Origin of the sequence: Mumia sp. zg.B53 (genome assembly GCF_019550935.1) — a bacterium.
Lineage (GTDB): Bacteria > Actinomycetota > Actinomycetes > Propionibacteriales > Nocardioidaceae > Mumia.
In genome coordinates, this window is sequence record NZ_JAHWCK010000001.1 from 1138506 (window position 1) to 1195698 (window position 57193).

The 57193-nt window shown below is 71.0% G+C and carries 54 protein-coding genes (2 of these 54 only partly in view); 21 read left to right on the forward strand and 33 right to left on the reverse strand.

What is annotated here, in order from left to right; all coding sequences use genetic code 11:
• On the forward strand, window positions 1–329 hold the 3' end of the coding sequence (locus tag KV102_RS05435) for an oxidoreductase (RefSeq protein ID WP_220345528.1). The gene continues 628 nt to the left of window position 1, outside the view; only the last 329 of its 957 coding nucleotides appear in the window; its start codon lies beyond the left edge, outside the window; the stop codon is at window positions 327–329.
• A gap of 50 nt (window positions 330–379) precedes the next feature.
• The gene (locus KV102_RS05440) at window positions 380–862 is read left to right on the forward strand and encodes a GNAT family N-acetyltransferase (protein WP_220342378.1); all 483 of its coding nucleotides are present in this window, start codon (window positions 380–382) and stop codon (window positions 860–862) included.
• A 3-nt stretch (window positions 863–865) separates the two neighbouring features.
• Here the strand turns inward: KV102_RS05440 and KV102_RS05445 are convergent, their stop codons facing one another.
• From KV102_RS05445 to KV102_RS05475, 7 genes are all read right to left on the reverse strand, one after another.
• Window positions 866–2194 (reverse strand): nitrate/nitrite transporter, encoded by a 1329-nt coding sequence (locus KV102_RS05445; protein ID WP_301021978.1) that lies wholly within the window; start codon window positions 2192–2194, stop codon window positions 866–868.
• Window positions 2191–2877 (reverse strand): GntR family transcriptional regulator, encoded by a 687-nt coding sequence (locus KV102_RS05450; RefSeq protein ID WP_220345529.1) that lies wholly within the window; start codon window positions 2875–2877, stop codon window positions 2191–2193. The genes KV102_RS05445 and KV102_RS05450 overlap by 4 nt, the downstream gene beginning before the upstream one ends.
• 55 nt (window positions 2878–2932) lie before the next feature.
• A complete protein-coding gene (locus KV102_RS05455) occupies window positions 2933–4447 on the reverse strand; it encodes a hypothetical protein (protein ID WP_220345530.1) in 1515 nt (504 codons plus the stop codon).
• Between the two features lie 125 nt (window positions 4448–4572).
• Window positions 4573–5967, reverse strand: coding sequence for a dihydrolipoamide acetyltransferase family protein (locus KV102_RS05460; protein WP_220345531.1), 1395 nt, complete (start codon window positions 5965–5967; stop codon window positions 4573–4575).
• A gap of 5 nt (window positions 5968–5972) precedes the next feature.
• Window positions 5973–6941, reverse strand: a complete 969-nt coding sequence (locus KV102_RS05465) for an alpha-ketoacid dehydrogenase subunit beta (protein ID WP_220342572.1) — start codon at window positions 6939–6941, stop codon at window positions 5973–5975.
• An 8-nt stretch (window positions 6942–6949) separates the two neighbouring features.
• A complete protein-coding gene (pdhA, locus tag KV102_RS05470) occupies window positions 6950–8059 on the reverse strand; it encodes a pyruvate dehydrogenase (acetyl-transferring) E1 component subunit alpha (RefSeq protein WP_220345532.1) in 1110 nt (369 codons plus the stop codon).
• 223 nt (window positions 8060–8282) lie between these two features.
• Complete coding sequence (locus KV102_RS05475; protein ID WP_220345533.1) at window positions 8283–9203, reverse strand: hypothetical protein; 921 nt, start codon at window positions 9201–9203, stop codon at window positions 8283–8285.
• Between the two features lie 127 nt (window positions 9204–9330).
• On the opposite strand from KV102_RS05475, the gene ligD reads away from it, so the two are divergent.
• A complete protein-coding gene (gene ligD, locus KV102_RS05480; RefSeq protein ID WP_220342384.1) occupies window positions 9331–10320 on the forward strand; it encodes a non-homologous end-joining DNA ligase in 990 nt (329 codons plus the stop codon).
• Window positions 10321–10374: 54 nt separating this feature from the next.
• On the opposite strand, the gene KV102_RS05485 is transcribed toward ligD, so the two are convergent.
• Window positions 10375–10722 carry a hypothetical protein gene (locus KV102_RS05485; protein ID WP_220345534.1) on the reverse strand — a complete coding sequence of 116 codons (348 nt, stop codon included), beginning with the start codon at window positions 10720–10722 and terminating at the stop codon, window positions 10375–10377.
• A gap of 83 nt (window positions 10723–10805) precedes the next feature.
• On the reverse strand, window positions 10806–11426 hold the full coding sequence (locus tag KV102_RS05490) for a LysE family translocator (RefSeq protein ID WP_220342386.1): 621 nt from the start codon (window positions 11424–11426) through the stop codon (window positions 10806–10808).
• A 191-nt stretch (window positions 11427–11617) separates the two neighbouring features.
• Here KV102_RS05490 and KV102_RS05495 point away from each other — a divergent pair, with 191 nt between their 5' ends.
• On the forward strand, window positions 11618–12937 hold the full coding sequence (locus tag KV102_RS05495; protein ID WP_220342387.1) for an ATP-dependent 6-phosphofructokinase: 1320 nt from the start codon (window positions 11618–11620) through the stop codon (window positions 12935–12937).
• Window positions 12938–12962: 25 nt separating this feature from the next.
• On the opposite strand, the gene hisC is transcribed toward KV102_RS05495, so the two are convergent.
• Window positions 12963–14048 carry a histidinol-phosphate transaminase gene (gene hisC / locus KV102_RS05500; protein WP_220342388.1) on the reverse strand — a complete coding sequence of 362 codons (1086 nt, stop codon included), beginning with the start codon at window positions 14046–14048 and terminating at the stop codon, window positions 12963–12965.
• A 92-nt stretch (window positions 14049–14140) separates the two neighbouring features.
• On the opposite strand from hisC, the gene KV102_RS05505 reads away from it, so the two are divergent.
• The 8 genes from KV102_RS05505 (at window position 14141) to KV102_RS05540 (ending at window position 21133) form a co-directional block, all read left to right on the forward strand.
• The gene (locus KV102_RS05505; RefSeq protein WP_220345535.1) at window positions 14141–14656 is read left to right on the forward strand and encodes a hypothetical protein; all 516 of its coding nucleotides are present in this window, start codon (window positions 14141–14143) and stop codon (window positions 14654–14656) included.
• Between the two features lie 40 nt (window positions 14657–14696).
• A complete protein-coding gene (locus KV102_RS19520) occupies window positions 14697–15650 on the forward strand; it encodes a DMT family transporter (RefSeq protein ID WP_220345536.1) in 954 nt (317 codons plus the stop codon).
• A gap of 31 nt (window positions 15651–15681) precedes the next feature.
• Window positions 15682–16059: a phage holin family protein gene (locus KV102_RS05515; RefSeq protein ID WP_220342391.1), complete on the forward strand. Its 378-nt coding sequence runs from the start codon at window positions 15682–15684 to the stop codon at window positions 16057–16059.
• Between the two features lie 24 nt (window positions 16060–16083).
• Window positions 16084–16599: a low molecular weight protein-tyrosine-phosphatase gene (locus KV102_RS05520; RefSeq protein ID WP_220342392.1), complete on the forward strand. Its 516-nt coding sequence runs from the start codon at window positions 16084–16086 to the stop codon at window positions 16597–16599.
• A gap of 36 nt (window positions 16600–16635) precedes the next feature.
• The gene (locus tag KV102_RS05525) at window positions 16636–17520 is read left to right on the forward strand and encodes a fructosamine kinase family protein (RefSeq protein WP_220342393.1); all 885 of its coding nucleotides are present in this window, start codon (window positions 16636–16638) and stop codon (window positions 17518–17520) included.
• Between the two features lie 100 nt (window positions 17521–17620).
• Window positions 17621–18313: a response regulator transcription factor gene (locus tag KV102_RS05530; protein ID WP_220342394.1), complete on the forward strand. Its 693-nt coding sequence runs from the start codon at window positions 17621–17623 to the stop codon at window positions 18311–18313.
• A 16-nt stretch (window positions 18314–18329) separates the two neighbouring features.
• On the forward strand, window positions 18330–19745 hold the full coding sequence (locus KV102_RS05535; RefSeq protein ID WP_220345537.1) for a cell wall metabolism sensor histidine kinase WalK: 1416 nt from the start codon (window positions 18330–18332) through the stop codon (window positions 19743–19745).
• 62 nt (window positions 19746–19807) lie between these two features.
• Window positions 19808–21133: a S1C family serine protease gene (locus KV102_RS05540; protein WP_220342396.1), complete on the forward strand. Its 1326-nt coding sequence runs from the start codon at window positions 19808–19810 to the stop codon at window positions 21131–21133.
• Window positions 21134–21197: 64 nt separating this feature from the next.
• Here KV102_RS05540 and KV102_RS05545 read toward each other — a convergent pair whose 3' ends face one another.
• The 3 genes from KV102_RS05545 to KV102_RS05555 all read right to left on the reverse strand — a co-directional run bounded on the left by KV102_RS05545 (window position 21198) and on the right by KV102_RS05555 (window position 25469).
• Window positions 21198–23108 (reverse strand): anthranilate synthase family protein, encoded by a 1911-nt coding sequence (locus KV102_RS05545; RefSeq protein WP_220345538.1) that lies wholly within the window; start codon window positions 23106–23108, stop codon window positions 21198–21200.
• Between the two features lie 8 nt (window positions 23109–23116).
• The gene (locus KV102_RS05550; protein ID WP_220342398.1) at window positions 23117–23710 is read right to left on the reverse strand and encodes a hypothetical protein; all 594 of its coding nucleotides are present in this window, start codon (window positions 23708–23710) and stop codon (window positions 23117–23119) included.
• A 79-nt stretch (window positions 23711–23789) separates the two neighbouring features.
• Window positions 23790–25469, reverse strand: coding sequence for a metallophosphoesterase (locus KV102_RS05555; RefSeq protein WP_220345539.1), 1680 nt, complete (start codon window positions 25467–25469; stop codon window positions 23790–23792).
• Between the two features lie 106 nt (window positions 25470–25575).
• Between KV102_RS05555 and KV102_RS05560 the strand changes: the two genes are divergently transcribed.
• Window positions 25576–26085 carry a flavodoxin domain-containing protein gene (locus tag KV102_RS05560; RefSeq protein WP_220342400.1) on the forward strand — a complete coding sequence of 170 codons (510 nt, stop codon included), beginning with the start codon at window positions 25576–25578 and terminating at the stop codon, window positions 26083–26085.
• Window positions 26086–26094: 9 nt separating this feature from the next.
• Here KV102_RS05560 and KV102_RS05565 read toward each other — a convergent pair whose 3' ends face one another.
• Window positions 26095–28227, reverse strand: coding sequence for a UvrD-helicase domain-containing protein (locus KV102_RS05565; RefSeq protein WP_301021757.1), 2133 nt, complete (start codon window positions 28225–28227; stop codon window positions 26095–26097).
• A gap of 94 nt (window positions 28228–28321) precedes the next feature.
• Between KV102_RS05565 and KV102_RS05570 the strand changes: the two genes are divergently transcribed.
• Window positions 28322–29233: an ornithine cyclodeaminase family protein gene (locus KV102_RS05570; RefSeq protein WP_220345541.1), complete on the forward strand. Its 912-nt coding sequence runs from the start codon at window positions 28322–28324 to the stop codon at window positions 29231–29233.
• 12 nt (window positions 29234–29245) lie between these two features.
• Here KV102_RS05570 and KV102_RS05575 read toward each other — a convergent pair whose 3' ends face one another.
• The 3 genes from KV102_RS05575 to KV102_RS05585 are packed head-to-tail and all read right to left on the reverse strand — an operon-like array spanning window position 29246 to window position 31763.
• Complete coding sequence (locus KV102_RS05575; protein ID WP_308290234.1) at window positions 29246–29935, reverse strand: ABC transporter ATP-binding protein; 690 nt, start codon at window positions 29933–29935, stop codon at window positions 29246–29248.
• Window positions 29932–30822 (reverse strand): ABC transporter permease, encoded by an 891-nt coding sequence (locus KV102_RS19525; protein ID WP_220342404.1) that lies wholly within the window; start codon window positions 30820–30822, stop codon window positions 29932–29934. Before KV102_RS19525 ends, KV102_RS05575 begins: the two co-directional genes overlap by 4 nt.
• Window positions 30819–31763: an aliphatic sulfonate ABC transporter substrate-binding protein gene (locus KV102_RS05585; RefSeq protein WP_220342405.1), complete on the reverse strand. Its 945-nt coding sequence runs from the start codon at window positions 31761–31763 to the stop codon at window positions 30819–30821. Before KV102_RS05585 ends, KV102_RS19525 begins: the two co-directional genes overlap by 4 nt.
• A gap of 229 nt (window positions 31764–31992) precedes the next feature.
• Here KV102_RS05585 and KV102_RS05590 point away from each other — a divergent pair, with 229 nt between their 5' ends.
• Window positions 31993–33225 carry a FlgD immunoglobulin-like domain containing protein gene (locus KV102_RS05590; protein WP_220345542.1) on the forward strand — a complete coding sequence of 411 codons (1233 nt, stop codon included), beginning with the start codon at window positions 31993–31995 and terminating at the stop codon, window positions 33223–33225.
• An 87-nt stretch (window positions 33226–33312) separates the two neighbouring features.
• A complete protein-coding gene (locus KV102_RS05595) occupies window positions 33313–33537 on the forward strand; it encodes a hypothetical protein (protein WP_220342407.1) in 225 nt (74 codons plus the stop codon).
• 93 nt (window positions 33538–33630) lie between these two features.
• Here KV102_RS05595 and KV102_RS05600 read toward each other — a convergent pair whose 3' ends face one another.
• The 8 genes from KV102_RS05600 to KV102_RS05635 form a co-directional block, all read right to left on the reverse strand.
• Window positions 33631–34083: a GNAT family N-acetyltransferase gene (locus tag KV102_RS05600; RefSeq protein ID WP_220345543.1), complete on the reverse strand. Its 453-nt coding sequence runs from the start codon at window positions 34081–34083 to the stop codon at window positions 33631–33633.
• A gap of 155 nt (window positions 34084–34238) precedes the next feature.
• Window positions 34239–36725, reverse strand: coding sequence for a hypothetical protein (locus KV102_RS05605; RefSeq protein WP_220345544.1), 2487 nt, complete (start codon window positions 36723–36725; stop codon window positions 34239–34241).
• Entirely contained in the window at window positions 36722–37426 is a 705-nt protein-coding gene (locus KV102_RS05610) for an ABC transporter ATP-binding protein (protein ID WP_220342410.1), read from the reverse strand. The genes KV102_RS05605 and KV102_RS05610 overlap by 4 nt, the downstream gene beginning before the upstream one ends.
• Window positions 37420–37794, reverse strand: coding sequence for a peptidase inhibitor family I36 protein (locus tag KV102_RS05615; protein WP_220342411.1), 375 nt, complete (start codon window positions 37792–37794; stop codon window positions 37420–37422). Before KV102_RS05615 ends, KV102_RS05610 begins: the two co-directional genes overlap by 7 nt.
• A gap of 97 nt (window positions 37795–37891) precedes the next feature.
• Complete coding sequence (locus tag KV102_RS05620) at window positions 37892–38122, reverse strand: hypothetical protein (protein WP_220342412.1); 231 nt, start codon at window positions 38120–38122, stop codon at window positions 37892–37894.
• A gap of 37 nt (window positions 38123–38159) precedes the next feature.
• Window positions 38160–39146 (reverse strand): TAXI family TRAP transporter solute-binding subunit, encoded by a 987-nt coding sequence (locus KV102_RS05625; RefSeq protein WP_220342413.1) that lies wholly within the window; start codon window positions 39144–39146, stop codon window positions 38160–38162.
• A gap of 8 nt (window positions 39147–39154) precedes the next feature.
• Window positions 39155–41281, reverse strand: coding sequence for a TRAP transporter fused permease subunit (locus KV102_RS05630; RefSeq protein ID WP_220345545.1), 2127 nt, complete (start codon window positions 41279–41281; stop codon window positions 39155–39157).
• An 84-nt stretch (window positions 41282–41365) separates the two neighbouring features.
• On the reverse strand, window positions 41366–41839 hold the full coding sequence (locus tag KV102_RS05635; protein WP_220345546.1) for an SRPBCC domain-containing protein: 474 nt from the start codon (window positions 41837–41839) through the stop codon (window positions 41366–41368).
• Window positions 41840–41855: 16 nt separating this feature from the next.
• Between KV102_RS05635 and KV102_RS05640 the strand changes: the two genes are divergently transcribed.
• Together KV102_RS05640 and KV102_RS05645 are read left to right on the forward strand one after the other, a co-directional pair.
• Complete coding sequence (locus KV102_RS05640; protein ID WP_220345547.1) at window positions 41856–42200, forward strand: helix-turn-helix transcriptional regulator; 345 nt, start codon at window positions 41856–41858, stop codon at window positions 42198–42200.
• Between the two features lie 39 nt (window positions 42201–42239).
• Window positions 42240–43595, forward strand: a complete 1356-nt coding sequence (locus tag KV102_RS05645) for an HNH endonuclease (RefSeq protein ID WP_220345548.1) — start codon at window positions 42240–42242, stop codon at window positions 43593–43595.
• Window positions 43596–43737: 142 nt separating this feature from the next.
• On the opposite strand, the gene KV102_RS05650 is transcribed toward KV102_RS05645, so the two are convergent.
• From KV102_RS05650 to KV102_RS05685, 8 genes are all read right to left on the reverse strand, one after another.
• On the reverse strand, window positions 43738–44487 hold the full coding sequence (locus tag KV102_RS05650) for an enoyl-CoA hydratase family protein (protein ID WP_220345549.1): 750 nt from the start codon (window positions 44485–44487) through the stop codon (window positions 43738–43740).
• A 40-nt stretch (window positions 44488–44527) separates the two neighbouring features.
• Entirely contained in the window at window positions 44528–45697 is a 1170-nt protein-coding gene (locus KV102_RS05655; RefSeq protein ID WP_220345550.1) for an acyl-CoA dehydrogenase family protein, read from the reverse strand.
• Window positions 45694–47718 carry a biotin carboxylase N-terminal domain-containing protein gene (locus tag KV102_RS05660; protein ID WP_220345551.1) on the reverse strand — a complete coding sequence of 675 codons (2025 nt, stop codon included), beginning with the start codon at window positions 47716–47718 and terminating at the stop codon, window positions 45694–45696. The genes KV102_RS05655 and KV102_RS05660 overlap by 4 nt, the downstream gene beginning before the upstream one ends.
• A 32-nt stretch (window positions 47719–47750) precedes the next feature.
• Complete coding sequence (locus tag KV102_RS05665) at window positions 47751–49364, reverse strand: acyl-CoA carboxylase subunit beta (protein ID WP_255559890.1); 1614 nt, start codon at window positions 49362–49364, stop codon at window positions 47751–47753.
• Between the two features lie 106 nt (window positions 49365–49470).
• Complete coding sequence (locus KV102_RS05670; protein WP_220345552.1) at window positions 49471–50676, reverse strand: acyl-CoA dehydrogenase family protein; 1206 nt, start codon at window positions 50674–50676, stop codon at window positions 49471–49473.
• Entirely contained in the window at window positions 50673–52448 is a 1776-nt protein-coding gene (locus tag KV102_RS05675) for an acyclic terpene utilization AtuA family protein (RefSeq protein ID WP_220345553.1), read from the reverse strand. The genes KV102_RS05670 and KV102_RS05675 overlap by 4 nt, the downstream gene beginning before the upstream one ends.
• Window positions 52445–53302: a TIGR03084 family metal-binding protein gene (locus KV102_RS05680; protein ID WP_220345554.1), complete on the reverse strand. Its 858-nt coding sequence runs from the start codon at window positions 53300–53302 to the stop codon at window positions 52445–52447. The genes KV102_RS05675 and KV102_RS05680 overlap by 4 nt, the downstream gene beginning before the upstream one ends.
• Window positions 53303–53902, reverse strand: a complete 600-nt coding sequence (locus tag KV102_RS05685; RefSeq protein WP_301021932.1) for a TetR/AcrR family transcriptional regulator — start codon at window positions 53900–53902, stop codon at window positions 53303–53305.
• A gap of 96 nt (window positions 53903–53998) precedes the next feature.
• Between KV102_RS05685 and KV102_RS19530 the strand changes: the two genes are divergently transcribed.
• From KV102_RS19530 to KV102_RS05700, 3 genes are all read left to right on the forward strand, one after another.
• The gene (locus KV102_RS19530; RefSeq protein WP_220345555.1) at window positions 53999–54811 is read left to right on the forward strand and encodes an MOSC N-terminal beta barrel domain-containing protein; all 813 of its coding nucleotides are present in this window, start codon (window positions 53999–54001) and stop codon (window positions 54809–54811) included.
• A 9-nt stretch (window positions 54812–54820) separates the two neighbouring features.
• The gene (locus KV102_RS05695) at window positions 54821–55465 is read left to right on the forward strand and encodes an NAD(P)-dependent oxidoreductase (RefSeq protein WP_220345556.1); all 645 of its coding nucleotides are present in this window, start codon (window positions 54821–54823) and stop codon (window positions 55463–55465) included.
• Window positions 55466–55563: 98 nt separating this feature from the next.
• A protein-coding gene (locus tag KV102_RS05700; protein ID WP_220345557.1) for a glycoside hydrolase family 3 N-terminal domain-containing protein crosses the window boundary here: on the forward strand, window positions 55564–57193 show its 5' portion. 668 nt of this gene lie beyond the right edge of the window; the window shows 1630 of its 2298 coding nt (coding positions 1–1630); it begins with the start codon at window positions 55564–55566; its stop codon lies beyond the right edge, outside the window.

The following is a 57193-nucleotide window of genomic DNA, read 5'->3' on the forward strand; positions in this document are numbered from 1 at the left end:
CGAGCCTCGGGGCACACCCGGGCTATGCGCTGACGCAGCTCTCCCGGTCGGGCCTCCAGCTCGGCGGCCGCAGCCTCCAGGGGGCCGTCGTCCACCAGGTCAGCCGAGCGGTCGCTCAGTCCGCCTCCGCAGGGGCGTGGCCGATCGAGCGCGCGGCGACGGACCCGACGCTCGAGGGCGGCGCGTACGTCGGGCCGTCAGGCTTCCGCCAGCTCCGTGGCCGGCCGAAGCCGGTCGGGATGACGGCGCTGGCCCGTGATCCCGAGCTCGCCGCCGAGCTCTGGGATGCCTCGGAGACCGCGGCCGGGGTGAGGTTCACCATCGGCTGAGCGCCAGCGAAGAACTCCCGCCTGGGCTCATCACAGGTTAGGCTCCCGCCATGCTGGTACGCCGGATCGACGACCCCGATCTCGACGCCGTGCTCGCCCTCAACCAGGGCGCGCTCGAAGGCGTCGGGCCCCTGACCATGGAGCGGCTCGAGGAGATCCTCGGGTACGCCGAGCAGGCCGTGGTGGCGCAGGACGCCGACGGGGCGCTGGGAGGCTTCGCCCTCACGCTGCCGCCAGGCACCGCCTACGACAGCATCAACTACCGCTGGTTCTGTGACGAGCTCGACGACTTCTCCTACGTCGACCGGGCTGTCGTCGCGCCCGGCTTCCGACGGCGCGGCATCGCGACGATGCTCTACAACGTGCTCGAGGAGCGTGCGCGTGCGCGTGAGCTGATGGCTCTGGAGGTCTACGTGGAGCCGCGCAACGATGCGTCCCTGGCCTTCCACGGCTCGCGCGGCTACGCCGAGGTGGGGCGGCTCGACCAGGCCGACGGCAAGAAGGCCGCGATGATGACGAAGCAGGTCGGTTGAGCCTCAGGCACCGACGCTGACGGACTCGCCGCGCCTCATCGCCGCCAGGACGTCGGGCGCGGTCTCGGCGAGCTTGCGCCGGATCCTGCGGCGGTGGCGCACGATCATCGCTGCACCGAGGAGCCACGGGACGACCTGGACCGCCATCGCGCCTCGGAAGGCGCTGGAGGCGTAGACGTCGGAGCCCGCGGGTGTGAGCAGGTCGAGCACCACCCCGATCGCGAGGATCGTGCACAGCGACGCGATGAAGCCACCGGTGTTGACCAGGGCTGTCGCCAGGCCGGCGCGCTCGGCACTGCCGAAGGTGCGCACGAAGTCGAAGCCGACCATCGATGCAGGCCCCCCGACGGCCGTCACCACGACCATCGTGACCAGCAGCCACGGCGGCGCGTCACCCGGCCAGAGCAGCACGGCGGCCCAGGAGCTCGCGATCGCGGCCACGATGGTGAGGGTGGTCGACGACCGGTGGTACGGCCGGTGGGCGGTGAGCCACGCGAGGAACGGTCCGCTCGCCATCGTGGCGAGGGTGAGCAGGGTCAGCAGGAACGCCGCGAACGCCGGAGTGGTGTGCTCGCCGCGGACGAAGAACGGGTAGCCCCAGAGGATGCCGAGGACCGTGGCGCTGAACTGGGTCGAGAAGTGCGTCCAGAACCCGAGCCGAGTCCCGTCGTCGCTCCACGCGTCACGGATGCGGCTTGCCAGCCCTCGGATCTGGAGCGGCGCACCGAGGTGCCGCCGGACGCCAGGACGGTCGTGCACGACGACGAGGAGCGCGGCGGCGAGAACGAGCCCGGCCACGGCGGTCGTGAGATAGGCCCAGGTCCAGCCCAGCCGGTGGAGCGCCCACGTCATCGGCACCGCGGCCAGGATCATCCCGAGCTGGCCGCTGATCCCGGTCAGCTGCGTCATGAGCGGCACCGTGCGGGGCGCGAACCAGTAGGCGACGAGCCGCAGCACGCAGACGAACACCATCGCGTCACCGGCGCCGACGGCGATGCGCGCGACCAGGGCCACGGGGTAGGACGTGGCGAGGGCGAACACGACCTGCGCGGCGCTCAGGGTGAGGACACCGGTGAGGATCACCGCACGAGGTCCGAACCGGTCCAGCGCGAGGCCGACCGGGATCTGCATCCCCGCGTAGACGACCAGCTGGAGGACGGTGAACGTCGAGAGCTGGGCCGCGCCGATGTCGAACCGTTCGGTGGCCTCGAGCCCGGCGACCGCGAGCGACGATCGGTGGAACACCGCGAGCACGTAGACCGAGAGGGCGACGAGCCACACCACGTAGGCGTTGCGGCGCAGGCCGAGCCGGCGCGAGACCCGGGCGATCACGCCGACGCTCCGCCAAGACCCAGGACCGCGTGGCGGCTCGCTGAGAGGTGGGCGTCGGTCGCTGCCAGGAATGCGTCGAGATCGTCGCCGGCGATCAGGCGCGCGAGCTCGCGGTGGTCGCGTACGGCGGCCTCCATGCGCTCAGGAGACAGACCCATCGCGGTGGCGTTGACCATCATCTGCCGCTCACGGAGGCTGCGGTAGAAGCGGCAGACGTGCGGGTTGCCGGCCGCAGCGACGACGACCTCGTGGAAGCGGCGGTCGGCCTCGGTGAAGGCGGCCAGGTCGCGCTGCACACGGTGCTCCTCGGCAGAGTCGACGAGCGCGTCGAGCTCGGCACGGATCCGGCCCCCTGCGGCGAACGCACGCGGGGCGGCCCACTGCTCGACGAGCGCGCGCGCCTCCCACACCGACTCCGCCTCGGCACTGGTCACCGTCAGGACGATCGCACCGCGCTTGGGATAGATGCGTACGAGTCCCTCCGTCTGCAGGCGCAGCAGCGCCTCACGCACCGGCGTCCGCGAGCATCCAAGACGCTCCGCGAGCGCGACCTCTCCGAGCTCCTCCCCACCGGGAAGGTCGCCGACGAGGATCTCTCGCTTCAGGGTCGCGTACGCCCGCTCCGTCGCGGAGGGACGAGCAGGAACGGTGGGGGCAGCGTCAGGGAGGCGGCTTGCACACATGTTGCATACATGATGGCACGCGCCTGCGACAGGCTCCGACAGGAGCCCTACGGCGTCACCTCACCCGGACGTCGTCGACCCGTCCGCCGTGGTCCAGCCACCACTGGGCACCGTGGCGCATCGCCGACGAGCGCCGGCGGTCCTTGCTGACCCGTTCGAGGATCGGGTCGCGCTGCATCCCGGCCGTGTACAACGCCGCGTGCGCGACGCTCAGGTCGGCATGGCCGAGCAGGTCGGCGACGCTGGGCACGGGACCTCCCGGCACGTGGGCGAGGGCGATGAGAGTCTGGCGGACGTCGGCGCCGCTCAGGCTCAGACGGTTGATCAAGGCGTCCCGCTCGGCCTTGCCGACGACGTACGGCAGCACACCCGGCGCTCCCTCGAAGCACCGGTTGGGCTGGGTCTGCTCGATCAGCACCTCCCCCAGCGCGGCGGCGTACGGGCTGCGCGACAGCACCAGGGCGGACTGGTGGCGCACGTCGTGGCTCGTCGCGCTGTAGGCGTCCTCGACGATCGTGCGACCGACGGGGTCGACCTCCCGCCCGGTGAACGACTCGATCCGCGCCGTCGCACCCCGGACCGCGGTCGCGAGCATCGTGGCGCGACTGGTCGCCGAGTTGGAGAGCGCGCGCGGACGCGACGGGAAGAGCTGCGGCCGGAGGCGTCGGAGCCGGTCGGCGGTCTGGACGGGAAGCACCTCCAGCAGCGGCACGATCCTGTGCAACGAGGTCTCGCTGGCCCCGTCGAAGAGCATGTGGGCCAGCTGCGCCTCCAGAGCCGCCATCGAGGACGGCGTGACCTCGTGACGGACGAGCTTGCGGTGCAATCCCCAGGTGGCACCGAGCTGGAGCTGGGCCGACGGCTGCGTGAGCAGCGAGATGAGGGTGTTGACCGCCTTCTCCGCGCGGACGTCGGCGATGAGGAGGACGGGGACGAGAGTGGCCTGGGCGCGCGGCTCGATCACCTGGGCACCCACCGCGCGCATGACGCGCGGCTGGTGCAGCGGCGCCTCGATCAGGCGGCGGAGCGCCTCGTAGCGGGTCACGAGTGCCAGGCCGTTGGCACGCGACGCCTCGCTGACCAGTCGACAGAGGAGGGGGTCGAGGGCGCTCAGGTAGGGGTCGTCGAACGGGTCCGACGCGGCGACGCACCCCGCCCACTCGAACCAGTCGACACCCTCGACGACCGGCCCCTGGACGGTGGCGAAGGCCTCGTCGAGCCGGGCACCGGAGACGTCGACGCTGCGAGCGGGAGGCCGCGCACCCCACGACCGCGCCAGGCCTTCGCAGGTCGCTGCGAGGCCGGCTCGCGGCAGACCGAGGATCTCCTCGTACGACCGCAGGACGGCTTCGGGGACCCGCAGGCGCCCCGACTCCCACCTGCTGACCCGCGAGGCGTCGGCCCGGTGGCCGTGCCGCGCGAGCTCCTCGGCGTACGGCTGGAGCTTGCGCAGATCAGTGTCTGCCGACATCAGCCGCCATTGGCGCAGGAGCCATCCCACGCGTTCGTAGGCGCTGATCTCCCGCGACTCGCCTGTCACCGGATCACCCCTTCCCCCGGCAGCGGTCATCACGCGAACGTAACGACCCGGAGGGTCTGAGTGGACGGGTTCTGAGAATTTGGCGCATTTCCGACATGCCGCAGCGCATCGGCTCCGGAACCGATGCGCCACGGCTCAGACGCCGCGGGTCACTCTCAGAGGGCGAGTGCGCTCGCGGGATCCTCCAGCAGCCGACCGACGTCGGCGAGGAATCGCGAGCCCTGTTCACCGTCGACGACCCGGTGGTCGAACGACACCGCGAGGGTCGTCACCCACCGCGCCACGATGTCGTCGTCGACCACCCAGGGGCGGCGGTTGATCGCCCCGACGGCAAGGATCCCCGTCTGACCGGGCACCAGGATGGGCGTGCCGGCGTCGACCCCGAAGACGCCGACGTTGGTGATGCTGAACGTCCCTCCTGCAAGGTCGGACGGTTGCGTCTTGCCGTCGCGTGCCGTCCGGACGACGTCTCCGATCTCGGCGGCGAGGTCGGGCATCGAGCGGCGGTCGGCGTCACGCACGACCGGGACGAGCAGACCGCGCGGAGTGGCCGCGGCGATACCGAGGTTGACGTCGTGCTTGAGCACGACCTCCTGCCGCTCGCTGTCGAACGACGCGTTCATCTCTGGCGTGCGTCGCAGCGCGAGGCACACCGCGCGGACCACGAGCAGGAGCGGCGACAGCTTGACCTCCGACAGCGCGCGATCGGAGCGCATGCGCTCCAGCAGCTCCATCGAGCGTGTGACGTCGACCGTCAGCCATTCGGTGACGTGGGGTGCCGTGAACGCCGAGGCGACCATCGCCTCCGCGGTGGCCTTGCGCACCCCCTTCATGGGGATGCGGGTCTCCCGGTCGCCACCGCCGGATGCGGTCGCCGCGGCGACGACGGTCGGGGCGGCTGACCCAGGTGCGGTCGGCGTCGAGATCTGGCGCGCGTAGGCCTCCACGTCCGGACGGCGTACCACTCCGCCGTCGCCGGGCGGCACCTGGCGGAGGTCGACGCCGAGGTCCTTGGCCAGCTTGCGGACAGGGGGCTTCGCGAGGGTCCGGACCGCGGCGGGCAGCGCCGCTGCCGGAGCCGGTGCAGCCGCGGGAGCCGGTGCGGCTGCCGCTGTCGGGGCCGGTGCCGGCGAGGAAACGGTGCCGCGGCGGCGCCGGCGTACGGAGTGACGCTCGCGCGGGCCGTACCCGACGAGGGTCGCGACCGGCGCAGCCTCCGCCTCCGGTGGCAGCTCGGCCCCCGTCTCCGCCCGCTCCTCGACCGGAGGCGGCTCCGCCGTCCCCGGGGGCGGCGCAACAGGCTCGTCGGCGCCGTCGGAGACCGCGATGATCGGGGTGCCGACGGCGACGGTGTCACCCTCGGCGACCAGGAGAGCGGCGACCGTCCCCGCGTACGGGGTGGGCAGCTCGACGATGGACTTGGCGGTCTCGATCTCGCAGACGATGTCGTTGACCTTGAGCGTGTCTCCGACCGCGACGTGCCACGAGACGATCTCGGCCTCGGTCAGCCCCTCGCCGGGATCGGGCAGCTTGTACTCGTTCGTCGCCACCGCCCTCACCACGCCAGGCTGCGGTCGACGGCGTCCAGGACCTGGTCCAGGTCTGGCAGCCACGTCTCCTCGACGCGGCTCGGCGGGTACGGCGTGTCGAACCCGCCGACCCTCAGCACCGGGGCCTCGAGCGAGTAGAAGCACTCCTCGGTGATCCGCGCCGCCAGCTCCGCGCCCATGCCCAGGTTGCGGTGCGCCTCGTGCACGACGACGGCGCGCCCGGTCTTGCGGACCGACGCGTGGACCGGCGCCATGTCGAGCGGCGACAGCGTCCGCAGGTCGATGACCTCGAGGTCGAGACCGTCGGCGATGCCGGCCTCGGCGGCACCCATGGCGACCGCGACCGACGGCCCGTACGCGAGGACGGTCGCCGACGTGCCGGACCTGACGACCTGCGAGGAGAACAGCGGGGGCGGCGCCACGTCGAGGTCGATCTCGGCCTTCGTCGAGTGGTAGAGCCGCTTGGGCTCGAGGAACACCACCGGGTCCGGCGCGGCGACGGCCTGCTGGATCATCCAGTAGGCGTCACGCGGGTTGGAGCACGCCACCACCTTGAGGCCCGGCGTGTGCGCGAACTGCGCCTCGGGACTCTCGGAGTGGTGCTCCACCGCGCCGATGCCGCCGCCGAACGGGATCCGGATCACCAGCGGCATCACCACCCGCCCGCCGGAGCGGTAGCGGTACTTGGCGACCTGGCTGACGATCTGGTCGTACGCCGGATAGACGAAACCGTCGAACTGGATCTCCACGACCGGTCGGTATCCGCGCAGCGCGAGGCCCACGGCCGTCCCGAGGATGCCGGCCTCCGCGAGCGGGGTGTCCATCACCCGGTCCTCGCCGAAGTCCTTCTGAAGGCCGTCGGTGATACGGAAGACGCCGCCGAGGCGGCCGATGTCCTCACCCATGAGGATGACCTTGGCGTCGTCGTCCATCGCGTGCCGCAGGCCGGCGTTCAGCGCCTTGGCCATCGTCATCGTCGTGCTCACCGGGCCACCTCCGTCTCGAACGTCTCCGTCCAGGAGCGGAACTCCTCCTGCTCGGCCGCGATCTCGGCGGTCTGCTCGACGAACACGTTGGCGAACAGGTCCACGGGGTCGGGGTCGGGCAGCGCGCGCACGTCGGCGCGCAAACGCTCGCCGAGGGCGTCGGCCTCTGCCTCGATGTCGCTGAAGAACTGGTCGTCGACCGCGTTGATGCGACGCAGGTAGGCGCGGACCCGCTCGAGCGGGTCGCGGAGCCTCCACCGCTCGACCTCGTCCGAGAGGCGGTAGCGCGTGGGGTCGTCGGTCGTCGTGTGCGCACCCATGCGGTAGGTGAACGCCTCGATCAGGGTCGGTCCGCTGCCCTCACGAGCGCGCTGGAGGGCTTCCTGGGTGACGGCGTGCACGGCGAGGACGTCGTTGCCGTCGACGCGTACGCCCGGGAAGCCGAACCCGGCGGCGCGCTGGTAGAGCGGCACGCGGGTCTGCCGGCTCGTGGGTTCGGAGATGGCCCACTGGTTGTTCTGGCAGAAGAACACGACGGGCGCGTTCATCACCGCGGCGTAGATGAAGGCCTCGTTGACGTCGCCCTGGCTCGTCGCGCCGTCGCCGAAGTAGGCGACGACGGCGGCGTCGCGGCCGGGCTCGCCGGTGCCGACCGCACCGTCACGCTGGATGCCCATCGCGTAGCCCGTGGCGTGCAGCGTCTGAGCGCCGATCACGATCGTGTAGAGGCCGAAGTTGTGCTCGTCGGGATCCCAGGTGCCCTGGTCGGTGCCGCGGAAGAGTCGCAGCAGCGCGATCGGATCGACCTCGCGGCACCAGGCGACGCCGTGCTCGCGGTAGGTCGGGAACGCGTAGTCCTGCGGGGCGAGGGCTCGACCGGACCCGATCTGTGCGGCTTCCTGCCCGAGGAGCGAGGCCCAGATGCCGAGCTCCCCGTGACGCTGGAGCGCGGTGGCCTCGGTGTCGATCCGGCGGGTGAGGACGAGGTCGCGGTAGAGACTCGCGATGGTGTCGTCGTCACCGTCGAAGTGGTAGTCGGGGTGCTCGACGCGCTCGCCCTCAGGGCTGAGCAGCTGGACGAGCGGAGGGTCGACAGGATCGGCCATGAGGCACTCCTCGCGTTCGGCGACCTCGGGGTCTCCGCGGCCGGCGGATGTGAGTCGTCGAACGCCAACCGGACGGTAGCCGGGCAGGCTGTCGACGGGGTGTGAGCGGGCTCACACGTGGAGCCAGGCTAGCACCGGCCCGCAGGGCCCGGGGGGTGCCTCCACATCCTCCAGGCCCTGCGGGGCGGACGCCGGTCATCGTGCGCGGGTCACCGTGTGCTGGTCACCGTGTGCTGGTCACCGTCACGCCCGGATCGGCGGCGTCGCCGGTGGAGTACACGTAGTCGGCGGCCGCACCGTCGCCGAGCTGCGCCTTGAGGAACGTCGCGGCCCAGCGTGCCGACGTCGCGATGCTCGCCGCCTGGCTGATCGGCTGCACGCTCGCGTCGGGGTCGGCACCTGCCGGGTTCTGCGTGTCGGTGATGCCGTAGTGGTTGGCACCGGCCACCCGGACGATCTGCTTCGGGCCGTTCTCGAGCTTGGTGTACGAGGTCTCCGCGTCGGCGGGCAGCGCCACGCCGTCGACCGTCCCCTGGACGAGCTGCACGGGGATCTGGTTGTCCATGCTCGCCGACGAGCCGAGCAGCGGGGACTTGTTGTTGGTGCCGAACAGCGAGGCAGCCTTCACCTCGTCGGGGAGGGAGTAGCCGAGAGTGGTGCAGAACGGGATCCCGCAGGACTCCTCGGCGACCCCGAGGGCAGCAGCGCCGCCGAAGGAGTGCCCGAGCAGGACGAGAGTGTCGGTGTCGATCCGTCCGGCGAGCGGCGACGACGCCGTGGCGTTCTCCGCAGCCATCCAGTCGATCGCCTGCGCCGGCATCTTCTGCGACGGGTAGTAGTCGCTGTCGAAGAAGACGAGACGCTTGTGGTTGGGGACGACGACCACGAAGCCGTACGCGGCGACGGCGCGCGCGTAGGCCGCGTAGTGCATGCGGTGGACCTGCGCACCCTGCATGAGCAGGGCGACGGGGAGCTCGCCCTGTGCACCGGCGGGGTAGTAGACGTCGGTGCCGTCGTTGACGATCTCGCTCGAGTAGTGGGCGACGGCGGGCGGGGGGGCAGCGGCGGCGGAGGTCGTCGGGACGACCGACAGGATTCCCCCGGTCAGGGCGGCAGTCAGGGCGAGGTGGGCGGCACGCTTCAAGGGCACGAATCCTCCAAGGATGTGGAACGACGTTCCAGGGGGTGGTGCCCACCGTGGCCCCCCTCGCGCCCACCGTCAAGAGGCACAGGCGCCGGGGTGGGAACCCGCTCCGGCGTACGGTCGGACCGTGCCACCGATCTGGATCGCCCCGATGCTCGCCACGCTCACGTCGCGACGCTTCGACGACCCGGCGTGGGTGTTCGAGCGGAAGCTGGACGGCGAGCGCCTGATGGCGATCCGCGAGGGTGGCGAGGTGCGCCTGTGGACGCGCAACCGGATCGACGTCAGCGTCAGCTATCCCGAGATCATCGAGGCTCTTCGACCCTTCGACTCCGCCTCGGACTGGGTGCTCGACGGCGAGCTGTGCGCGATGCGAGGAGACCAGACCAGCTTCGAGGACCTGCAGAAGCGGATGCACGTCACTGACGCGCGAGCGATCGCCTCGGCCCACGTCACGCTCGCCTACGTCGTCTTCGACCTCCCCCGCTACGACGGGCACGACCTCCAGCGCCTGCCGCTCACCACCCGCAAGGACGCGCTCCGTGACGCGTACACGTTCTCCCCGACGCTCCGCTTCAGCGAGCACCAGGCGGGCGCCGGGACGGCGATGTTCCACCACGCGGAGAGCGTCGGGTGGGAAGGGGTGATGGCCAAGCGGGCCGCCTCGACGTACCAGGCGGGACGACGCTCACCCGACTGGCTGAAGCTCAAGGTGGTGCGCGGGCAGGAGCTCGTGGTCGGCGGATGGACCGACCCACAGGGCGCCCGCAGCGGCCTCGGTGCGCTGCTGCTGGGCTACTACGAGGGCGACGACCTCCGCTACGCCGGCAAGGTCGGGACGGGGTTCGACGAGAAGACGTTGGCCCACCTGGGCTCCCTGCTCGCACCGCTGTCCCGCTCCACCAACCCGTTCGCCGACTCCGCCGACGAGATCCGCAGGACCAGTCGGACGGCGGCGGCGCAGACACACTGGGTGGAGCCCCGCCTCGTCGTGCAGATCGGCTTCAGCGAGTGGACGGGAGCGGGCCGGCTCCGCCACCCGCGCTACCAGGGGCTGCGCGACGACAAGGACCCGCGAGAGGTCGTCCGCGAGGAGCCGCACCCGATCGGCCCGTGACTGCGACGGTCAGCGCCTGGCCGAGCAACCCGCTGCGAGCACCGCCGGAGGCCCTCATGGGCGCGTGACCCGGTCCACGGTCTCCCGGATGTCGTCGTCGGTGGTCCAGGGCTGGATGCCTGCCATCGTCGTGGTGAGGGTGTCGTCCTCGAGGGCGGGGTCTCGCGAGAGCGCGTAGAGGGTCGCCGCATGCCCGCGCGCGACCCCGGCTTGGAAGGTGACCTTGTTGGTGATGGCGTTGACGACGGTGACGGCGGCGAGGAGGAGGCACAGCCCGGTCGCAGTGTCTTCGCCGACGACGTACAAGGCTGCGGCGGCGGCAGCCAAGACGGGTGCCATGACGAGCTTGCCGGCCCACCAGCGCCACTGCGCGCCGACGTCTTTGCGCTGTGGTTCTGTCATGGCGAGCATCGTGCCAGGCCGGAAGGTCTTGTCTTCGCTCGTGAGCTGCCGCCTGGTGACAGGGGACCGACCCGTTCACACGGTCAGCGCGTGGCGGACACGAGGGTCGAGACGCCCAGAGTGGCGATGATCCCGGCCGTCCCGCGGTCGATGGCCTGTTCCACCCGCGGACGACGCAACCAGTCGACGGCACGCCCCGCGACGACGGCGATGAGGGCGAAGTAGACCAGTCCGATCGCGGCGAAGATGACCCCCAGGAGCAGGGTCGCTCCGAGCGTCGCGTCGTGGCCGGGGAGGAACTGCGGGACGACAGCGATGAAGAAGAGCCCGACCTTGGGGTTGAGCACGTTGGAGAGCAGACCGGCGCGCATCGCCGCGCCGGCGCGCACGCCGTACGCACCCTCGATCTCACCGAGTCCCTTCCCTCGCCGCAGCAGCGCCCGCAGGCCGAGCCAGAGCAGGTAGAGCCCGCCGGCGATCTTCACGGCACGGAACGCCTCGGCGGACTGCTCCAGGAGCGTCGCGAGACCGGCGGCGACCGCGAGCGCCCAGAGCAACGACCCGGTGGACGAGCCGGCGGCGGCAGCAAGGCCCGCGCGGGTCCCGCCCAGGCTGAAGCGGAGGACAAGGAAGGTGTCGGGCCCAGGGGTCAGCGCCAAGAGAAGGCACAGCCCGGCAAAGGCCACGAGGAGGGAGGGATCCATTTTTTCCTGAGAACCAACATCATTGGCAGAGTGACTGGCTGATCGGCTTACAGCCTAACAGGATGCACAATCTAAGGCCCCGGTCGGTAGGCAATTATTCGCGATATGACGCAGGTCACTTGCCAGCGTGAATACCCGAGCGACGGCACCCGGACCGCCGCCTCGGCGTCGCCGTTGCCTACCCTCGACACGTGATCACCCTCGCCGACCTCCAGGTCTCCTCACTCGGGCCCTGCCGGTACGACTCCCCCCTCGCGTCCTACGTCGCCGACCGCCAGACCAACGAGTACTACGTCTCCGAGGGTGACCGCGTCCTCTACGACGACACGATCGACCTCCTCGAGCGGCGCGCGGAGCCGGTCGAGCGGTCGCCCTCCTTCGAACCGGGAGGCCCCCGCGCCCGGATCTTCCATGATCCCGCCACGACGCACGTCGGGGTCGTCACCTGCGGCGGGCTGTGCCCCGGTCTCAACGACGTGATCCGCGCCGTGACGCTCGAGCTCTACACCCACTACGGCGTCACGCAGGTCACCGGCTTCCAGAACGGCTACGCCGGACTCGTCCCTCAGCTGGGCTTCGAACCCGTCTCTCTCACCCCCGGGCTGGTCGGGTCCATCAACAAGCGCGGCGGCACCGTCCTCGGGACCTCCCGTGGCGCCCAGGACCCCTCCGTCATCGTCGACCGCCTCGTCGAGCTCGAGATCGACGCGCTGATCGTGATCGGCGGCGACGGCTCGATGCACGGCGCCCACAAGATCGTCGAGGAGATCGGGCGCCGGGGCCTCGCCATCGGCGTGGTCGGGATCCCGAAGACCATCGACAACGACATCCCCCACATCGGCCAGAGCTTCGGGTTCGCCACCGCCTTCTCCGAGGCGTCGAAGGCGATCACCGCCGCCCACGTCGAGGCCGAGTCGGCCTACAACGGTGTCGGACTCGTCAAGGTGATGGGACGCCACGCAGGGTTCATCGCGTGCTACGCCGCGCTCGCCAACCACGACGCCGACTTCGTCCTCATCCCCGAGGTGCCGTTCGCCCTCGACGGCGAGAACGGGCTGCTGCGCACCCTCGCCCGCCGGGTCCGCGCCCACGGCAGCGCCGTCGTCGTGCTCGCGGAGGGCGCCGGCCAGGAGCTCATGCCCGCCACCGGGAAGTCGGACGCGTCCGGCAACAGGCGCCTCGGCGACATCGCGGCCGTCGTCCGCGCCGCCATCGAGAAGGACTTCCACGACCGAGGCGAGCCGTTGACCCTGAAGTACCTCGATCCCGGCTACGGCATCCGGGCGGTCCCCGCCGACGCCGCCGACTCCGTCTACTGCGCGCGGCTCGCCCAGATCGCCGTGCACGCGGCGATGTCCGGGCGCACCGACATGGTCGTCGGACGCCGCCGCCACCGCTTCGTGCACGTCCCGATCCCCCTGGTGATCGAGCGACGGCACTCGGTGGCCCCCGACGGCGACCTGTGGCTCAGCGTCCTGGAGTCGACGGCCCAGCCCCTCGACATGAGCTGAGGGGCCGGACCGGACGGACGCCGGTCTAGCTGCCGGCCGACTGCCGGCGCAGCACGTCGAGCACGCGGTCGTTCGCGCCGGGCTCCCCGATCGTGATCCGCATGCCGTCGCCGGCGAACGGACGCACGGCAAGCCCGTCGCGCCCGAAGGCCTCCGCGACCTCGAGCGTCCTCGCGCCGGTCGGCAGCCAGAAGAAGTTCGCCTGGGTGTCTGGCACAGGCCACCCGGCCGCCCGCGCCGCGTCGACCGTCCGGTCGCGCTCGGCAACGATGGCGTCGACGCGTTCGAACAGCTCCTTCTCTGCCGCCAAGGAGGCGACCGCGGCCGCCTGAGCCACGTCGGAGACGCCGAACGGGAGCGCCACCTTGCGCACCGCGGAGGCGATCCGGGCGGGCGCCACCGCATAGCCGACCCGCAGACCCGCCAGCCCGTACGCCTTGGAGAAGGTCCGCAGGACGACCACGTTGTCCCGGGCGCGATAGTGCTCGAGCGCCTCGGGGCCGGAGGAGTCCCCCGCGCGCCGGACGAACTCGGCGTACGCCTCGTCGACGACGACCAGCACGTTGTCGGGGACCGCGTCCACGAACGCCGCGAGAGCGTCGGGCTCCACGGCGGGCCCGGTGGGGTTGTTCGGAGTGCACACGATCACGACCCGCGTGCGCGGCGTGATCGCCGCGAGCATCGCCTCCAGGTCGTGCTCGGCGGCCGCCGTGAGCGGCACCTCGACAGGGGTGGCGCCGACGAGCCGAACCGCGATCGGGTAGGCCTCGAACGACCGCCACGCATAGACCACCTCGTCGCCGGCCTCGCACGTCGCCTGCAGCAGGTGGTAGAGCACGGCCACGGATCCCGTCGCCGCCGCAAGGTCGGTGGTCGGGACAGCGTGGTGCTGTGCCAGCGCGGCGTACAGCCCCACCGCACCCATGTCGGGATAACGGTTCACCCGGCGGGCGGCGTCGTCGATCGCGTCCAGGACGCTCGGCAGCGGAGGGTACGGGTTCTCGTTGCTCGACAGCTTGTACGGCACACGGTCGTCGGTCGTGGTCGGCGGGCGGCCGGGACGGTAGTCCGGCACTCCGTCGAGGGCTTGTCTGATGCGGGGTTCTCCCATGGCCGCACCCTAGCCAGCGGAGCCGGGTCGCGGCAGGGCCCCGGTGCTACCGTGCTGCGGCCAGCCAGCTCCGTCCCGAGGAAGGTGTCTCCGTGCCCGTCTCGACCCTCCTCGCCGGCGTGGCGCTCTTCGTCGTGATCGTCGCCCTCGAGCGGTGGCGCCGTCACGGCCTCCTGCGCGACCGCGGCCGGGCCGGGCAGCGCGACCGCGAGCGCCGCTCCGCGACCCATCGCGAGTGGCTGGCCACCGGGCTCGTGCTCGAGACCGACCCGGACACCGCGGACGCGATCGTCGACGGGGTCGTGACCGCGACGATGAGCAAGCCCGTCGGCCCACGACGGTGGGCGCTCCTCACCGGCTTCGAGGAGCACGCCGCCTCCGCGGGGTGGATACGCACCGCGTCGGGAGAGATCGCGCTCGCGGCCCTCACCGCGCCCGACCGGGACGGCGCTCCGGACGGCTCGGCGTGGCTCGACTTCCGCGACCGGGTCGCGAAGGCCGCCCGGAAGGCGGGAGTCACGACGCACGAGACGGAGACCGGCGCCCTGACGTCCACCACCGACTCCCGACGAGGGACCGTCTGGACCTCCCCGGCGGCGCCCGCCTAGCATCTGCGGGCCTGCGCCACACGCGTGAGAGCATCCCGACGTGGCGCGCACACAGTCCAGGCCGAGCCTCGGCTACGCCCTCGTCGTCGGCGGGGCCTGCTTCTTCGTCCTCAACGCCGGTGTCTCCCGGGTCGTCCTGCGGGCAGGGATCGACCCGGCCCTCCTGACGACGTTCCGGACCACGGGCTCGGCGCTCCTCTTCGTCCTCTTCGCCGTCGTCGCCGACCGCAGCGCGCTGCGCCTGCCCCGAGGACGCGAGCTCGCCCTCCTGCTGCTGCTCGGCGTCGTGGGGATCGCGAGCGTGCAGTGGACGTACAACATCGCGATCGACCGCATCCCGGTCGGCATGGCGCTGCTCCTCGAGTACCTCGCGCCCGTCCTGGTGGTGCTCTGGGCGCGGTTCGTGCAGCGGCAGCACGTCCGACGCACGATGTGGCTGGCCGTCGCGCTGACGCTGGTCGGTCTGGCGCTCGTGGCGCAGATCGCGAGCGGCCTGGCGTTCGACGGGCTCGGCATGCTCGCCGGGCTCGCCGCAGCGGCGTGCCTGGCCACCTACTTCCTCGTGGGCGAGCAGGGAGTGAGCGAGGCAGACCCGATCCGGGTCGTCGTCTGGGCGTTCGTCTTCGCCGCGATCGCCATGAACGTCGTGCGTCCGATCTGGACGTCGCCCGACCTGGACGGCTCGGCCAACCTCCTCGGCGCGCTCGACGCGTACGAGGTCCCGCTGTGGCTCGCGATCGGCTGGGTGGTCGTCCTCGGCACCCTCACGCCGTTCTTCATGGAGCTCAGTGCGCTGCAGCACCTCCCCGCCACGGTCGTCACGATGGTGGCGACCCTCGAGCCGGTGGGAGCCGCGGCCCTCGGGTGGGCGTGGTTCGGCGAGTCGCTCGACGCGCTGCAGGTGGTCGGCGGGCTTCTCGTGGTCGCGGGCATCGTCCTCGCGCAGGCGTCACGCGCCGTACCGCCACCTGCGGTGCCCGAGGTGGCGGGCTGATCAGGCGACCCGATCTGGTTGGATGGGGCGCATGAAGCTCGTGCTGACGTGGTTGTGCAACGCTGCGGCCATCGCGGTCGCCGCCGGGATCTTCGCCGGGATCAGCATCGGCGAGTCGGGGCAGGACTGGTGGGAGAAGGCCGGCACCCTCCTGGTCATCGCGGCCGTCTTCACGGTCATCAACCTGACCGTCGGACGCCTCCTCAAGCTCCTCTCGATCCCCTTCATCGTCCTGACGCTGGGGCTCCTGCTCCTGGTGCTCAACGCGTTGCTCCTGCGGTTCACCGCCTGGGTGACCGACGCGCTGCCAGTCGAGTTCAACGTCGACGGCTTCTGGGTCGCGGTGGGAGGCTCCATCGTGATCTCGCTCGTCAACATGGTGCTGCGCATCTTCGTCGACGCCGACTAGAGTCCGCACCGCTACCGTGAAGCCATGACCACCGGCTCCGGGCACCCGCTCCGCATCGCCCTCGTCTGCCTCGGCAACATCTGCCGCTCCCCGATGGCCGACGTCGTGCTGGAGAAGAAGCTCGCCGACGCGGGTCTGGCCGACGAGGTGCACGTCGACTCCGCCGGCACCGGCGACTGGCACCGCGGCGAGCCGATGGACCCCCGTGCCGCCGCGATCCTCGAGGAGCACGGCTACGACCCGACCCGGCACCGTGCGCAGCAGATCACCAGCCGCTGGTTCGACGACCACGACCTGGTCCTCACCATGGACGGGTCCAACTTCGACGCCGTGCGCGCCCTCGCCCGGACGCCGCGCGACCGCAGCAAGGTCCAGATGTTCCGCTCGTACGATCCCGTGGCGACGCCGGGCGACGACGAGGTCCCCGACCCCTGGTACGGAGGTCCCTCCGGGTTCGAGCACGTCCTCAGGCTGATCGAGCGGACGTCGGACGCGATCGTCGCCAGCGCTCCGAGGCTCGTCGAGGAGCTTGCCAGATAAGGGGCAGGCGAGCCCGACCGTGTGTAGCGTCAGCACATGGCGCGCATGGGGGGCATCGCAGCGAAGGCTGAGGCACTGCTGGGTGTGGCCGTCGTCGCGACGACGCCCGTGGCCGGCGGGGACACCAACACCGCGACCCGGCTGCGTCTGACCGACGGCCGCAGCGCCGTCCTGAAGACCCGTCCGCAGGTGCCGCACGACTTCTACACGGCGGAGGCCGAGGGCCTGCAGTGGCTCGGCGAGGCCGGGGCGCCCGTGCCGCAGGTGCTGGGGGTGTCCGCGGACTGCCTCGTCGTCTCGTGGATCGAGCCGGGCAAGGCGACCGCCGACGCGGCGGAGAGCCTCGGTCGCGCACTCGCCGCCACCCACCGCGCCGGTGCCGACGAGTTCGGCTATCCCCGTGACGGATACATCGGGCTGGCTCCGCTGCCCAACAAGCCGGCGCCCACGTGGACGGAGTTCTACACGACCCGGCGCATCCTGCCCTACCTCAAGGTGGCCGTCGACCGCGGCGCGATGACCACCGAGGACGCGGCACCGGTCGAGGAGGTCGTGCGTCGCATCGACGACTTCGCCGGCCCACCCGAGCCGCCCGCACGGATCCATGGTGACCTCTGGTCCGGCAACGTGGTGTGGTCGACCGAGGACCGCGCCTTCCTCATCGACCCCGCCGCGCACGGCTGCCACCGCGAGACCGACCTCGCGATGCTCGCCCTGTTCGGCATCCAGCACCTCCAGCGGATCCTCGATGCCTACATCGAGACGTTCCCGCTCGCCGACGGGTGGCACGAGCGGGTGCCGCTCCACCAGCTCCATCCCCTGCTCGTGCACGCCGCCCTGTTCGGTGGTGGGTACGGTGCCAGGGCACGGGCCGCGGCCGAGCAGCTCCTGGACGGCGAAGCGCCGAGGGCCACGGGCTGAGCGCTGGTGGGGCCGAGCACGGCAACCGAGTGCTGCCGCTGAGTGCCGGCCGGCTGCACGAGGTCGGGTGCTGCTGGGCCAGACCTGGCACCCTGGCCCCATGCGCATCCTCGTGGTGGACGACGACCGGGCGGTCCGTGACTCGCTGCGCCGGTCGTTGGAGTTCAACGGCTACGACGTCGATGTCGCCGCCGACGGTGCAGAGGCGCTGGCACGCGTCCCGATGATCGACCCCGACGCGATCGTGATGGACGTGATGATGCCGCGGCTCGACGGGCTCGAGGCGACGCGCGCCCTGCGGGCAGCGGGCAACGAGGTCCCGATCCTCGTCCTCACGGCCAAGGACGCCGTGGACGAGCGCGTCGACGGGCTGGACGCCGGAGCGGACGACTACCTCACCAAGCCGTTCGCGCTGGCCGAGCTCCTCGCGAGGGTCCGGGCGCTGCTGCGCCGCTCGAGGCGCACCGGTGACTCCGACGAGGAGGAGGTGGTCCTCGAGTTCGCCGACCTCACCATGAACACCGCCACCCGGGAGGTGATGCGGGGCGAGCGGCCCATCTCGCTGACCCGGACCGAGTTCGCCCTGCTGGAGCTCTTCATGGAGCGCCCCAAGCGGGTGCTCGAACGCTCGTTCATCCTCGAGGAGGTGTGGGGGTTCGACTTCCCGACCACCGCCAACTCGCTGGAGGTCTACGTCGGCTACGTCCGCCGCAAGCTCGAGGCCGACGGCGAGCCTCGCCTCCTTCACACGGTGCGCGGTGTCGGCTACGTCCTGCGCGAGACAGCACCGTGACCGGAGGATCCCGCTGATGGAGGCAGCAGCCCACACCCGCTCGTGGCGCCGTTGGGTCGGCGACCGCGCCCAGCGCGTCTCCTTGGCCACCCGCGTCTCGCTCCTCACGACCGCCGCGGTCGGCGTGACCCTCGCGTTCGTCAGCGCCATCATCTACGTCAGCGTCGAGTCCGAGTTCACGTCCAGCGTCGACGAGAACCTCAAGCTCCGGGCGGCCGCGGCCGTACGTGCCGGGATCGCCGACCAGCTCAACTCCGGAAGCTTCCCCAAGGCGGCCCTTGCCGCCGCAGACGTCCAGATGGCGCTGATCTACGCTGGCGCGCCGTCTCGCGATTTCGGGGACTTCATCGGGCCGGACGAGGAGGCGGTCGCCGAGGGGCGGGTGTCGCACTCGCTGCGCACGGCCACCATCGGTGGCGTCCACTACCGCGTCGTCGCCGTCGGAGCCGCACCGGGCACGGCGCTCGTGGTGGGTCAGTCGATGGCCAACATGGAGACGGCGCTCTCCCGGCTCCAGGTCGTGCTGTGGGCGGTGAGCGGCTTCGGCGTGCTCGTCGCCGGCCTGCTCGGCTCGGTCGTTGCCACCGGCGGACTGCGCCCGGTGCGCCGCCTCACGACCGCCGTCGAGCAGGTCGCGCGCACCGAGGACCTTCGTCCCATCGCGGTGTACGGGCACGACGACCTCGCGCGCCTCACCGTCGCCTACAACCAGATGATGGTCGCGCTCAAGGGTTCCCAGGAGCGGCAGCGGCAGCTGGTGGCCGACGCGGGACACGAGCTGCGGACTCCCCTGACCTCGCTCCGGACCAACATCGAGCTGCTCGGCCAGGCCGAACAGCGCGGGGGGATGTCCCGCCGGGCCCGCCAGGAGCTGATCGACGATGTCCGTGCCCAGCTCGACGAGCTCACCACGCTCGTCGGCGACCTCGTCGAGCTCGCCCGCGACCCCGGCGACCCCGACCCCGAGCCGATCGACCTCGCGGAGGTCGTCGAGACGGCGGTCGACCGCGTGCAGCGGCGGGCTCCCGGCGTGGCGTTCGAGGTCTCGACCGAGCCCTGGATCGTGATCGGCGAGTCCCGCACGCTCGAGCGCGCGGTCACCAACCTGCTCGACAACGCGGCCAAGTGGAGCCCGCCGCTCGGGGAGGTGCAGGTGCGACTGAAGGACGGTGTGCTCACGGTGCAGGACGCGGGTCCCGGCATCAGCGACGAGGACCTCCCGCACGTCTTCGACCGCTTCTACCGCTCGCGGGAGGCTCGACGCCTGCCCGGCTCGGGACTGGGCCTCGCGATCGTCGCCCAGGCGGCCCACCGGCACGGCGGGACGGTCACCGCGTCGCGCGGACCCGGCGGAGGCGCGCTCATGACCCTGCACATCCCCGGCCGCCGCGGCGACGGCGACCAGGACCGCTCCACGAGCGCCGAGCGGTGACTATTCTGCAGCTCCCAGGGTGATCTCAGCACCCTCTTAGTCGCGGCGGTCATGCTAGAGGCATGAACGATGAGTCCCGACCAACAGAGCCTGTGGGGCCGGCTCCGCAGCCGGCGTCGCAGCCCACCCCTTCCTACGCGGCGCCGAGCAGCACGGGACTTCCCGGCAGCTCCTCGTACACGCACCGCTACGACTCGGCCACCGGCACGCAGGACCGCCCCGGCGAGCACACGCAGGCGTACCCCTTCGGCTTCACGCCGCAGTCCGTCACGCCGCCGGAGAAGAACCAGCGACGCGGCGGGTTCGCCGCTGCGGTGGTCGCGGGCGCGCTCGTGGCCGGTCTCGTCGGCGGGATCGGCGGGGCCGCCGGCTACCACGCGCTGAACGACGACTCCAATCCGACGACCGCACAGTCCTCGCTGGACACCGCCTCGAACGCGTCCACCGCGTCGCTGCCCGAGGGGCAGGTCGAGAAGGTCGCCCAGACGGTCCTCCCCTCCACGGTCCAGCTCAACGTGAAGGGCGGCCAGGCCAGCGGGAGCGGCACCGGCATCATCATCAGCAGCGACGGCGAGATCCTGACGAACAACCACGTCATCGAGGCCGCCGCCGACTCCGGTGAGATCACCGTCTCGTTCAGCGACGGCTCGATCGCCCGCGCCCAGATCGTCGGCAGGGATCCGGTCACCGACCTCGCGGTCGTCAAGGCGGAGGGCAAGAGCGGCCTCAAGCCCGCCAGGCTGGGCAACTCTGCGGACCTGCGCGTGGGCCAGGATGTCATCGCGATCGGCTCGCCGTACGGACTGGAGAGCACGGTCACCTCCGGCATCATCTCCGCGCTGAACCGCCCGGTGCAGGCCGGTCAGACCGCCGAGACGAGCCACGTCTTCCCGGCGATCCAGACCGACGCGGCGATCAACCCGGGCAACTCCGGTGGTCCCCTCGTCGACGCCAACGGCGCGGTGATCGGCGTCAACAGCGCGATCCGCACCAGCGGCAGCGGCGAGTCGGGCTCCATCGGCCTCGGGTTCGCGATCCCGATCGACGTCGCCAAGAACGTCGCCGCGCAGCTCGTCGAGGGCAAGACCGTCGAGCACGCCCGCATCGGCGTCACCGTGTCCGACGCGGTCGAGTCCGACGGCATGACGACCATCGGTGCCGAGGTGAAGTCGGTCAGCGACAACAGCGCCGCGGCCAAGGCCGGCCTCAAGGCAGGCGACGTGATCGTCCGCCTCGGTGACCAGCCGATCGCCTCCTCCGACGCGCTGGTCGCGACGATCCGCGGCTACCAGCCGGGCGAGAAGGTCCAGGTGACCTACACCCGCGGCGGGCAGCAGGAGAAGACCGAGATCACGCTCGACAGCGACGGTGGGTCGCTGGGCTCCTGATCCAGAACGCTCAGAAGGGCCGTACGCACAAGGTGCGTACGGCCCTTCTGTCAACCTGGGGTGGTCAGCCGAGCAGCTCGGACACCAGCTCACCGATGACCCGGTCGCCGTGCTGGGTGAGGATCGACTCCGCGTGGAACTGGATCCCGCGGAACGTCGGCCCAGCCACCGTGTGGACGTCGCCGGACGCCGGGTCGACCTCCACGGTGACGCGGTCGGGCAGCCCGTCGCCCGGCTCACGCGCCACGAACGTGTTGTAGAAGCCGACGGTCTCCGTACGACCGCGGAGCGGCAGCGCCGACTGCGTCCCCTGGAACACGATGTCCTTGTAGGCGAGGTCCAGACCGAGCGCGCCGCACAGCACCTGGTGGCCGAGGCAGACCGCGAGGAACCGACGACCTGTCTCCAGCAGGTCGTCGACGGCGCGTCGTACGGTCGCGATCTTGGGATCGTCGAGGTCGCGGGGGTCACCGGGACCGGGTCCGATGACGACCAAGTCGTACCCGTCGAAGGTCTCCGGGCCGTCGTAGTCCTCGTGGCGGACGACGTCGGTGCTGATCCCCAGCACGCCGAGCAGGTGCGACAGCATGTTGACGAAGTCGTCCTCGTTGTCGAGGACGACCGCCCGGGTGCCCGCCAGGGAGTCGGCCGGCGCAGTGCCCGACTGGTCCGACAGCCAGAACTGGCTCAACCGCTGGTTGCGCGACCCGAGCGCGATCAGGACCTCGTCGTCGTGGGCGAACGCGTCGAAGCCCTCGATCGGCGCCGGCGCCGCGGGCACGAGGCCGAAGGCGCTCAGCACCCCTGCGGCCTTGGCGTGCGTCTCCGCCGTCTCGTGGTCCGGGTCGGAGTCGCGGACCAGCGTCGCCCCCGCGGTCACGGTGAGGTTGCCCTCGAGGTCCACGTCGGCGGTCCGGATGAGGATCGGAGAGTCGGCTGTCGGACGCCCCTGCGCGTCGCGTCCGAGCAGCGCCGCCGCCGCCGCGTAGTAGCCGCGGCCCTCCTGCTCGTACTTGGTGATGAGCCGGCAGGCGTTCTCGACCGGGCTGCCAGTGACGGTCGCCGCGAACATCGAATCGCGAAGCACCTCACGGACGTCACGGTGGGTCCGCCCGGCGAGCAGGTACTCGGTGTGGACGAGGTGGGTCATCGGCTTCAGGTACGGGCCCAGCACCAGGCCGCCCTCCGAGCAGATGTCGCACATCATCTTGAGCTCCTCGTCGACGACCATGAAGAGCTCGTAGATCTCCTTCTCGTCGCCGAGGAACCGCAGCAGCTCGCGCTTGCGGTCGGCCTGGCTCTCCAGCCCGCGCAGCCGGAACGTGCCCGAGATCGGGTTCATCCTGACCTGCCCGGCGTCGACACTGACGTGACGCTCGGGGCTCGCACCGATCAGGTAGCGGTCGCCGGTGAACACCAGGAACGTCCAGTGGGCGCCCCGCTCCCGCTCCAGCAGACGGCGCAGGACCGTCAGAGCGGCGGCCGGGCCCCAGTCGGCGAGCCGCGCCCGGTAGTGCCGGCCGATCACCAGGTTGGCGCCCTCGCCCTGACCGATCTCGGCGTCGATCACGGTCCGGACCATCTCGGCGTACGTCGCGTCGTCGGTCTCGAAGCCGCCCTTGTCGGCGGGAGCGAGCTCTCCGTCGGGGAGGACGGCGAGGAGCTCGTCCAGCGCCACGTCGGTCGACGTCTCGGCCGCGATCACCGACAACGGGGTGCCGTCGTCGTGAGCCTCGAACCCGCGCTCGCGGACCTGCCGGTAGGGAACGAGCACGAGGCTGTCGTACGAAGCGGGTGCGCCGTCGACCGGGTCGCTCAGCGGGACGTCCATCAACGAGTCGACATCGGTACGGGCTCCGCCGATCAGGACGACCCGGTCGGAGTCGCGGACACGGATGATCGCGTACGACGGCAGAGCCATCAGCTGCTCGAGCGCCGCAGCGGTCTCGGCAGCCGAGTCGTGAGGAGAGGGCATCGTCGGTCCTAGGGTTCGTCGGCCGACGGGCTCACCAGACACGGCCGAGGAGGCGGGGTCTGGGATGTGCACGAGACGCCACCTAGAGGTGGCGCCACCAACCGAGTGTGGTCCGTGCGTTCATAGGCGAGAGCGTAGCGCACGCCTGGCTCCGTCCTGGCGTCCTGCCCGCCTCTTGGGACGGCGGTCAGGAGCACGAGCATGCCCACCGCTCCGAGTCCGAGAAGCCCCGGGCCGACGACGCCCACGGGCACCGCCGGCGGTGTCACGTCGGCGATGGCGGGATAGAGGTGTCCCAGCACCGTCCACGCAGACGCGGCGGCGCCGCTGGTCCCCGACACCAGCGCCGCGGTACGCAGCCCGGACGGTACGGGCGACCGTCGCCCGGCGAGGACCCGCGCGAGCCCGATCGCGACCAGACCGAGCAGCACGAACGCGAAGAGCAGCATCGCGAGGCCGACCTCGCGCACCGCGCCGCCGTACGACCCGTCGAGGCCGTCGACGACCCGCAGGAGCCCCGACAGCACGAGGAGCAGCGGTGCGACGATCGCCGGGCCGACGACGAGCGGCTGGCGGGGGCGGGGTGCCACGAACGGTGTCATCTGTCCACGGTCGGTCCGCGCCGTGCGCAGGCACCACCGGTGAAGCCCCGGAGACGACCCGGAGCCGCCCCGGGCCGGACTACCCGGCAGGAGCGGGTGTGGGCGCCGAGGTCGGCGTCGGAGCCGGCGTCGTCGGCGTCGGCGTCGTCGGAGCCGGCGCGTCGGAAGTGACGTCGACCGGCACGTACGGCGTGACCTGGATGGTGCCGTCGGGGATGAAGTTCACCGGCTGCAGCCCCACGGGCCGTCCATCCCGGTAGGTGATCAGCGTGGCCTGCGCCTGCCGCCTGAGCTTGCTCCCGAGGGCGAAGGCGAACGCAGCGCCACCAGTGCTGGCATTGGTGAACGTCACGGTGCGCCGACCGTCCTCAGCCGTGAGAACGGTAGGCCCGCGCTGGACGTGGAGGTGGCCGGACAGCACCAGGTCGACGCACCCTGAGCGCGCGACCTCCTCGCCGGTGGTAGGGCTGTGGACGACGACCGTGCTGATGGAGCCGTCCTCGCACGCCGTCTCGGTGAGCTCGCGTCCCTGCTCGATGATCGAGGACGAGCCCTGGGACCATCCCGCGGTGAATCCCGAGCTGCGCGGGTCGCTGTATCCGAGGAACCGGATGCCCTCGACGTCGACCGGCTTGCCGTCGAGGACCTCGAAGCCGTCCTTCTTCATCTGCTCGGCGACGAAGTCGCCCTCGTCATGGTTGCCGGCGACGGCCACGGTGGGCACGTCGCGGAACTGCTGAGCGAGCGAGCGGATGCTGAAGCCCTCCCACGACCCCCCGGTCGACGTGTCGTCGCCGGCGTCGATGAGCAAGGAGGCGTCGACCTCGTCGGCAACCGCCCGGACGACCTTGTCCATGCCGATGTTGTCGTGCCGGTCGGCGACGAGGACCGCCACGATCTCCCCGTCCGCGGGCTTGCGGAGTTGCTCGGCGACCTCCGGCACGCGGTCCGCGAGGGCGCCGTAGAAGGTCACCGACGTCTCGTACGTCGTGATCGCCGACTCGACGATCGCCCGGCTGGCGTCGGTCGCGCTCCCGGAGGAGATCTGGAGCCTGTCGAGCGCGAGGTCGTCGGGGATCTGCGGATAGACCTCCGTCAGCGGACGCCAGCGGGTCTGCGTCACCGACTCGTCGGCCGGCTCGGGCCAGGTCAGCAGGACCGCGGCCAGGACGGTCACGAGACCGAACGCGACCATGGTCCGCAGCGGCGCGTGCGGAACCGTACGGCGAGCGACGAAGCCCCGGACGCGCTCGGCGACCTCGTGGCGGCGACGACGCCCGAGCAGCACCCATCCGGCGACGAGGAGGAGCGCGACGGCGAGACCGGCCCCGAGCCCGCGCAGCGCCGAGGCGACCGCGATGTCGCGGACCACCCCGCTGATCTGGTCGATCTCGGCCTCGGGCTGGGAGGCGATGACGGCGTCGCGGGCGACGAGCTCGTTGAGGTCGTTGGCCTGGGTGTCGCCGATGTCGATGGTCACGCCGACCGACAGCTGTGTGTCGATCGGCATCCGGATCTGCGGGAGCACCGACCCGAAGTCGAGCGTCGCGTGCCCGTCGAACGTCGGCGTGACGACACCGGTGTGCGCACCCACGACCACGGTGCGGTGGGCGTTGGTGAAGGTCGTCAGTGCCACACCGCCGGAGACCACGAGGCCGACGAGCACCAGGGCGAGGATGGGCAGCCACGCGTGTCGGCGACGGCGCGCGGGCATCGACGGGGAGCCGGCGGGAGCGGGTCGGTCGTTCTGCTCAGGCATCGCCTCAAGTCTCTCGCACCGCACCACGCGCAGGGGCGGCGGTGTCCGTCCTGATCTGTGGTGCAGATCCTCGGCGGCACCCTACGCTGGGCTCCGGGAGGTCGTCATGGTGCTGGCGCTGGTGGTCTACGAGTCTCTCTGGGGCAACACCGAGTCGGTCGCACGCGCGATCGCCGACGGCATCGCCTCCACGTTCGGCGACGACGCGGTCACGGTCGCCGAAGCCGGGCCGGACGTCGGTCTCGACCCAGATCTCGCCCTCCTCGTGGTCGGCGGTCCGACCCACGCGTTCGGCATGTCGAGTGGGGCCACCCGTGAGTCCGGGCGCGAGCGTGGCGCGCCACACCTCCCTGACTGGGGAATCAGAGAGTGGATCGACGCACTCCCGTCACCCGGCAGAGCCGTTCGCGTCGCGGCCTTCGACACCCGTACGGTCTCGCCCCGACTGCCCGGGTCGGCCGCCAAGAAGGCGCTCAAGCGGTTGGTGGCACGCGGTTTCGAACCGGCCGCGAAGGCGCGGACGTTCGGCGTCCACGGGTACGAGGGGCCGCTCGCCGACGGAGAGCTCGACAGCGCCCGAGCGTGGGGCACCGAGCTCGCCGCCGTCGTGCGGTGACTCCTGCGGTCAGGCCTCGACGCGGTCCAACCAGTGGCGGGTGGACCCGACGGTGAGCAGGAGCTGGGTCGCACGGGTCAGCACGACGTACAGCGTGCGCCACCCGGCCTCCGACTCGGCGACGACCTCGTCCGGCTCGACCAGGACCACCGCGTCGAACTCCAGACCCTTGGTGTCCAGACCGTCGAGCACCCGCAGCCGGTCCAGGTCGTGCAGCTCCTCGGCGAGCTCGGCGGTGCCCTCCTCACGGCGGCCGGTCGGGACGACGACGGCGATCGTGCCCTCCACCCGCTCGGCGAGGTCGCGCACGCCTCTGCGGACGGCCGACCACACCGCGGCAGCCTCGACGACCTCGTGCCGGGGCTCCTCGCCCGTACGGCGCACGGCGTCGGGGGTGTCGGCCCCCGGGATCGCGACCCGCGCCACCTGGGCGGCGAGGTCGTAGATCTCGGCGGAGTTGCGGTAGTTCGTGGAGAGCCGGAAGTGGTGCTCCTCCTTGCCGTCCAGGGCCGCGGTCCGCGCCCGGGCGGCCTCGTCGGGGTATGGCCAGGACGACTGCGCGGCATCGCCGACGATGGTCCAGCTGGCGTACTTGCCACGACGGCCGAGCATCCGCCACTGCATCGGCGACAGGTCCTGCGCCTCGTCGACGAGCACGTGCGCGTACGAGTCGTCCTCGATGGACTGCGTCGACCGCTGTTTGCGGACCGCAGCCTCCTCACGCTCGAACGACATGAGCTGCTTGACGTCGTACGGGTCGTCGTCGCCGTCGGCGGCCGAGACCTCGCCGAGCAGGTAGCGCAGCTCGTCGATCAAGGGCACGTCCTCGACGGACGGGGTGCCGTCGGCGCTGCGCCACGACGTGGCGAGCAGGTCGATCTCGCTGCGCTTGAGGATGCCCTCGGCGGAGCGCCGCAGCGTCTCGGGATCACCGAGGGTCTCCCACACGTCGACGGCGTCGAGCGGCGGCCACCACGCGGTGGCGAAGTCGAGGAACGCGTCGTCGGTGGTGAGCACCTTGTCGAACTCGTCCCGCTCCTTCTCGAGCGCCCGCTCGCCCTCCACCTGCGACCAGAGCGCGTCGAGCAGGGTCTGCTGGACCTTGCCGTACGCCCGGTTGCGCTGCTGGCCCGAGAGGAGCTGACGCCGTAGGCGGTCGAGCGCCTGCGCGTCGAGGCGCAGCACGTCGTCGCGGTAGAAGTAGCGGAACGCGGTCGGCTCACCCGGCTGGGCGCTGCGGGCCACCCGGGACAGCACCTGGAGCATCCGTGCGGATCCCTTGACCGCGGCCACGGCGGGGGCGTCGTGGCGCCGACCCGAGACGCCGTCGACCACCTCACCCAGCGATCGCAGCGTCACCGAGGTCTCGCCAAGGCTGGGGAGGACGCGCTCGATGTAGCCCATGAAGACGCCGGACGGCCCGACGACAAGGACGCCACCGGACTCGAAGCGACGGCGGTCGACGTAGAGGAGGTAGGCCGCGCGGTGCAGCGCCACGACCGTCTTGCCCGTGCCAGGGCCACCACCGATGGTGGTCGCGCCACGGCTGGGTGCGCGGATCGCCTCGTCCTGCTCCTTCTGGATGGTCGCGACGACGGAGTGCATCGACGCGTCGCGGGCCCGGCTCAGGCTCGCGAGCAGCGCGCCCTCCCCCACGACGACCATGTCAGCGGGTGCGTTGTCGCCGTCGAGCAGCTCGTCCTCGACACCCACCACGGTCGCACCCCGGCTGCGGAGGACGCGGCGGCGTACGACACCGGCAGGGTCCTGCGCCGTCGCCTGGTAGAAGACCGATGCCGCCGGTGCTCGCCAGTCGATGAGGAGCACCTCACGCTCGGCGTCCCGGACGCCGATGCGGCCGATGTAGCGCTTGACGCCGTCGACCAGGTCGAGCCGGCCGAAGACCAGGCCCTCGTGGGCGGCGTTGAGCGCCGCAATCCGCTTGGACGCCTGGTAGACCATCGCGTCGCGCTCGACCAGCCCGCCCTCGTGGCCGACGTGGCCACGGGCGTACCCCTCCCGAGCGAGTGCCTGCGCAGCCTTCGTCGACTCCTCGAGCCGGCCGTAGACGACGTCGACGTACGCCTGCTCGTCAGCGATCTCGCGCTGCTCGGCCGACGACGAGTTGGGTTGGTCCGACACGGAGCTCCTCGATAACGTCACACACCTGGGGACAGAACACACAAGTCTATCCGGGGGGCGGGACATTCCCACGCGCCTCCCGAGAGGATGTCGCATGGCCCAGCTGATGACAGACTCCACGGTGCTCGCGACCGTGCGCGCCCGGGACGCCGTGACCTGGATGAAGGACGCGGCGGTGGCAGCGCACCGCGGCGACCTCCACGCGCCGGCTCGGGTACGAGCCGACCTCGGAGGCGGGGCCCTCGTGGTCACCGCGGGCCACCTCGACGGATCCTGGTACGGCTACCGGGCCTACGACACGTTCGGACTGGTCACCGGCGAGCAGGTCGTGGTCGTGCACGACGCGGAGACCGGCCGGGTCCACGCGGTCGCGATCGGCGCCGAGCTCGGCCCGCGTCGTACGGGTGCCCTCGGCGGTGCTGCCGCCGACGTCCTCGCAAACCCCGACGCGTCCCGCCTCGCGTTGATCGGGGCGGGCACGCAGGCGTGGACGCAGCTGTGGGCGATCGCCGCGGTCCGCGACCTGGCGGAGGTGCGGGTGTTCGCCCGCGACCAGGGCCACCGTGCCGCGTTCGCCCGACGGGTGCGAGAAGAGCACGGCGTCGCCTGCGTCCCCGCCACCTCCGCCCGCGACGCCGTGGACGGCGCCGACGTCGTCGTCTGCGCGACCACGAGCCCGACTCCGGTGATCGCCGCCGAGTGGCTCGTCCCCGGTGCGTACGTCGCGACGCTCGGTCCCAAGCAGATGGGCCGTCACGAGATCGAGACCGGCCTGCTGGAGTCGGCCGACGTGGTGGTCACTGACTCACGGGCGCAGGCCGTCGGTTACGACCCACCGAGCACCATCGTCGGGACACGGGTCGAGGACCACCTGGTCGAGCTCGGCGCGGTTCTCGACGGGGCGGCGACGGGACGCAGCTCGCGTGACGAGGTGTGCCTCTTCTACTCGGTCGGCCTCGCGGGCACCGAGCCCTATCTGCTGGCGAAGCTCGCCGGTCTCGACTGACGCCGGGCGCGTCTAGACGTCCAGCGGCACGTTGAGCAAGGTCAGCAGGCGCCGCCTCAGTGCGCCGAACCGCGGGTCGTCCACCGTGCGCGGGTGCGCGAGGGGGACGTCGATCTCCTCGATGATCCGACCGTCTTCCAGCACCAGCAGACGGTCCGCCAGCAGGACCGCCTCGTCGACGTCGTGCGTGACGAGCAGCGCGGCGAATGCGTGCGCCGACTGCAGCTCGCGGAACAGCCGCTGCATCTTGAGGCGGTTCAGGGCGTCGAGTGCTCCGAACGGCTCGTCCAACAACAGCAGGTCGGGGCGTCGGACGAGCGCTCGTGCGATCGCCACGCGTTGCGACTGGCCGCCCGAGAGCTCCCCCGGCCACGCCTCACCGCGGTCGACGAGCCCGACCTCGGACAGTGCCCCTGAGACCCGTTGGGCCACGTTCGGACCGCGGACTCCCAGTGCGACGTTGGCCGAGACCCGCTTCCAGGGCAGGAGGCGGTGCTCCTGGAAGACGACAGCGTGCGACGGCGGTACGTCGAGCGCCCCGGTCGCCTCGCGGTCGAGTCCCGCGAGGATGCGCAACAGTGTGCTCTTTCCGGAACCGCTCGCGCCGAGCAGCACGACGACCTCGCCGCGCTCCAGGTCGAGGTCGACTCCGTCCAGCACGACCACGTCGCCGAAGCTCCGGCGTACGTCTCGTGCTGTCACGAAGCCTGCAGTCCCCGTCGCCACGACAGCGCCCTCCTCTCCGCGACCCGCAGCACGAGGTCGGACAGCAGCCCGAGGACGGCGTACGCCAGAAGGCCGAGAAGCACGATCTCCGTCTGGGAGAACTCGCGCGCCTCCATCATCATGAAACCGAGCCCCGAGTCGGTGTTGACCTGCTCGCCGACCACCAGGCTCAGCCACCCGGCGGCGAACGCGAGGCGCAGACCCAGGAACAGCGACGGCATCGTGCCCGGGATCACCACGTGCCGGATCCGCTCCGCTGCCGACAACCCACAGGTGCGTGCCGCCTCCACCAGTCGCTCGTCGATGTTGCGTATCCCGGCGTAGAGATTCAGGTAGATCGGGAAGAAGGCGCCGAGCGCCACCAGCGTGATCTTGAGCGGCTCCCCGATGCCGAGCCAGATGATGAGCAGCGGGACGAGGCCGAGGTGAGGAAGCATCCGGGCCATCTGCACGGTCGGGTCGACGAGCGCGTCGCCGACGCGGACCAGCCCTGCGAATGCCCCGAGCACGAGCGCCAGTCCGCCGCCGATCAACAGTCCGACGAGCGCGCGGGTGAGGGACTCGTACACGTGCGCGGGCAGGCTGCCGTCCTGCGTCAGACGCCAACCCGCCGCCAGGACCTCGCTCGGCGGAGGCAGCTTGTCGGGCGACACGATGCGGGTCTGTGCCAGCAGCTCCCAGGCGCCCGCCAGGACCAGCGGGGTGACCAGCCGCAGTCGGCGCAACCACGCCTCCGTGCGGGCACGTCGACGGGCCGCGGTCGGTCGTCCCCCCGGGGCCTGGCCCGTGGACCCCGCGGAGACCGACCTGGCGGCTTCGGGCAGGGTCACCCCGCCGGTCACGGCGGTCGGCGCCTCGGTCACTCGAGGATCTCCGAGTACCTGTCGTCCACGCGGCCGGCGACATCGACGGGGCCAGGGATCAGGTCGAGGTCCGCGAAACCGTCGGCGATCGTCTGGATCTCGGCACCGATCTCCGGGGTGAGCGCCGCTAACGGCTGGGCGCTGCGGGCGAGCGCACGTGCCGCCGTCTCCCGCGGGATCTTGAGCTCCGGAGCGAGCAGGTCGGCCCGCTCCTCGGGGTTCGCGATGCCCCAGTCGGTGACCTCGCGGTACGTCCGGAGGAACTCCTCGATCTGCTCCGGCTTCTCCTCGAGCGCCTCCGGGGAGACGAGCACGTACTCGCGGTTGTTCGCCAGGCCCGTCGCGTCCGCGAGCACCTTCACGCCGGGCTGCTCTGCGAGCGCGAAGTACGGGTCCCAGATGATCCAGGCGTCGACCTGGTCGTTGTCGAACGCGGGTCGCGCCTCAGCGGGCTTGAGGTACTTCACGTCGATGTCGTCGATCGTCATGTCGTGCGCCTCGAGGAGCTTCACGAGGAGCCAGTGGACGTTGGAGCCCTTGTTGAGGGCGACGGTCTTGCCCTTGAGATCCTCGAACGACGTGAAGCCGCTCTTCTCCTTCACGAGCACCGCTTCGCCCTTCGGGACGGGTGCGGAGGTCGCGATGATGGTGAAGTCGGTCTTGCCGGCGGCGGCGAAGATGGGCGGCGCCTCGCCGGTCTGCCCGATGTCGACCGCCCCGGCCTTCAGCGCCTCGGTCAGCGCCGGGCCGCTCTCGAAGAGCGACCACTCCGCACCACGAGCGGCGTTGCGCGCCTTCACGAGGCTCAGACCGCCGAAGCGTTGGTAGCCGACCTGGAGCGGCTCGTCGGCGTCGGCGTCGTCCCCGCCGCCGCACGCGCTCAGCCAGCTCGACATCAGCAGCGCGACGGCGGCGGTCAGGGTGGCGGTGGTTCTGCGCATGAGGGTCCTCGGAGGTCTCGACGAAGCGACGGCGGCCAGTCTTGCGAGGACTTCGCGTCACCGGCAGGGTTGCGCTCGCCGCGGGAGAAACACCGAGGGACGCGTCGATCGACGGCTCCCGCCGGATCGCGTGGTCACGATCGGAGAACGAACCCGTTGGAACGCCGTCCGGGTCCCCTAGTGTGTGTCCGCCCGCCAACTCCGGCGGGCCCTACCACCCGAGGTGGCCATGCGTCGCGCCCTTGTCCCAGCTCTCGCCCTTGCTCTCGTCCCCCTGGCCTCGTTGCCGGCTCCCGCGGTCGCCGGCCCGGCGACACCGGGCGTCGTCACGCCGACCAGCGGACCGGCCGCCTTCTCGTTCGAGGTGCCGGAGGCGATGACCGCCGTGCTCCTCGAGATCCGTCGGGTCGGCTCGTCCGCCGTCGTCGCCTCGACCGACCTGGGCGACCTGGCCGCCGGCACGACCAGCGCCACGTGGGACGCCCGCACGACTGCGGGCACTGCGGTCGCCGACGGGTCGTACGTCGCCACGCTGCGCGCCTCCGACGCCGCGACCCCGCTCGCCGACGAGTCGACGGTCCGAGTGAACCTCGTCGCGCCGAAGTCCGCCGCGGCCCCCGCGGTCTCGGCCACGAGCGTGTTCCCGTGGAACGACGGCTACCGCGACGCGATCACGCTCACCGGCGTCACGCCGACGACCGAGACACCTGCGTCCGCCGCGGTGCAGGTGCTCAACGCCTCGGGTGCCGTGGTCTGGTCGGCTGCCGGCCGTACCGCGCGGTGGGCCGGCCGCTCCAGCGTGGGCGCCATCGTGCCCGCCGGCACCTACCGCGTCCGCTCGCGGTACGTCGACGCCGACGGCCTCGTCGGCTACAGCGCTCCCCGCGCCGTCACCGTGTCGGCCAAGCGCCTCGTGACCCGGAAGGTCACCGAGCGGATCTCGCCCAAGGCCTTCCTGTACTACCCGTACGTCGGCAGGTGCGGCAAGATCGTGAAGCCGGCCCGCAAGGGCAAGGCGTGGAAGAAGTCGATCTCGGTCTCCAGCAACCACCGCTGCAAGAGCAAGCCCTCGCGCTCGGGCACCGAGGCGCGCTTCAGCGTCGGCATGCGCGGCGCGTACGACTACAGCGCGATCACGTTCAAGGCGGTCGGGGCCGGCCACACGAAGGCACGCAAGAACGCTGCCGTCGGCTTCGGGATCACCAGCGACTGGAACGACATCAGCCGCGTGCGTCGCCTCAAGCCCGCGTACGGCACCCGTACGGTCTTCTCCGCCCACGGCCGCAACCTCCAGCGCTTCGTCGACAGCCACGGGTTCATCACGTTCGGCATCGCCACATTCGAAGGCGGACGGTACGACGTGAAGTGGCTGCGCGTGACGGCGACGTACCGCACGCTCGTCGACCCGACCGCGCGCGGCGCCCGTGTCGCCGGAGGACCGGCGTCCCAGGCGCGTCGCTGACCCCGCGATCTGCGGCGGACGCCTGTTATCACTACCTTGATGGGCGTCCGCCGACCCCGCGGCGGACCGTCTCCCAGGAGGCCATCAATGGTCCGTTCGTCTCGCAAGACGTCCGTTAGTCAGATCGTCACCGTCCTCGTCGTGGTGTGGCTCGTGATCGGTGCGCTGGCAGCAGCGCAGCGCGGCTACTTCCGCGGCACCGACGCCGACTGCACCAAGGTCAGCACGATCGCCGTCACGATCGTCGCCGGCCCGCTCAACTACGTGGGCGCCAACCCGAAGGTCGACTGCGACATCGAACCCAGCAAGTGAGTCACCCCAACCGGTGAACTCGCGACGGACCCGGCTCGTGCACGATGCGAGCCGGGTCCGTCGTCGTTCAGCGGCGCAGCACGGCCGATCGATTCATCGCTTCGAGTAGCCGACCTCGACCGGGTGCGGGGGCCACTCGCTGATCGACCGCCGCCCGTCCTCGACCCAGCCACGCCGCGCATAGAACCGGCGGGCGCGGGTGTTCTCCTCCAGCACCCAGAGCCGGATCGGTTGAGCGCCGCGGCGCCGCAGCACCTCGTCGTGCAAGCGGCCGGCGAGGCCGCTCCCCCACCGTTCCGGCACCACGCCGAGGTGCCGGAGCACCTGGTCGTCGTACGTCGCGAACCCGAGGATGCGGCCGCCGGAGTCGTCCACGACGAGCGTCGTCACGCCCGGATCAGCCAGCTCGGCGACCCATCGCCGCCGGATCCCGTCGCGCGGCCACGGCAGGTCGCCGAACACGTGCGCCAGCCCGGTGCCGTACGCCACCTCCTCACAGTCGGTCAGCGCATCGGCGTCCTCGGGGCCTGCCTCGCGGAGCTGCACGTGCCCAGTCTGGCGCAGCCCCGCGAGGAGGATTGTCCTACTTCAGGTCGTCGATGGCCCGCTGCGAGCCGGGGTGGAGGGGGATCGGATCGGAGTCCTCCGCGTCCTCGATCGCGACGAGCTGCGGGATGACGCGAGCAGTCCTCGTCGAAGCATCATCGTTCGGTGGGTTCGAGCTGCCGCGAGGCGAGCTTCCCGCTGAGTATCGTCGAGAGCGCGACCACCGCGATCACGAGACCGATGAGCGTCCAGGGAATCACGAGGTCGTACCGCTGGACTCTTGCGCCGGTGACCGCCAGTGATGCGACCGCGGCTGATGCCCCGACGCCGACGGACAACGCGGCGATCCAGGCGTGCTGACGGCTGATGGCTCGGGCTGCCCATCGTCGCCGCACACCCACCCGGGTGAGCTGGCTGGCCCACCCCCGCATGGCGCGGACCTGGGCGCGGGTGGCCAGGACCGAGACACCCACGAGCAACGCGACCAGCAAGACGACCGATCCCACGATCGCGGCAGGCGGAACGATGGGCGCAGGCTTCTCGTAGACACCGATCGATCGCGGATCGAGACCCTTGTCGCGCAAAGCCGTGCGCGCGGCACGGCGATCGGGGGCGGAGATGTCCTTGAACAGCATCGCAGCGGGAGTCGTCGCCATTCCTAGACCCTGCGCAGTGGCTCTCAGCATGACGAAGGGAACAGCTTGGGTCCACCGGGTCTGCGCGGGATCGACGATGCGTACCGGCACGGTCGCCACGCCCCTGCCGGTCGCTTTGTCGATCAGCGCCAGCTGTCCGCGCGCCACCCGAACGAGATCGGGGTTGATCACCAGAGCGCCACCATCGGCGAGCAGGTCCCGGTCGGCCGACGTCAGCGCGGCGCCGAGCGCTCCCTCGAGATCGTCCGCGGAGTCGAAGGCGAACGCCACTCCCGTTCGGTCGTCTCGCGTACCGATCGTCTCCTCGGTTCCAGTGGACGGGTTCACGCCTCGCTTGCCGATGAGGAAGAACTGAATCGGCTCTGCCCGCTTGATCGAGGGCACCGTCTCGACGGCTGCGACGACAGCCGGGTCGGGCTTCAGGAACGGGGTGCTGAAGCTGTCAAGGAGCACATCTCCGGAAGGCACCGATACGGGTTGCCGCTCGCGAGCGTCCGCGACCTCGCTCGAAAGGATGGTGAGCATCCCGACCGTCGCAGCAACGATCACGATGTAGATGCCAGCCACGACAGCCAACCGCTGACGGTTCGTCGCGATCTGCCGCGCCACAAGCCGTTGGGTCAGGGTGCGGCGAGGCATCACCCGCAGCAGGCCGTCGATCAGCTCGGGGCCGAGGGCCGCCGCAGTCAGCGCCATGAGGCCGATCAGCGCCATCGCTCCACTCGGCTCGCGCAAGGTCAGCACCTGCCAGAGCGTGATGCTCGCACACACGACGCCGACGAGGTGCCGAGCTGAACGCAGTCTGCTGCGCGTGCCCGCCGAAAGTTGGCGTCGGCCGGAGACGACGATCCGGTCCCGGAGCGCGGCGAGTCCGAGCGCGAGACCGAGCACGACGCCCGCGGCGCTGACCTCGATAGCGGCCCACGGAACGCGGACATTCGTGACGGAGTATCCCCACCGTCCCTCGCCCAAGAAGGCCGTGACATACCCGATCGTCGTGCCCCCCGCGACGGCGACGAGCGTGCTAGCCACGATCAGGGGCAGTGGGACGAGCCAGATCGCGAGCAGGGCGTCTCGCCGCTTGACGCCTTGCGCCATCGCCGCGCTTGCCGACGACTCCAGTCGCTTCGCGACGATCACGTATCCCATCACCAGCAAGGCCGGCAGCGCTAAGAGCCCGGGAATCCAGAGGCTGAGCGGCGACTGCACGGTCCACAGACGGGGTGCCTCCGCCTCCAGCTCGGCGCGCGTCCGAACACGTTCACCGACCGCCGCCCTGGAGATCGCTGGGCCCTCACCAGACACCGCGCGGACCGTGGATCCCACAGCCCGGTTGATGCCCTCGATCAGCGCTGCCGCGTCGTCTTGCGTCGTCTCGAATGTGGGAAAGGCCCGCAGCGGTGCGCCGTCGCTCCCCCGAACCTCCGCCAGCCGGCGCCAGGTCCCCGGGCCTGCCAGCAGCTTCGGCCAGCGGTCGAGCTCTGTCCGAGCGAGCCCTACGATGCGGAGATCAGGCGCCGCGCCAGCAGTCGGAACCTCATCGCCGACACGCACGCCCGTCGACCCCGCGCCGGCAACCACGACCTCACCGGCCTCGCGCGGCCATCTGCCGTTCGTCAAGCTGAACTGGCGTGTAGGGGGGCTGCGGTCCCAGTCCTTCTCGGTGTAGTAGACCCCGTCCAGGCCCCCTCGGAAGAGCGGGAAGTCGATCACGTTCAACGCCATGCCGAACCGCGGGCTCTGCGACTCGAAAGCGTCACGGAGTCTGTCGCCGTCGTCGGTGCCCGCACGGAGATCGACGTCGAACATGGTGAGGGCAGCTGAGGCGCTCCCCAGCTCAGCGTCGGCGTTCTGAGCCGGTGTCAGGCTCTGCGCATCCATGAAGCTGTTGGTGGCGAAGAGGAAGGCAATGAACAGGATCGGCGCCGCGAAGGAGGCCGCGACGGGGGTACGTGACCGCAGACGTCGCCGAATCGTCCCGATCATGCGCGGGACGCCACGTCGCGTACGACGCCGTCGAGCATCTCGATGCTCCGCGACGCTCGCTCCCGGCATGCAGGATCGTGCGACGCCACGACCACCAAGACACCTTTGCTCGACATCACCGCCAGCAGGTCGAAGATGGCGCCGGCATTGCGGCTGTCCAGCGAGCCTGTCGGCTCATCAGCCAACAGGATCTTGCGCCCACCCGAGAGCGCACGGGCGATCCCTACACGCTGCTGCTGCCCGCCGCTCAGCTCGTCGGGGTAGCGACCTCCATATCCGGCGAGACCCACCGACTCGAGCAACCGTTCCGCCTCGTCGAGAGCCTCGACGGTATTCGTTCCCCGCGCCTCGATCGGGAGCGCGACGTTCTCCGCTGCGGTGAACTCCGAGATGAGCTGGTGCGACTGGTGCACCATCCCGACCTCGTCACGACGCAACCGGATGCGGCCCTCGGCGCTGATCTGCGTGAGATCGTGCCCCGCCACCACGACACGACCTGAGGTCGGGAGGTCCAGCCCCGCAAGGAGATTGAGCATCGTCGTCTTTCCCGAGCCGCTGTGCCCGAACAAGCACACGAACTCCCCGGAATCCGCCTCGAAGTCGACTCCACCAACCGCCCTCACGGTCTCGGCAGGGGAGACGAACTCTCGCTCGACCCCAACCGTCCTGACCAGCGGGCCCGGACCCCCCGTGCTCAGCATCCTCGGTTGGTCCTCATGCTCGAGGCCTTGTCCGAATCGAACACCGACACGTTGTTGTCCCGGCTCGCGATCCCCATGGTCAGCAAGGCACCGGTGCCGTTGCCTCCGTCATACAGGCTGCCCTGGTAGTTGTTGGAGCGGTTCTGCCACGAGTCGGCTTGGTTGTTCTCACCGTTGGCATCGTTGTAGGGGTCGACAACGCCCTGGCCGTGGGCCTGCGCTGCGATCAGTAGCTTGTAGTCGTTGTTCCCCCAGACGCACATCTTGCTACCCGTGCACTGCGAACGCGATGCCTGCGCCGTCAGCGGTGCGACGACCGCGACGGCGAACAACGCCCCCGCGGTGGCAGGTGAACGGACTGTTCTCACCTTCGACCTCATCTCGTCGTGGCCGGCCAGTGAGGCCGACGCCCTGATTCCGTCCCGACTCGGGCGCAACTTGTTGCACTCGAGAGGGGCACGCCGGTTAACGGTCGGCGGCGTGGATCACAACGCCTTCACGGTCCTCATCGCCAACGAGGTCCACGACGAGCGTCGTCACGCCCGGATCAGCCAGCTCGGCGACCCATCGCCGCCGGATCCCGTCGCGCGGCCACGGCAGGTCGCCGAACACGTGCGCCAGCCCGGTGCCGTACGCCGCCTCCTCACAGTCGGTCAGCGCATCGGCGTCCTCAGGTCCTGCCTCGCGGAGCTGCACGTGCACAGTCTGGCGCAGCCCCGCGAGGAGGGAGGTCCTACTTCAGGTCGTCGATAGCCCGCTGCGAGCCGGGGTGGAGGGGGATCGGATCGGAGTCCTCCGCGTCCTCGATCTTGATGTCCTTCGCCGCCGGGTGCACCGCCGTGAGCGCGTCGGTCTCCTCGAAGACGAGGGTCGTCAACGCGCACGCGACGTTGTCGGGCATGTCGTCGCGGACGAGCAGGACGTTGGGGACGGCGACGGTCGGCACGTCGGCGTCCAGCTTGTAGGTGTCGGCGGGGATCGTCGACTCCTCGTAGACCGGGTTGATCTCCTGGAGCGCCTCGAGCTGCGGCGTGATGTCGATGAACTCGACGTCGTCGCCCATCGAGGTGAAGAGGTCGGTGATCGCCGGCGTCGGAAGACCCCCGGACCAGACCAGTCCGTCGATCGAGCCGTCCTTCATCCCGTCCACGGTCTTGGTCAGGTCCAGACGCTGCGCCGAGACGTCGCTCTGCTGGAGCCCTGCGGTCTCGATCAGGCGCTGGGCGATGACCTCGGTCCCCGACTTCGGTGAGCCGGTCGAGATGCGCTTGCCCTTGAAGTCCTCGATCCCGTCGATGCCGGCGTCCTTGCGGACCACGACCTGGGTGTAGTTGGGATAGATGCGCCCGATGGAGGCGACGTCCTGCTTCTCCGTGAACGAGCCGTTGCCCTCGACCGCGTCGGCGGCGGTGTCGGCGAGGGAGAACGCGAGGTCGTAGTCGCCGGCGACGAGCTGCTGCACGTTCTGGACCGACGCGCCCGTCTCGGCCGCGGTGGCCTGCAGATCGGTCTCGTCGTTGATGATCTGCGCCAGACCGCCACCGACCACGTAGTAGACGCCGGTCGAGTTGCCGGTGGCGATGCCGATCCGGCCCGAGCCGGCGTCGCAGCTCTCGGAGTCGCTGTCGGACTGGGTGTTCTCCTGCTGGCCGCCGCAGGCCGCCAGGGCGAGCGATGCGGTGAGCGCGCTCGTGGCGAGGAGGGTACGGGTATGTCGCATGTCGTGGTTCACTCCTGGGTGATGGGTGTGGTGGTCGTGGTCGGATGGTTCCCCCGGCGGCCGACCACGTGCAGGGCCACGGCAGCGGTGAGCAGCGCGAGACCCACGGCGATCGACACCGGGACGAGATAGAGGAGCAGCAGGGCGGCCGGGACGCAGAGCAGCCGCTCGACGCGACGGGTCGGACCGAACATCCAGCCCGACGTCGCCACCGCGAGCGCCGCCACCGCGAGACCGACCACGACGGTGGCCCAGACGACGTCGAGGAACGGCGCGCGGCCGAGAAGGGCTGCGCCGTTGTCGGTCATGATGAACGCCATCGGCGCGAGGAAGGCCGGCAACGTGTACTTGCAGGCCTGCCACATCGTCGCGATCACCTTGCCACCGGTGATCGCCGCGGACGCGACGGCCGCCAGGGCGGTCGGCGGCGACACCTCCGAGAGGACCGCGTAGTAGAAGATGAACATCGCGACCTCGGGGCCTTCGGCTCCGAGGCTGATCAGGGCAGGACCGATGATGATCCAGCTCAGGATGAAGGACGCGGTCACCGGCACGGCGAGCCCGAGGACGATGATCGCGACGGCGGAGAACAGCGCGCTGAGGACGATGAGCGACGCCTGGTTGGGAGCCAGCACGTCGGCAGCGTCCACGAGCAGGTCCGACAGCACCTGGCCCAGCCCGGTCTTCGCGATGGTCGACGTGATGACGCCGGCAGCCGCGCACACGGCGATCACCGGGACCGCGGCGCGGATGCCGGTCGCGAGCGCCGTGAACAGGCGGATCGCGTAGTCGCGCACAGAGTCGCCCAGCGGGAGCTTCTCGGCCGTCCGGGGATCCTGCTCGAGGTCGGTGACGAACGCGCGACGCGACAGCACCGCCTCGAGCAGCCCGAAGAACGCCGCCACCGCGGTCGCGTACACGACGGCCTTGAACGGCGGGACACCCATCGCGAGGAACAGCACGATCACGCCGAGGCTGACGAAGTGGTAGCCGAAGCGCCCGAGCAGCGCCCACGGGCTGTTGACGCGGGCGTCCACGCGCCGCGCACCGAAGCGCCGGGCGTCGATCTCGACCGCCAGGAAGATGCCGAGGTAGTAGAGGAGCGTCGGGACCAGCGCCCAGCCGAGCACCTGGAGGTAGGAGACACCGAGGTACTCCGCGATGATGAACGCCGCCGCACCCAGCGTGGGCGGTGACAGGATCGCGCCGATCCCGGACGCGGCGAGCATGCCGCCCGCGGCCTCGCGGGGATAGCCGGCGCGCTTGAGGATCGGCCACGCGAACGAGCCGAGGGTGACCGCAGTCGCCGTCCCCGACCCGGAGACGGTGCCGAGCAGGAAGCCGGAGGTCGCGACCGTACGACCGGGCGCCGTGCCTGACTTCTTGAACAGAGAGAAGCTGAACTCGACGAAGAACCGGCCGGCGCCCATCCGGTCGAGCACCGCTCCGTAGATCGTGAAGAGCACGATGTAGGTCGCGGCGACGTCGAGCGGCACGCCGAAGAAGCCGCTGGCCTCGTTGAAGAGAGCGTTGATGATCTGGTCGATGTCCTGGCCCCGGTGCGAGATCACCCAGTCGATCGGCAGGAAGCCGCCGTAGTAGGCGTAGGCGAGGAACACCGCACACACGACCGGCAGCACCCAGCCGGTCGTACGGCGCGTCGCCTCGAGGATGAGGAGCAGCAGGACGAGCCCCGCGAGGACGTCGAGGGGGTCGAGCGCACCCTGGCGGTCGAGGAACGCCGTGAACCCACCGCCACCGGCGCTCGACTCAGGGAGGGGCAGCACCGGGTAGAGCCCGACGACCAGCGCGGCTCCCGCGAGGACCCAGTCCACCGGCCCGGGATCGTCCCGGCCGTCGGTGCTGCGCCGTGCCCACCCGCGGTAGAGGAGGAAGGCGAGCGGCAGGGTGACGCCGAGGAAGACGATCAGGTAGTACTGGTTGCCCTGGCGAAGCGGCCAGAAGACCTGCCAGAGCACGAACGCCGCGACGGCGAAGCACCACACCGTCATCGCCTGGTCCCAGCGCGGGGACAACCGCCGTGACGGCCTCTCCTCGTCGTACTCCGAGGCGAGTCGGTCGAGGTCGACCTGGTCGACCTCGGCGACCGGGCTGTGACGGTCGGCGGGCGGCATGAGGCGTAACTTAACGGTGACCAGGGTCATGTCAAGAGTGCCGCGCGGAGGCACGGAAAGAGCGCCACGACGCCGCCGCGAAGGTCAGCCGTAGAAGCCTTCGCGCAGGTTGATCCCGTGCTCGACCCACGCCTTGAGGGCGGCCAGCATGCCGGTCCAGCCCGCGCAGTTGCCGAACGCGTTCTTGGCCCCCGTCCCGGTCACCAGCCACGACGACTCGGTGATCGTGACCAGGGTGCGCGCGCCGCCGTCGACCGGCTCGAGCTCGAACGTCGTGGTGGTCCGCCCGTCGTCGTCGGCCGAGGCCTGAGCATCCCAGCGGATGACGATGAGCCGGGGCGGCACGGCCTCCACGACCGTGACCGGGAACTCGCCCGGGTGGTCGGCGAAGTCCCACATGACGGTCGCGCCGGACTCGAGTCGCCCGCGAGCGCCGCCCGTCGTGAAGTAGCGGGTGAGCTGCGCCGGGTCGGCGATCGCCTCGTACACCTCGGCACAGGGCCTCGCGATGTGGCCGGACACGGTGAACTCCAGCTCCTGGAGAAGATCGTCAGTCATGTGATATTTTTACAACATGTCGTCGGCCGTGGGCAATACCCCCGACGACGACCTCGTCTTCAAGGCGCTGGCCTCACCGACGCGGCGCCGGATCCTCGACCTGCTTCGGGAGGACACCCGGACGACTGGCGAGCTCTGCGCGCTCCTGTCGTCACTCGACCGGACCACCGTGCTCCAGCACCTGCGCGTGCTCGAGCGTGCCGAGCTGGTCACCGGCCGCAAGATCGGGCGCGAGCGCCACCTCGCCCTCGCGCCGTTGCCGATCAAACGCATCCACGACCGATGGATCAAGGACTACATGGACGCCGCGGTCGAGCTGCTCGACCACCTCGACCGGCCCTCCGCCCGAGGCGCGGATTAACCCTTGCGTTGTCGAACATCTGTTCGATACCATCGTGTCATGTTCGACGCCGAGATCACCGCCGACCTGCGCCACGCGGCGCAGGCGCTGGTGGACGCCCCGATCGAGCTCGCTACCACCGAGCAGCTCGCTGAGGTCCTCGGAGCCGTGGCTTCGACGCAGGCGCTCCTCGACGGCGTGCTGGCGCGTGGACTGGCACACTTCAGCGACGCAGGCGGGCCGGAGGCTGCTGGAGCTGCCAACGCGAAGGCGTGGGCGCGCCGCGAGCTGCGCCTCGACGCCGGTGAGACCGGTCGTCTGATCACCGCAGCTCGGACGACCCAAGCGTTGCCGCGGGTCGCCGAGTCGTTGCGGGCCGGCAGGATCCGGCTGGACCACGTCCACGAGTTCTCCGCCGGCCTGAAGAAGGCCGATCCGGTCATCATCACCTCGGCGGAGGACTACCTGCTCGATGTCGCCGAGCGCAGCGAGCCGTCAGCGCTCCGGGCGGAGATCCGGGAGTTCATCGAGGCAGTGCACCCGGAGTCCCTGGACGCCGCCTACATCCGTGGGATGGACAAGCGTGACCTCCAGGTCTCCAAGGTCGGCGACGGCTATGCCGTGACCGGTTTTCTCGACATCGTCACCGGCGCCCGGCTCAAGACCGTCCTCGACCACCTGGGCGCCCCGGACGACCGTGACGATCGTCGACCCCCTTCGGAACGACGAGTGACCAATCTCGACCGGCTGCTCACCCAGGTTCTCGAGCACGGCCTGCCCAGCCGCAACGGATTCCGGCCCCAGCTCTACGTCACCGTCGACCTCGAGCGTCTTCAGGGCATGCCTGGCGCCGAGCCTGCGCGCCTGCACGGCTGGGGCAGCATCCCTGACCTGCTCCTGGGCCGCCTTCTCTGCGACACCGACGTCACCCCGATCCTCACGGGCGCGCACGTCGACGACGGGAGGCGCGACCACGGAGGGCACAACCACGAGGTCCCCGACCAGCCCAGCGACCGACGACGGCCCGGCAGCGTTCTCGACGTCGGCCGGAGCCAGCGTCTGGCCACCCCACAGCAGCGGATCGCGATCACCCACGCGCAAGGTGGGCGCTGCGCCAACCCGGGGTGCCACAACACCTTCCTCGAGCTGCACCACATCGACTGGTGGCACCGCGACCACGGCACGACCGACGTCGACAACCTCATCGGCCTGTGTCCGCGCTGTCATCACCTGCTCCACGCCGGGTTGCTCCATGCCCGACGCGAGCCCGACACCGGAGACGTCATCCTCACCACCGGGGAGGGCCACCGTCTCTCCGACTCCGACGACCGAGACCGAGCCCTCAGGCGCCTGCTCGTCCGTCGGCGCCTTCGCGAGATCCGGCAGCTGGTCCACTCATCCGGGATAGCCGCCTGACCGGTGCCTGACCGGTGCCTGACCACCGGCTGACCACCGGCGCCTCAGCGCGCCGGCCTACAAGCACGCACGCCGGGCACGACCGGATCGGGGGATCGGTCGTGCCCGGCGTGTGCTGGGAGGGGCGGACGAGGCCCGACTGTCAGCCCTTCTTGCGGTTGAGGAACGCGAGCATCGCCGTACGCGCCTCGTCCGAGCCGAAGAGCCGCCCCGACTGCTCCGCGACGTCGTCACCGAGCGCGTCGATGCGAGCCACGAGGTCGGCGTTGAGCAGGGCCTTGGTCTCCCGAAGGCCCTGGGGGTACGCCTTGCGGAGCCCGTCGAGCACCCGCGAGAGGGCGTCGTCGAGCTCGGCCGCTGGGACGGCCTCCGTGACGAGCCCGTACGCCACCGCCTCGGCCGCGGAGAACTTCTCTCCGGTGAGGAAGGTCCGCGACGCCGAACGCGGCGACATCCGCGAGAGGGTGGTCAAGGAGATGACCGCCGGCGCCAGGGCGAGACGGACCTCGGTGAACGCGAACGTGACGTCGTCGGCACACACCACCACGTCGGCAGCGCCCACGATGCCGAGCCCACCTGCGCGCACCGGACCGTGCAGGCGGACGACCACCGGCTTCGGGAGGGTCACGATGAGGCGCTGCAGCGCGACGAGCCCCTTGGCCCCCTCGACCATCCCTCCCCCGGCAGCCTCGGACAGGTCGGCGCCCGAGCAGAACACCGACCCGGCCGCCGTGATCACCACGGCGAGGACGTCGGGATCCGCCGCGGCCGTCTCCAGGTGCCCGACCAGCTCGCTCACGAGCCGAGCCGAGAGGGCGTTGCGGTTGTGCTGGCTGTCCAGCGTGATCGTCGCGACCTGGTCGGCGACCGCGAGATGGACGAGCTCGGTCATAGGATGCTGCTCCTTCGTGACGTCGTGCGAGGGGTGAGAATCAGTACGACTTCGGCAGGCCGAGCGAGAACTGCGCGATGAAGTTGAGCACCATCTCGCGGCTGACCGGCGCGATGCGCGACAGACGCGACGCCGCCAGCATCTGTACGAGGCCGTACTCCTCCGCGAGACCGTTGCCGCCGTGGGTCTGGATCGCCCGGTCCACCGCGTTGCACACGACCTCGCCGGCCGCGTACTTCGCCATGTTGGCGGCCTCTCCGGCACCCATGTGGTCACCGGCCGCATAGAGCGCGGAGGCCTTCTGGGTCATCAGACGCGCCAGCTCGATCTCGATGTGCGTCTGCGCCAGCGGGTGGGCCACGGCCTGGTGGGCGCCGATCGGCGCCTTCCAGACCTGACGGGTCTTCGCGTACTCGGTCGCGATCTCGAGCGCGAGCCGCGCCGTGCCGGTCGCGAACGAGGCCGCCATGATGCGCTCGGGGTTGAGCCCCGCGAAGAGCTGCTCGATCCCGGCGTCCTCACTGCCGATCAGCGCGTCCGACGGGAGCGCGACGTCGTCGAAGAACAGCGTGAACTGCTTCTCCGGGCTGACGATGCCCATCGGGATCTCCTGGAACGTGAAGCCAGGGCTGTCGGTCGGCACCAGGAAGAGCGCCGGCTTGAGGTTGCCCGTCTTGTGGTCCTCGGTCCGCGCGACCACGAGGACGTGGCTCGCCTCGTCGACACCGGAGATATAGGTCTTACCGCCGGTCAGGCGCCAGCTGCCGTCCTCCTGCCGGTAGGCCGTGGTGATGATCTTGTGCGAGTTGGAGCCCGCATCCGGCTCGGTGATGGAGAAGGCGAACGTGCTCGTCCCGTCAGCCAGGCCGGGCAACCAGCGCTGCTTCTGCTCGTCCGTGCCGTACTGCGCGATGATCGTGCCGACGATCGCCGGCGACACGACCATGAGCAGCAGCGGGCTGCCGGTCGCGGCCAGCTCCTCGCAGACCGCGGCGAGGTCGCCGATCTCGCCGCCGCCGCCCCCGTACTCCTCCGGCACGGCGACACCCAGATAGCCGAGCTTGCCGGCCTCCGCCCACAGCTCGGTGGTCTTGCGACCCTCGGCCGCTGCGGTGTTGAAGTAGTCGCGACCGTACTTGCGCCCCAGGTCGCGGACGGCCTTGCGGAGCGCCTGACGCTCCTCGGACTCGGCGAATGCGGTGGTGGTCATGCGAGGTCTCCTTCGGGGTTCTCCTGGTCGGCCGCGTCCTCGATCACCGCGAGGACGGCACCGGACTCGACCTGCGAGCCCGCGGAGACCGCGAGCTCCGTCACGATGCCGTCGGTCGGCGCCGTGATGGTGTGCTGCATCTTCATCGCCTCCAGCACGACGACCACGTCACCCTGGTTGACGGCCTGCCCCTGCTCCACCGAGACCGACACGACCGAGCCGGGCATCGGGGCCAGCAGCGATCCGGCGGCCACCTGGTCGGCGGGGTCGGTGAAGCGCGGGACGACGACGAGGTCGAGCGGCCCCTGGGGACCGTCGACGTCGGCGACGCCTGGAGCGGTGGAGACCGTGTACGCCCGTGCGACCCCGTCACGCTCGAGCACCACGCGGTCGGGAGCCACGGCGGTGGCGACCGGCGCAGCCTCGTCCTCGGACCCCGAACGCGGGACCAGACGACCACCAACCGAGTCGTACGCGACCGCGACCTCCTCGCCCCGCACCGCGAAGGTCACGGTGTGCGGCTGGCTCGCCACGTTGCGGAAACCGGCAGGGATCCGCGAGAGGACCCTGGCACTCGTCGCGGCCGCCGTGGCCGAGGCGAGCGCGGCCGCCGTGGCGTAGTCGCGGACGACGGACGTGTCCGCGCGCGGCGCCGACCAGTCCGCGATGCGCTGCTCGAGCAGCAGCGTGCTCAGCTCGCCCGCGGCGAACTCGGGCGCACCGAGGATCCCGTGCAGGAGGTCGAGGTTCGTCGACACCCCGTGAAGCCGGGTGCGCGCGAGGGCGCCGCGCAGCATCCGGATCGCCGACGTGCGGTCGGGACCGAACGCGACGAGCTTGGCGAGCATGGCGTCGTAGTGGATCCCGACCTCGCTGCCCGATTCCACACCGGAGTCCAGGCGGAGCCCGTACGACGTCGGGCCGGCGAAGCGTCCCTCCGCACCGGGCACGTCGAAGACCCGGACGGTGCCCGTCTGCGGAGCGAAGTCGTCGGCCGCGTCCTCGGCGTAGAGGCGCACCTCGATCGCGTGACCCCGCGGGGCCGGCGGCTCGGTCTCGCCGGTGATCTCACCGAGCGCCCGGCCCTCGGCGACCGCGATCTGAAGCGCGACGAGGTCGAGCCCCGTGACGGCTTCGGTGACCGGGTGCTCGACCTGGAGGCGCGTGTTCATCTCGAGGAATGACACGACGGCGTCGCGGCCGGCACGCTCCTCCACCAGGAACTCGACCGTGCCCGCACCGGTGTAGCCGACCTGCTTGACCAGTGCCCGCGCTGCATCATGCAGGGTCGTCCGGGTGGCCTCGGCCAGACCCGGCGCCGGGGCCTCCTCCACGACCTTCTGGTGCCGCCGCTGGAGCGAGCAGTCGCGGTCGCCGAGGACCCAGCAGGTGCCGTGGGCGTCGGCCATGACCTGCACCTCGACGTGGCGCGCGTGCTCGAGGTAGTGCTCGACGAAGACGGTGGTGTCGCCGAAGGCCGACCCCGCCTCGGCGGCCGCCTGCTCGAGCGCGGCCGGCAGAGCACCGAGGTCGCGCACGACCCGCATGCCTCGGCCGCCACCGCCTGAGGACGCCTTGACGACGAGCGGCAGGTCCGAGGACGTCATGTCCTCCGGCTTCAGCATGCCGGCGACCGGTCCGCCGGCGGCCGCCATGAGCTCCTTCGACCGGACCTTGGAGCCCATCGCCTCGATCGCCTCGGGGTCGGGTCCGATCCAGGTGAGCCCCGTCGCACGGACGTCGGCGGCGAAGGAGGCGTTCTCGGAGAGGAAACCGTAGCCGGGGTGGATCGCGTCCGCGCCCGTGGCGAGCGCCGCGGCGATGACGAGGTCACCGCGCAGGTACGTCTCGCCCGGCGCGTTGCCGGGCAGGCGTACGGCCGCGTCCGCATCGGCGACGAACGGGGCGTCGGCATCGGCGTCGGAGTGGACCGCCACCGTCCCGATGCCGAGCTCGCGGCAGGTCGCGAACACGCGCCGGGCGATCTCGCCCCGGTTCGCGACGAGCACCTTCTGGATCATCGAGCCTCCGTTGATTGAACCTGTCGAAACGTTCACAGCCGGAACACCCCGTAGCCGCGTGCGCCCTCGATGGGCGCGTTGGCGATCGCGCTCAGGCAGATGCCGAGCACCGTCCGGGTGTCACGCGGGTCGATCACACCGTCGTCGTAGAGCATCCCCGACGTGAAGTACGCCAGCGACTGCTCCTCGATCTGCTTCTCGATGAAGGCGCGCATCTGCTTGTCGCCGTCCTCGTCGTACGGCATGCCCTTCGCCTCGGCCGCCCCGCGGGCGACGATCGAGATGACGCCGGCGAGCTGGGCCGGGCCCATGACGGCCGACTTCGCGTTGGGCCAGCTGAACATGAAGCGCGGGTCGTACGCCCGGCCGCTCATGCCGTAGTGGCCGGCGCCGTACGAGGCGCCGATGACGACCGAGATGTGCGGCACCGTCGAGTTGGAGACCGCGTTGATCATCTGAGCGCCGTGCTTGATGATGCCGCCCTGCTCGTACTCCGCGCCCACCATGTAGCCGGTGGTGTTGTGCAGGAACAGCAGCGGGGTGTCGGTCTGGTTGGCCAGCTGGATGAATTGCGCCGCCTTCTGCGCCTCCTCGCTGAACAGCACGCCCTGGGCGTTGGCGAGGATGCCGATCGGGTAGCCGTGCAGCTGCGCGAAGCCGGTCACGAGCGAGGAGCCGTAGAGCGGCTTGAACTCGTCGAACTGCGCGTGCCCGTCGGGTGAGCCGTCGACCAGCCGGACGATGACGTCGCGCGGGTCGAACGGGACCTTGAGGTCCGTCGGGACGATGTCGAGCAGGTCGTCGACGTCGAAGGCCGGCTCGGCGTAGTCGGCAGCGGGAGTGGGTCCCTGCTTGCGCCAGTTGAGCCGGCGCACGATCTGGCGTCCGAGGCGGATCGCGTCGTACTCGTCGACCGCCAGGTAGTCGGCGAGCCCCGACGTACGGGCGTGCATCTCGGCGCCGCCGAGCGACTCGTCGTCGGACTCCTCGCCCGTGGCCATCTTGACCAGCGGCGGGCCGCCGAGGAACACCTTGGCGCCCTCCTTGACCATGACGACGTAGTCGCTCATGCCCGGCACGTACGCCCCGCCGGCGGTGGAGTTGCCGAACACCAGGGCGACCGTGGGCACCCTGGCCGCGCTCGAGCGCGTGATGTTGCGGAACGTCGCACCACCAGGGATGAAGATGTCCTTCTGCGTGGGCAGGTCGGCGCCGCCGGACTCGACGAGGTTGACCGTCGGGAGGCGGTTCTCGGCGGCGATCTGCGCGGCGCGGAGGCCCTTCTTGACCGTGAGGGGGTTGCTGGAGCCGCCCTTCACCGTCGGGTCGTTGGCGATGATCATGCACTCGACACCTTCGACGACGCCGATCCCGGCGACGAGCGAGCCGCCGACGGGGAAGTCGGTCCCCCAGGCGGCCAGGGTCGACAGCTCGAGGAACGGCGCGCCCTCGTCGAGCAGCAGCTCGATGCGCTCGCGAGCGAGGAGCTTGCCCCGCGCGTGGTGGCGGGCGACGTACTTCTCGCCGCCCCCTGCCAGTGCCTTGGCGTGCTGCTCGGCGAGGTCGTCGATCTTCGCCAGCATCGCCTCGCGATGGGTCGGCGGAGCGTCGGTGGTCGGTGCGGCGTCGGCCGCGGTCGTACTCATCGGGGAGCCTCCAAGGTCAGCTCGACGGGGATGTCGAGGTAGTGGGAGAAGCGCTCGGCTTCGTGGGCGTAGCGGGTGCGTACGGATGGGGGGTACATCGCGGCCATCAGTACCCCAGGATCTTGGCGATCAGGTCGTTCATGACCTCGGTGGCGCCGCCACCGATGCCCAGGATGCGAGCGTCGCGGTAGTGACGCTCGACCTCGGACTCGCGCATGTATCCGTGCCCGCCGTGGATCTGCACCGCCTCGTCGACGACGAAGTCGCAGGCGGCCACGGCGTCGTTCTTGGCGATGCCGGCGTCGGCGACCAGGCGCATCGGGTCGATGCCGTCACCCTGACCCGCGGCGACCGCGGCGGCCTGCTCGACGACCTGGCGGGTGTAGGCGCGCGCGGTCACCGTCGCCCGGTGCATCTCGACCAGCTTGTGCCGGATCACCTGCCGCTTCGCGAGCGGACGGCCGAACGTCTCGCGCTCCTTGGCGTAGGCGACCGCGAGGTCGAGGGACCGCTGGGCCGTCGTGTACGCCTGCACCGCGAGGCTCAGCCGCTCGTTGACGAACTGCTGCATGACGAGGACGAAGCCGCCGTTCTCGTCACCGACCAGGTTGGCGGCCGGGACACGGACGTCGTCGAAGGCGAGCTCGGCGGTGTCGGAGCAGTGCCAGCCCATCTTGCGCAGCGGGCTGGCGACGGCGAAGCCGGGTGTGCCCTTGTCGATGACGAGCAGCGAGATCCCACCGAAGCCGTCTCCTCCGGTCCGCACCGCCGTCGTGACGAAGTCGGCGCGCACGCCGGAGGTGATGAAGGTCTTGGCGCCGTTGACGACGTAGGCGTCGCCGTCGGTGGAGACCGCGCGCGTCTGCAGGTTGGCCACGTCGGACCCGCCGCTGGGCTCGGTGACGCCGAGCGCACCGATCATCTCTCCGGCGAGGGTCGGACGGACGTACCTGTCGACGAGCGAGGTGCTGCGGTCGGTCGGGTTGGCCAGGTGCGCCGACACGATGTGCGGCAGCGCGATGCCGTGGGTGAAGAGCGCCGCGATGAGGCCGGACGACCCACCCGACTCGATGACCGCCTCGGTGACGACGGAGATGTCGATCGTGTCGCCGCCGGCGCCGCCCACCTCCTCGGGGAAGCCGATGCCCATGATCCCGGCGGCGGCGGCCTTCTTGTGCAGCTCGCGCGGCAGCTCTCCCTCGTCCTCCCAACGCGGGAGGTCGGGAACGATCTCCGTCCGGGTGAACCGGCTGACCGACTCGCGCAGCGCCTTCCGCTCGGGTGTCGACCAGGCGTCGTACGGGGCTGTCATCGATTCTCCTTGACGAGTGCGGCCGGGACGTCGGCCACACGGGCACGCAGCCACTCGCCGAGGGCCTTGGCCTGGGGGTCGAAGCGGGTCGAGGCGGCGACGCCGTCCCCGAGGAAGCGGTGGAGCACGACGTTGACGGCGCGCAGGTTGGGCAGCGGGTGGATCTCGATCTCGAGCTCGAGCTCGGCCGCCTCCGGCAGCAGTGCCCGGACGCGGGCGTCGTCGAGGAAGCCGACCAGCCAGGCGAAGGCGGCGTCGGGATCGCCGACGTCCTGCCGGATCCACACACCGACGTTGGCGTCGCCGCCCTTGTCGCCGCTGCGGGCGTGCAGGACGTGTCCGAGCGGCACGGAGACGGTCTCCTGTGTGGTCGACTCGTCGGCGCCCTGCTCGCTGGCGGCACCGCTCGCGGCCGTGTCGACGGCGGTCTCCGGATCGGCGGTCGTACGTGGTGGCTCGACCTCGATGCGCGTCCCGTCAGCGAGCACGACGGTGTGCGGCACGAGGTCCTGAGCGAGGTATCCGGCCGTGTAGACGCCGTACGGTGTGGCGGCCGCAGGCGGCCGCGTGGCGGTGAAGCCGGGGTACGAGGCAAGAGCGAGCTCGACCGCGGCCGAGGAGAACGCGCGTCCCACGGGGTCGGGCGAGGAGTCCTTCACGTGGCACCGCAGGAGGGTGGTCGCACGCGCCTGGGTGTCGGGGTCGGGCACGTCGGTCCGGTCGAGCTGCCACTCGATCTCGGCCGGCATCCCGGTCGGGGAGCCGGCGAGGGCGTCCTCGACCTGCGCGCGCACGAGTGCGGCCTTGGCCTCGATGTCGAGTCCGGTCAGGACGAGCTCGACGCTGTTGCGGAAGCCGCCGAAGGAGTTGAGCGCGACCTTGGTCGTCGCGGGCGGGGCCGAGCCACGGACCCCGCTGATCGCGACCCGGTCCGGACCGTCCTGGGTGAGCGTCACGGAGTCGAGGTGTGCGACGACGTCCGGGCCGGCGTAGGCGGGGCCACCGATCTCGTACACGAGCTGCGCCGTGACCGTGTCGACGGTGACGACGCCACCGGTGCCGGCGTGCTTGGTGATGACGCTGCTGCCGTCGGCCGCGACCTCGGCGATCGGGAAGCCCGGGTGGAGCAGGAGCTTGGGGTCGAGGTCGGCGAACCCGGCGAAGTTGCCGCCGGTGGCCTGTGCCCCGCACTCCACGACGTGGCCCGCGACGACGGCACCCGCGAGCGCGTCGAGGTCGTCGCGCCCCCAGCGGTGGGCGTGGATCGCCGGTCCGACGACGACCGAGGCGTCGGTCACGCGTCCGGTGACGACCACGTCGGCACCGGCGTCGAGGGCGGCGGCGATGCCGAACGCGCCGAGGTAGGCGTTGGCGGTGATGGGCGTCTGGCCACCGTGACCGACGAGGCCGAGCTCTCCGGCCCGCTCACGGAGGTCGTCACCCTCGACGTGGGCCACCGAGATGTCGAGGCCCTGGTCGGCGGCGATCTCGCGCAGCTTCGCGGCCAGGCCCGCGGGGTTGAGCCCGCCGGCGTTGGTGACGATGCGGACCCCGCGCTCCTTGGCGAGACCCATGCAGTCGGTCATCTGCCGGACGAATGTCTTGGCGTAACCGAGGGACGGGTCCTTGATCAGGTCCCTGCCGAGGATGAGCATCGTCAGCTCGGCGAGGTAGTCACCGGTCAGGTAGTCGAGGTCGCCGTCGGTGAGCATCTCGCGCATCGCGCCGAGACGGTCGCCGTAGAAGCCGGAGCAGTTGCCGATGCGGATCATGACGCGTCCTCCGTGCCCCGCGCGCCGCGCGGTTTGGGATCGGGCCCGGGCAGGCCCGCGAATGCCTGGACGATGTCGAGCCACTCGTCGGCGGCCGGTCCCTCCGCCGTCACGTCCACGTCGTCACGCACGCGCCGCCGGGTGGCCAGCAGCGCGAAGTCGTAGCCGTCTCCGGTGACGCGGTCGGGGGCGTCCTCGGGCCCCCAGGCCCACCTGTCACCGTCGGGGCCGACCAGCTCGAGCCGGACCGGCGCCGCAGGGACGTCGCGGCCGCGGACGAGATAGGCGAAGCCGCGCGTGCGGAAGCCGAGGTAGGCGACGTGCTTGGCACGGACCGTCGGCGGCAGCTCGACGTCGAGCGCCTCCGCCACGTCGTGCCCGTGCGCCCAGGTCTCCATCAGCCGCGCGGTCGCCATCGAGGCGGGGCTCATCGGAGGTCCGAACCACGCGATCTTGTCTCCGTGGGGGACGGCCCGCAGCGCGTCGGCGAGCCGGACGCGACCGTCGCGCCACCGAGCGAGCAGCTCCGACGGCGCGAGAGCCGCCAGACGCTCGGCCTCGGCGTCGACGTAGCCCGCCGGGTTCTCGACGGCGCTCTTGATCAGGGCCGCGAACGCCTCTCCACCGTCGACGGCGGCCAGGGAGGCCTCGTCGGTCCAGTGGAGGTGGGCGACCTGGTGGGCGATCGTCCATCCCTCGGCGGGGGTCGGTCGCGACCACCCGGCGTCGTCCAGGTCGGCGACCAGCGCGTCGAGCTGGTCGCTCTCAGCGGCGAGGTCGGCGAGGACGGCTTCGAGGACCTCGTCGCGGCGCGGGGCCGTGGAGGTCGTGGGATCGGGCGAGTCAGTGGTCATTCAGCGCTCCAGCTCGGTGTCGAGGGTGATGGCCCAGGTGTCGAGGATCGAGGTACGGCGTGCGGTGTCGTCGGTGAGTGAGGCGGCCAGACCAAGGCCGCGCAGGAGGTCGAGGGTGGCCTGCACGAGCTGACGGTTGCGCCCGCGGCTGTCGTCGATGCCGAGGAGCGCGACGGCGTACGCGTGGATCTCGCGACCGACTCGGCGCTCGAGCGGTGCGACGGCGTCGCGCAGCTCCTTGTCGGTCCGTGCCGCGACCCAGAGCTCCAGCGCCGCGAAGAACACCGGCGACACGAACTGTGTCGCCAGCGCGTCGAGCACCGCACGTGTCCTGTCCTCCTGCGGGAGGTTGGAGATCGAGAGGGCCATCTCGTCACGACGCCGCTCGGTGATGTGCTCGACCGCGGCGATCACCAGCGCCTGCTTGCTCGGGAAGTGGTGCAGCTGCGCGCCGCGGGACACGCCGGCGCGCTGCGAGATGACCGTCGTGCTGGTGCCGGCCCAGCCGAGCTCGACGAGGGAGTCGACGGTCGCCTCGAGGAGGCGCTGCCGCATGGCGCGGCTGCGCTCCCCCTGGGTCGTGCGAGTGGTCTCGGTCACCTCGGCATCATCGTCCGAAACTTACAAACAGTCAACCCTGTCTTTTTTTGGCTTCACTCCGAGACGCGGCCCCAGGCGGCCCCCTAGGCTGGCCTCGTGCGCATCGCCTCCCTTCACCTCTACCCGGTGAAGTCGACCGCCGCGATCGACGTGGACCGTGCGCAGATCGAGCCGTGGGGTCTCGCGCACGACCGCCGCTGGCTGGTGGTCGACGCGGCGGGCGCCAGGGTGAGCGCGATGACCCGCCCGGTCCTCCTCACGGTCCGCGCGACGCCGACCGCAGGCGGGCTGCGCGTGTGCGCGCCCGGGCACCCCACGCTCGACGTCGCGGCCCCGACCGACGGCCCCTCGGTCGGTGTCGGCGTCACGCGGCAGCCCGAGCTCACGTACGCCGGTCAGGAGGCGGCCGACTGGTTCACCCTGGTCGTCGGCAGCCCCGTCCGCCTGGTGTGGCAGCGCGACCCGCGCGAGCGCCCGGTCTCCGCCTCGCACGGCGGCCGCCCCGGCGACGTCTTGTCGCTCGCCGACACCGCGCCCATCCTGCTGACGACCACGTCCTCGTTGGCCCGTCTGAACGCCTGGATCGCCGAAGGCCCCGATCCGGCTGCCCTGCCGATGGCACGGTTCCGTCCCAACGTGGTCGTCGAGGGTGATCTCGAGCCCTTCGCCGAGGACGGTTGGCGGGCGGTGCGTCTGGGGGCGGCAGCCTTCCGGTTCACCGAGACCTGCGACCGCTGCGCGGTGACCGGGATCGACACCGCCACTCTCCACCGCGGCAAGGAGCCGATCCGCACCTTGGCACAGCACCGCAAGTGGGACGGTGTCACGTGGTTCGGCATCCGGATGCTGCCGACCGACCTGGGTGTGCTCGAGGTCGGCGATCCCGTGGACGTGCTCGAGTCGGCCTAGCGTGGGGGCATGACCACCATCGCCGTCATCGGAGCAACAGGGTTCGCCGGAGGCGCGATCGCGTCCGAGGCCCTGGCCCGCGGTTACGACGTCATCGCCGCCGCGCGTGACACCGCCTCGATCGATCCCGCCGACCACCAGACCGTCCGCGACGGTGACGTCTACGACGCCGAGTTCGTCGACGGGTTGGCGCGAGACGCCGACGTGCTCGTGGTCGCGGTCCCCCATCACGCCGAGAATCGCGACCTGATCGACGCAGTCCCCGGCCTCACCGACGCCGTGCGGCGGCACCGGCGGCGTCTCGGCGTGGTCGGTGGCGCAGGGTCGCTCCGAGTCTCGCCGGACGGGCCGATCCTCATGGAGACGCCGCAGTTCCCGGAGTCGGCGAAGCCCGAGGCCCGCGCCGCCTACGCCGTGCTGGACGCCCTCACGCGGACGACCGAGGACGTCAACTGGTTCTCGGTGAGCCCGTCGGCGGTGTTCGGACGGCTCTCGGACGTCCCCCGGCGCGGCACGTACCGGCTCGGCGGCGACGACCTCCTGAGCGAGCCCGACGGCAGTTCCTCGATCTCGGCACCCGACTTCGCGCAGGCCTTCGTGGACGAGATCGCGAGTCCGACCCACTACCGGGAACGGTTCACCGTCGGCTACTGATCACCGACGGTCGCCGCTCCGAACTGCGGGGCCCGTCCCTCCTGGTTACGCTCCCCAGAACCGGTGTCGGGGGCCGGCCACGAGGGGAGCGGTGCGCGATGACCGAGGACGACCGACCCGTCGAGGACGTGCTGGCGCACCTCACCGTGGAGCAGAAGGCGGCACTCACCTCGGGGAGCGACTTCTGGCACACCCAACCGATCGAGGACGCCGGTGTCGGCGCGATCATGCTGACCGACGGCCCCACGGGTCTGCGCAAGCAGGCGGGCGATCCGGGTCTTTCCCTCGGCCTCGCAGAGAGTGTCCCCGCGACGTGCTTCCCCGTCGCGGCGTCCCTCGGCTCCACGTGGGACGTCGACCTGGTGCAACGGGTGGCGGCCGCGATCGCGCGCGAGGCGCGCGACGAGGGCGTCTCGGTGGTCCTCGCGCCCGGCATCAACATCAAGCGATCGCCGCTGTGCGGGCGCAACTTCGAGTACCTCTCGGAGGACCCGTACCTCTCCGGCGAGCTCGGGCTCGCGTTCGTCCGCGGGCTGCAGTCCGAGGGCGTCGGCGCCTCGGTCAAGCACTTCGCCGCCAACAACGCCGAGACCGACCGGATGCGTGTGTCGGTCGATGTCGACGAGCGGACGCTGCACGAGATCTACCTCGCCGCGTTCGAGCGTGTCGTCACCGCTGGTGACCCGTGGACGGTCATGGCGTCGTACAACAGGATCAACGGCACCTATGCCACCGAGAACGCCTGGCTGCTGCGCGAGGTCCTGCGCGACACGTGGGGGTATGACGGGGTCGTCGTCTCGGACTGGGGAGCCGTGCACGACCGGGTGGCGGCGCTGCGGGCCGGGACGGATCTCACGATGCCGCCGTTCGGAGACGATGCCGCCGTCGTCGACGCCGTACGCGACGGCACGCTCGACGAGAGCGTGCTCGACGAGGCCGTACGGCGGGTGCTGGCCCTTGTCGACCGGGCCGGTGCCGCCGATGGTCGAGACGACGCGGACCCGCCCGACCACGCCGCCGCCCACACGCTCGCCCGAGAGGCCGCCGCCGCGGGAGCGGTCCTGCTCAAGAACGAGCGTGTCGGCGGAGTCCCCGTGCTGCCGCTCGCGGAGTCCGCCCCCGTCCTCGTCGTCGGCGAGCTGGCTCGGACGCCGCGGTTCCAGGGGGCGGGGTCGTCGCAGGTCACGCCGACCCGCGTCGACGTGCCGCTCGACGCGCTCCGCGAGGCGATGGGCGAAGGGCTCGCGTTCGAACCGGGATACACCCTCGGCGGCACACCCGACCAGGACCGCGGTCTGCGCGCCGCCGCGGTCGAAGCGGCGCAGGGTGACCGCACCATCGTCTGCTTCCTCGGACTGCCCGACAGCGACGAGTCGGAGGGGTACGACCGTACGAACCTCGACCTGCCGCCCGGCCAGATGGAGCTCGTCCAGGAGCTCGCCGTCGTCAGCACGCGGGTCGTCGTCGTGCTCGCCAACGGCGGGATCGTCGCCCCGGTCGCCTGGTCCCGCGACGTCCCCGTGGTCCTGGAGATGTGGCTCGGCGGCCAGGCCGCAGGCTCAGCGGTCGCCGACCTGCTCCTCGGACGGTCGGAGCCGACCGGACGGCTGGCCGAGACCATCCCGTTCCGCCTCGAGGACACGCCTGCCTACCTCGACTTCCCCGGGCACCTCGGGCACTCCCGCTACGGCGAGGGCGTGTTCGTCGGCTACCGCTACTACGACGTCA

Bases quoted from the DNA above. Each gene is read 5' to 3' on its own strand.
- KV102_RS05440 (WP_220342378.1), top strand. From the start codon at position 380: ATGCTGGTACGCCGGATCGACGACCCCGATCTCGACGCCGTGCTCGCC.
- KV102_RS05450 (WP_220345529.1), bottom strand. From the start codon at position 2,877: ATGTGTGCAAGCCGCCTCCCTGACGCTGCCCCCACCGTTCCTGCTCGT.
- KV102_RS05455 (WP_220345530.1), bottom strand. From the start codon at position 4,447: ATGACCGCTGCCGGGGGAAGGGGTGATCCGGTGACAGGCGAGTCGCGG.
- KV102_RS05465 (WP_220342572.1), bottom strand. From the start codon at position 6,941: ATGACGATGGCCAAGGCGCTGAACGCCGGCCTGCGGCACGCGATGGAC.
- pdhA (WP_220345532.1), bottom strand. From the start codon at position 8,059: ATGGCCGATCCTGTCGACCCTCCGCTCGTCCAGCTGCTCAGCCCTGAG.
- KV102_RS05485 (WP_220345534.1), bottom strand. From the start codon at position 10,722: ATGACAGAACCACAGCGCAAAGACGTCGGCGCGCAGTGGCGCTGGTGG.
- KV102_RS05490 (WP_220342386.1), bottom strand. From the start codon at position 11,426: ATGGATCCCTCCCTCCTCGTGGCCTTTGCCGGGCTGTGCCTTCTCTTG.
- hisC (WP_220342388.1), bottom strand. From the start codon at position 14,048: ATGGGAGAACCCCGCATCAGACAAGCCCTCGACGGAGTGCCGGACTAC.
- KV102_RS05515 (WP_220342391.1), top strand. From the start codon at position 15,682: ATGAAGCTCGTGCTGACGTGGTTGTGCAACGCTGCGGCCATCGCGGTC.
- KV102_RS05520 (WP_220342392.1), top strand. From the start codon at position 16,084: ATGACCACCGGCTCCGGGCACCCGCTCCGCATCGCCCTCGTCTGCCTC.
- KV102_RS05525 (WP_220342393.1), top strand. From the start codon at position 16,636: ATGGCGCGCATGGGGGGCATCGCAGCGAAGGCTGAGGCACTGCTGGGT.
- KV102_RS05530 (WP_220342394.1), top strand. From the start codon at position 17,621: ATGCGCATCCTCGTGGTGGACGACGACCGGGCGGTCCGTGACTCGCTG.
- KV102_RS05535 (WP_220345537.1), top strand. From the start codon at position 18,330: ATGGAGGCAGCAGCCCACACCCGCTCGTGGCGCCGTTGGGTCGGCGAC.
- KV102_RS05540 (WP_220342396.1), top strand. From the start codon at position 19,808: ATGAACGATGAGTCCCGACCAACAGAGCCTGTGGGGCCGGCTCCGCAG.
- KV102_RS05545 (WP_220345538.1), bottom strand. From the start codon at position 23,108: ATGCCCTCTCCTCACGACTCGGCTGCCGAGACCGCTGCGGCGCTCGAG.
- KV102_RS05550 (WP_220342398.1), bottom strand. From the start codon at position 23,710: ATGACACCGTTCGTGGCACCCCGCCCCCGCCAGCCGCTCGTCGTCGGC.
- KV102_RS05555 (WP_220345539.1), bottom strand. From the start codon at position 25,469: ATGCCTGAGCAGAACGACCGACCCGCTCCCGCCGGCTCCCCGTCGATG.
- KV102_RS05560 (WP_220342400.1), top strand. From the start codon at position 25,576: ATGGTGCTGGCGCTGGTGGTCTACGAGTCTCTCTGGGGCAACACCGAG.
- KV102_RS05570 (WP_220345541.1), top strand. From the start codon at position 28,322: ATGGCCCAGCTGATGACAGACTCCACGGTGCTCGCGACCGTGCGCGCC.
- KV102_RS05585 (WP_220342405.1), bottom strand. From the start codon at position 31,763: ATGCGCAGAACCACCGCCACCCTGACCGCCGCCGTCGCGCTGCTGATG.
- KV102_RS05590 (WP_220345542.1), top strand. From the start codon at position 31,993: ATGCGTCGCGCCCTTGTCCCAGCTCTCGCCCTTGCTCTCGTCCCCCTG.
- KV102_RS05595 (WP_220342407.1), top strand. From the start codon at position 33,313: ATGGTCCGTTCGTCTCGCAAGACGTCCGTTAGTCAGATCGTCACCGTC.
- KV102_RS05605 (WP_220345544.1), bottom strand. From the start codon at position 36,725: ATGATCGGGACGATTCGGCGACGTCTGCGGTCACGTACCCCCGTCGCG.
- KV102_RS05610 (WP_220342410.1), bottom strand. From the start codon at position 37,426: ATGCTGAGCACGGGGGGTCCGGGCCCGCTGGTCAGGACGGTTGGGGTC.
- KV102_RS05625 (WP_220342413.1), bottom strand. From the start codon at position 39,146: ATGCGACATACCCGTACCCTCCTCGCCACGAGCGCGCTCACCGCATCG.
- KV102_RS05630 (WP_220345545.1), bottom strand. From the start codon at position 41,281: ATGCCGCCCGCCGACCGTCACAGCCCGGTCGCCGAGGTCGACCAGGTC.
- KV102_RS05635 (WP_220345546.1), bottom strand. From the start codon at position 41,839: ATGACTGACGATCTTCTCCAGGAGCTGGAGTTCACCGTGTCCGGCCAC.
- KV102_RS05640 (WP_220345547.1), top strand. From the start codon at position 41,856: ATGTCGTCGGCCGTGGGCAATACCCCCGACGACGACCTCGTCTTCAAG.
- KV102_RS05645 (WP_220345548.1), top strand. From the start codon at position 42,240: ATGTTCGACGCCGAGATCACCGCCGACCTGCGCCACGCGGCGCAGGCG.
- KV102_RS05650 (WP_220345549.1), bottom strand. From the start codon at position 44,487: ATGACCGAGCTCGTCCATCTCGCGGTCGCCGACCAGGTCGCGACGATC.
- KV102_RS05655 (WP_220345550.1), bottom strand. From the start codon at position 45,697: ATGACCACCACCGCATTCGCCGAGTCCGAGGAGCGTCAGGCGCTCCGC.
- KV102_RS05660 (WP_220345551.1), bottom strand. From the start codon at position 47,718: ATGATCCAGAAGGTGCTCGTCGCGAACCGGGGCGAGATCGCCCGGCGC.
- KV102_RS05665 (WP_255559890.1), bottom strand. From the start codon at position 49,364: ATGAGTACGACCGCGGCCGACGCCGCACCGACCACCGACGCTCCGCCG.
- KV102_RS05670 (WP_220345552.1), bottom strand. From the start codon at position 50,676: ATGACAGCCCCGTACGACGCCTGGTCGACACCCGAGCGGAAGGCGCTG.
- KV102_RS05675 (WP_220345553.1), bottom strand. From the start codon at position 52,448: ATGATCCGCATCGGCAACTGCTCCGGCTTCTACGGCGACCGTCTCGGC.
- KV102_RS05680 (WP_220345554.1), bottom strand. From the start codon at position 53,302: ATGACCACTGACTCGCCCGATCCCACGACCTCCACGGCCCCGCGCCGC.
- KV102_RS05695 (WP_220345556.1), top strand. From the start codon at position 54,821: ATGACCACCATCGCCGTCATCGGAGCAACAGGGTTCGCCGGAGGCGCG.